This window comes from Pseudoalteromonas piscicida (assembly GCF_000238315.3).
Taxonomy (GTDB): domain Bacteria; phylum Pseudomonadota; class Gammaproteobacteria; order Enterobacterales; family Alteromonadaceae; genus Pseudoalteromonas; species Pseudoalteromonas piscicida.
This window is the reverse complement of sequence record NZ_CP011925.1, coordinates 807,398-865,068: the sequence shown is the minus strand read 5'-3', so window position 1 is coordinate 865,068 and position 57,671 is coordinate 807,398. Positions and strand designations below refer to the sequence as shown.

The 57,671-nt window shown below is 43.0% G+C and carries 51 protein-coding genes and 1 pseudogene (2 of these 52 running past the window's edge); 23 read left to right on the top strand and 29 right to left on the bottom strand.

Annotated features, from left to right (window positions below; genetic code table 11):
* The 9 genes from PPIS_RS23235 to PPIS_RS23195 all read right to left on the bottom strand — a co-directional run.
* Nucleotides 1–772: the 5' portion of a S8 family peptidase gene (locus tag PPIS_RS23235; RefSeq protein WP_010377798.1), read on the bottom strand. It extends 560 nt beyond the left edge of the window; only the first 772 of its 1,332 coding nucleotides appear in the window; the start codon lies at nucleotides 770–772; the stop codon falls past the left edge of the window.
* Nucleotides 773–911: 139 nt separating this feature from the next.
* Nucleotides 912–1,445 carry a phage tail protein gene (locus PPIS_RS23230; protein WP_010377797.1) on the bottom strand — a complete coding sequence of 178 codons (534 nt, stop codon included), beginning with the start codon at nucleotides 1,443–1,445 and terminating at the stop codon, nucleotides 912–914.
* 11 nt (nucleotides 1,446–1,456) lie between these two features.
* Nucleotides 1,457–1,981, bottom strand: coding sequence for a phage tail protein (locus PPIS_RS23225; RefSeq protein WP_010377794.1), 525 nt, complete (start codon nucleotides 1,979–1,981; stop codon nucleotides 1,457–1,459).
* A gap of 11 nt (nucleotides 1,982–1,992) precedes the next feature.
* Nucleotides 1,993–2,514 (bottom strand): phage tail protein, encoded by a 522-nt coding sequence (locus tag PPIS_RS23220; RefSeq protein WP_010377792.1) that lies wholly within the window; start codon nucleotides 2,512–2,514, stop codon nucleotides 1,993–1,995.
* A gap of 12 nt (nucleotides 2,515–2,526) precedes the next feature.
* A complete protein-coding gene (locus PPIS_RS23215; RefSeq protein WP_223192109.1) occupies nucleotides 2,527–2,820 on the bottom strand; it encodes a DUF6916 family protein in 294 nt (97 codons plus the stop codon).
* A gap of 119 nt (nucleotides 2,821–2,939) precedes the next feature.
* Nucleotides 2,940–3,449, bottom strand: coding sequence for a GNAT family N-acetyltransferase (locus PPIS_RS23210; protein WP_010377787.1), 510 nt, complete (start codon nucleotides 3,447–3,449; stop codon nucleotides 2,940–2,942).
* Nucleotides 3,450–3,467: 18 nt separating this feature from the next.
* Nucleotides 3,468–4,775, bottom strand: a complete 1,308-nt coding sequence (locus PPIS_RS23205; protein WP_010377785.1) for an SAM-dependent methyltransferase — start codon at nucleotides 4,773–4,775, stop codon at nucleotides 3,468–3,470.
* A gap of 59 nt (nucleotides 4,776–4,834) precedes the next feature.
* Complete coding sequence (locus tag PPIS_RS23200) at nucleotides 4,835–5,452, bottom strand: aspartyl/asparaginyl beta-hydroxylase domain-containing protein (RefSeq protein ID WP_010377783.1); 618 nt, start codon at nucleotides 5,450–5,452, stop codon at nucleotides 4,835–4,837.
* A gap of 97 nt (nucleotides 5,453–5,549) precedes the next feature.
* A complete protein-coding gene (locus tag PPIS_RS23195) occupies nucleotides 5,550–6,281 on the bottom strand; it encodes an NHL repeat-containing protein (RefSeq protein WP_010377781.1) in 732 nt (243 codons plus the stop codon).
* Nucleotides 6,282–6,537: 256 nt separating this feature from the next.
* Here PPIS_RS23195 and PPIS_RS23190 point away from each other — a divergent pair, with 256 nt between their 5' ends.
* Genes PPIS_RS23190 through PPIS_RS23170 form a run of 5 tightly spaced genes read left to right on the top strand, consistent with a single transcriptional unit; the run spans nucleotide 6,538 to nucleotide 13,401 of the window.
* Nucleotides 6,538–10,137: a TOMM system kinase/cyclase fusion protein gene (locus PPIS_RS23190; protein ID WP_010377780.1), complete on the top strand. Its 3,600-nt coding sequence runs from the start codon at nucleotides 6,538–6,540 to the stop codon at nucleotides 10,135–10,137.
* Between the two features lie 3 nt (nucleotides 10,138–10,140).
* Nucleotides 10,141–10,479, top strand: a complete 339-nt coding sequence (locus PPIS_RS23185) for a hypothetical protein (RefSeq protein WP_010377778.1) — start codon at nucleotides 10,141–10,143, stop codon at nucleotides 10,477–10,479.
* A gap of 10 nt (nucleotides 10,480–10,489) precedes the next feature.
* Nucleotides 10,490–11,818, top strand: coding sequence for a hypothetical protein (locus PPIS_RS23180; RefSeq protein ID WP_010377777.1), 1,329 nt, complete (start codon nucleotides 10,490–10,492; stop codon nucleotides 11,816–11,818).
* Between the two features lies 1 nt (nucleotide 11,819).
* Nucleotides 11,820–12,392, top strand: coding sequence for a hypothetical protein (locus tag PPIS_RS23175; RefSeq protein ID WP_010377775.1), 573 nt, complete (start codon nucleotides 11,820–11,822; stop codon nucleotides 12,390–12,392).
* Nucleotides 12,393–12,396: 4 nt separating this feature from the next.
* Nucleotides 12,397–13,401 carry a hypothetical protein gene (locus PPIS_RS23170; RefSeq protein ID WP_010377773.1) on the top strand — a complete coding sequence of 335 codons (1,005 nt, stop codon included), beginning with the start codon at nucleotides 12,397–12,399 and terminating at the stop codon, nucleotides 13,399–13,401.
* 33 nt (nucleotides 13,402–13,434) lie between these two features.
* Here the strand turns inward: PPIS_RS23170 and PPIS_RS23165 are convergent, their stop codons facing one another.
* The gene (locus tag PPIS_RS23165) at nucleotides 13,435–15,615 is read right to left on the bottom strand and encodes an OsmC domain/YcaO domain-containing protein (protein ID WP_010377770.1); all 2,181 of its coding nucleotides are present in this window, start codon (nucleotides 15,613–15,615) and stop codon (nucleotides 13,435–13,437) included.
* A 263-nt stretch (nucleotides 15,616–15,878) separates the two neighbouring features.
* Here PPIS_RS23165 and PPIS_RS23160 point away from each other — a divergent pair, with 263 nt between their 5' ends.
* A complete protein-coding gene (locus PPIS_RS23160) occupies nucleotides 15,879–16,781 on the top strand; it encodes a phytanoyl-CoA dioxygenase family protein (RefSeq protein WP_010377769.1) in 903 nt (300 codons plus the stop codon).
* Between the two features lie 81 nt (nucleotides 16,782–16,862).
* Here the strand turns inward: PPIS_RS23160 and PPIS_RS23155 are convergent, their stop codons facing one another.
* The 8 genes from PPIS_RS23155 to PPIS_RS23120 form a co-directional block, all read right to left on the bottom strand.
* Nucleotides 16,863–17,471 carry a GNAT family N-acetyltransferase gene (locus PPIS_RS23155; protein WP_010377767.1) on the bottom strand — a complete coding sequence of 203 codons (609 nt, stop codon included), beginning with the start codon at nucleotides 17,469–17,471 and terminating at the stop codon, nucleotides 16,863–16,865.
* 128 nt (nucleotides 17,472–17,599) lie between these two features.
* Nucleotides 17,600–18,193 (bottom strand): sulfotransferase family 2 domain-containing protein, encoded by a 594-nt coding sequence (locus PPIS_RS23150; RefSeq protein ID WP_081629142.1) that lies wholly within the window; start codon nucleotides 18,191–18,193, stop codon nucleotides 17,600–17,602.
* Between the two features lie 70 nt (nucleotides 18,194–18,263).
* Nucleotides 18,264–18,926 carry a hypothetical protein gene (locus PPIS_RS23145; RefSeq protein WP_010377762.1) on the bottom strand — a complete coding sequence of 221 codons (663 nt, stop codon included), beginning with the start codon at nucleotides 18,924–18,926 and terminating at the stop codon, nucleotides 18,264–18,266.
* A gap of 198 nt (nucleotides 18,927–19,124) precedes the next feature.
* Complete coding sequence (locus tag PPIS_RS23140) at nucleotides 19,125–22,238, bottom strand: efflux RND transporter permease subunit (RefSeq protein WP_010377759.1); 3,114 nt, start codon at nucleotides 22,236–22,238, stop codon at nucleotides 19,125–19,127.
* A gap of 12 nt (nucleotides 22,239–22,250) precedes the next feature.
* The gene (locus tag PPIS_RS23135; RefSeq protein ID WP_010377757.1) at nucleotides 22,251–23,978 is read right to left on the bottom strand and encodes an efflux RND transporter periplasmic adaptor subunit; all 1,728 of its coding nucleotides are present in this window, start codon (nucleotides 23,976–23,978) and stop codon (nucleotides 22,251–22,253) included.
* Nucleotides 23,971–25,293 (bottom strand): TolC family protein, encoded by a 1,323-nt coding sequence (locus tag PPIS_RS23130; protein ID WP_010377756.1) that lies wholly within the window; start codon nucleotides 25,291–25,293, stop codon nucleotides 23,971–23,973. The genes PPIS_RS23135 and PPIS_RS23130 overlap by 8 nt, the downstream gene beginning before the upstream one ends.
* Nucleotides 25,293–25,766, bottom strand: coding sequence for a DUF411 domain-containing protein (locus tag PPIS_RS23125; RefSeq protein ID WP_010377754.1), 474 nt, complete (start codon nucleotides 25,764–25,766; stop codon nucleotides 25,293–25,295). The genes PPIS_RS23130 and PPIS_RS23125 overlap by 1 nt, the downstream gene beginning before the upstream one ends.
* Before the next feature lie 124 nt (nucleotides 25,767–25,890).
* Nucleotides 25,891–26,274 (bottom strand): hypothetical protein, encoded by a 384-nt coding sequence (locus tag PPIS_RS23120; protein ID WP_248694133.1) that lies wholly within the window; start codon nucleotides 26,272–26,274, stop codon nucleotides 25,891–25,893.
* Between the two features lie 152 nt (nucleotides 26,275–26,426).
* Here PPIS_RS23120 and PPIS_RS23115 point away from each other — a divergent pair, with 152 nt between their 5' ends.
* The gene (locus PPIS_RS23115) at nucleotides 26,427–27,035 is read left to right on the top strand and encodes a hypothetical protein (protein WP_010377750.1); all 609 of its coding nucleotides are present in this window, start codon (nucleotides 26,427–26,429) and stop codon (nucleotides 27,033–27,035) included.
* Between the two features lie 33 nt (nucleotides 27,036–27,068).
* Here the strand turns inward: PPIS_RS23115 and PPIS_RS23110 are convergent, their stop codons facing one another.
* Nucleotides 27,069–27,986: a LysR family transcriptional regulator gene (locus PPIS_RS23110; protein ID WP_010377748.1), complete on the bottom strand. Its 918-nt coding sequence runs from the start codon at nucleotides 27,984–27,986 to the stop codon at nucleotides 27,069–27,071.
* Between the two features lie 116 nt (nucleotides 27,987–28,102).
* On the opposite strand from PPIS_RS23110, the gene PPIS_RS23105 reads away from it, so the two are divergent.
* Nucleotides 28,103–28,732, top strand: a complete 630-nt coding sequence (locus tag PPIS_RS23105) for a LysE family translocator (protein WP_010377746.1) — start codon at nucleotides 28,103–28,105, stop codon at nucleotides 28,730–28,732.
* Nucleotides 28,733–28,800: 68 nt separating this feature from the next.
* Here PPIS_RS23105 and PPIS_RS23100 read toward each other — a convergent pair whose 3' ends face one another.
* On the bottom strand, nucleotides 28,801–29,835 hold the full coding sequence (locus PPIS_RS23100) for an MBL fold metallo-hydrolase (protein ID WP_010377744.1): 1,035 nt from the start codon (nucleotides 29,833–29,835) through the stop codon (nucleotides 28,801–28,803).
* A gap of 197 nt (nucleotides 29,836–30,032) precedes the next feature.
* Between PPIS_RS23100 and PPIS_RS23095 the strand changes: the two genes are divergently transcribed.
* On the top strand, nucleotides 30,033–30,644 hold the full coding sequence (locus PPIS_RS23095) for a TetR/AcrR family transcriptional regulator (RefSeq protein WP_010377743.1): 612 nt from the start codon (nucleotides 30,033–30,035) through the stop codon (nucleotides 30,642–30,644).
* A 120-nt stretch (nucleotides 30,645–30,764) separates the two neighbouring features.
* Nucleotides 30,765–31,475: a DUF4336 domain-containing protein gene (locus PPIS_RS23090; protein WP_010377741.1), complete on the top strand. Its 711-nt coding sequence runs from the start codon at nucleotides 30,765–30,767 to the stop codon at nucleotides 31,473–31,475.
* Between the two features lie 73 nt (nucleotides 31,476–31,548).
* Here PPIS_RS23090 and PPIS_RS23085 read toward each other — a convergent pair whose 3' ends face one another.
* Nucleotides 31,549–33,105, bottom strand: coding sequence for an AbgT family transporter (locus PPIS_RS23085; protein WP_010377739.1), 1,557 nt, complete (start codon nucleotides 33,103–33,105; stop codon nucleotides 31,549–31,551).
* A 186-nt stretch (nucleotides 33,106–33,291) separates the two neighbouring features.
* Between PPIS_RS23085 and PPIS_RS23080 the strand changes: the two genes are divergently transcribed.
* Together PPIS_RS23080 and PPIS_RS23075 are read left to right on the top strand one after the other, a co-directional pair.
* Nucleotides 33,292–34,155, top strand: coding sequence for an HDOD domain-containing protein (locus tag PPIS_RS23080; RefSeq protein WP_010377738.1), 864 nt, complete (start codon nucleotides 33,292–33,294; stop codon nucleotides 34,153–34,155).
* Nucleotides 34,156–34,271: 116 nt separating this feature from the next.
* Nucleotides 34,272–35,504, top strand: coding sequence for an NRAMP family divalent metal transporter (locus PPIS_RS23075; RefSeq protein ID WP_010377736.1), 1,233 nt, complete (start codon nucleotides 34,272–34,274; stop codon nucleotides 35,502–35,504).
* A 334-nt stretch (nucleotides 35,505–35,838) separates the two neighbouring features.
* On the opposite strand, the gene PPIS_RS23070 is transcribed toward PPIS_RS23075, so the two are convergent.
* The 6 genes from PPIS_RS23070 to fadI all read right to left on the bottom strand — a co-directional run bounded on the left by PPIS_RS23070 (nucleotide 35,839) and on the right by fadI (nucleotide 43,026).
* Complete coding sequence (locus PPIS_RS23070; RefSeq protein WP_010377735.1) at nucleotides 35,839–36,114, bottom strand: YfcL family protein; 276 nt, start codon at nucleotides 36,112–36,114, stop codon at nucleotides 35,839–35,841.
* Nucleotides 36,115–36,127: 13 nt separating this feature from the next.
* Nucleotides 36,128–37,249, bottom strand: a complete 1,122-nt coding sequence (locus PPIS_RS23065) for an ATP-NAD kinase family protein (protein WP_010377733.1) — start codon at nucleotides 37,247–37,249, stop codon at nucleotides 36,128–36,130.
* Nucleotides 37,239–37,805: an elongation factor P hydroxylase gene (locus PPIS_RS23060; protein WP_010377731.1), complete on the bottom strand. Its 567-nt coding sequence runs from the start codon at nucleotides 37,803–37,805 to the stop codon at nucleotides 37,239–37,241. The genes PPIS_RS23065 and PPIS_RS23060 overlap by 11 nt, the downstream gene beginning before the upstream one ends.
* 76 nt (nucleotides 37,806–37,881) lie before the next feature.
* The gene (locus PPIS_RS23055) at nucleotides 37,882–39,414 is read right to left on the bottom strand and encodes a sensor domain-containing diguanylate cyclase (protein WP_010377729.1); all 1,533 of its coding nucleotides are present in this window, start codon (nucleotides 39,412–39,414) and stop codon (nucleotides 37,882–37,884) included.
* A 199-nt stretch (nucleotides 39,415–39,613) separates the two neighbouring features.
* Nucleotides 39,614–41,716: a fatty acid oxidation complex subunit alpha FadJ gene (fadJ, locus tag PPIS_RS23050; RefSeq protein WP_010377726.1), complete on the bottom strand. Its 2,103-nt coding sequence runs from the start codon at nucleotides 41,714–41,716 to the stop codon at nucleotides 39,614–39,616.
* Entirely contained in the window at nucleotides 41,716–43,026 is a 1,311-nt protein-coding gene (gene fadI, locus PPIS_RS23045; protein ID WP_010377724.1) for an acetyl-CoA C-acyltransferase FadI, read from the bottom strand. Before fadI ends, fadJ begins: the two co-directional genes overlap by 1 nt.
* Nucleotides 43,027–43,294: 268 nt before the next feature.
* Here fadI and PPIS_RS23040 point away from each other — a divergent pair, with 268 nt between their 5' ends.
* The 7 genes and pseudogenes from PPIS_RS23040 to PPIS_RS23015 all read left to right on the top strand — a co-directional run bounded on the left by PPIS_RS23040 (nucleotide 43,295) and on the right by PPIS_RS23015 (nucleotide 50,255).
* Nucleotides 43,295–44,251: an AAA family ATPase gene (locus tag PPIS_RS23040; RefSeq protein WP_010377722.1), complete on the top strand. Its 957-nt coding sequence runs from the start codon at nucleotides 43,295–43,297 to the stop codon at nucleotides 44,249–44,251.
* A gap of 4 nt (nucleotides 44,252–44,255) precedes the next feature.
* Nucleotides 44,256–45,210: pseudogene (locus PPIS_RS23035) on the top strand (DUF58 domain-containing protein).
* The gene (locus tag PPIS_RS23030) at nucleotides 45,211–45,642 is read left to right on the top strand and encodes a DUF4381 domain-containing protein (RefSeq protein WP_010377718.1); all 432 of its coding nucleotides are present in this window, start codon (nucleotides 45,211–45,213) and stop codon (nucleotides 45,640–45,642) included.
* Nucleotides 45,635–46,618 carry a vWA domain-containing protein gene (locus PPIS_RS23025; RefSeq protein WP_010377716.1) on the top strand — a complete coding sequence of 328 codons (984 nt, stop codon included), beginning with the start codon at nucleotides 45,635–45,637 and terminating at the stop codon, nucleotides 46,616–46,618. The genes PPIS_RS23030 and PPIS_RS23025 overlap by 8 nt, the downstream gene beginning before the upstream one ends.
* Before the next feature lie 4 nt (nucleotides 46,619–46,622).
* Nucleotides 46,623–48,356 carry a VWA domain-containing protein gene (locus PPIS_RS23020; protein ID WP_249031262.1) on the top strand — a complete coding sequence of 578 codons (1,734 nt, stop codon included), beginning with the start codon at nucleotides 46,623–46,625 and terminating at the stop codon, nucleotides 48,354–48,356.
* A gap of 46 nt (nucleotides 48,357–48,402) precedes the next feature.
* Entirely contained in the window at nucleotides 48,403–48,630 is a 228-nt protein-coding gene (locus tag PPIS_RS25545) for a hypothetical protein (protein ID WP_249031261.1), read from the top strand.
* Nucleotides 48,624–50,255 carry a BatD family protein gene (locus PPIS_RS23015; protein WP_010377715.1) on the top strand — a complete coding sequence of 544 codons (1,632 nt, stop codon included), beginning with the start codon at nucleotides 48,624–48,626 and terminating at the stop codon, nucleotides 50,253–50,255. Before PPIS_RS25545 ends, PPIS_RS23015 begins: the two co-directional genes overlap by 7 nt.
* Nucleotides 50,256–50,449: 194 nt before the next feature.
* Here PPIS_RS23015 and PPIS_RS23010 read toward each other — a convergent pair whose 3' ends face one another.
* Nucleotides 50,450–51,796, bottom strand: coding sequence for an IS1182 family transposase (locus tag PPIS_RS23010; protein WP_096040876.1), 1,347 nt, complete (start codon nucleotides 51,794–51,796; stop codon nucleotides 50,450–50,452).
* A gap of 233 nt (nucleotides 51,797–52,029) precedes the next feature.
* On the opposite strand from PPIS_RS23010, the gene PPIS_RS23005 reads away from it, so the two are divergent.
* The 3 genes from PPIS_RS23005 to PPIS_RS22995 all read left to right on the top strand — a co-directional run bounded on the left by PPIS_RS23005 (nucleotide 52,030) and on the right by PPIS_RS22995 (nucleotide 54,257).
* Nucleotides 52,030–52,545 (top strand): sigma-70 family RNA polymerase sigma factor, encoded by a 516-nt coding sequence (locus tag PPIS_RS23005; RefSeq protein WP_010379261.1) that lies wholly within the window; start codon nucleotides 52,030–52,032, stop codon nucleotides 52,543–52,545.
* Complete coding sequence (locus tag PPIS_RS23000; RefSeq protein WP_010379259.1) at nucleotides 52,545–53,264, top strand: DUF3379 family protein; 720 nt, start codon at nucleotides 52,545–52,547, stop codon at nucleotides 53,262–53,264. The genes PPIS_RS23005 and PPIS_RS23000 overlap by 1 nt, the downstream gene beginning before the upstream one ends.
* A gap of 144 nt (nucleotides 53,265–53,408) precedes the next feature.
* On the top strand, nucleotides 53,409–54,257 hold the full coding sequence (locus PPIS_RS22995) for a Tim44 domain-containing protein (protein ID WP_010379257.1): 849 nt from the start codon (nucleotides 53,409–53,411) through the stop codon (nucleotides 54,255–54,257).
* Between the two features lie 35 nt (nucleotides 54,258–54,292).
* Here PPIS_RS22995 and PPIS_RS22990 read toward each other — a convergent pair whose 3' ends face one another.
* Entirely contained in the window at nucleotides 54,293–55,087 is a 795-nt protein-coding gene (locus tag PPIS_RS22990; protein WP_019647616.1) for a kinase, read from the bottom strand.
* A gap of 205 nt (nucleotides 55,088–55,292) precedes the next feature.
* Between PPIS_RS22990 and PPIS_RS22985 the strand changes: the two genes are divergently transcribed.
* A protein-coding gene (locus PPIS_RS22985) for a TonB-dependent receptor (RefSeq protein ID WP_010379253.1) crosses the window boundary here: on the top strand, nucleotides 55,293–57,671 show its 5' portion. The gene runs 3 nt beyond the window's last position; only the first 2,379 of its 2,382 coding nucleotides appear in the window; its start codon is at nucleotides 55,293–55,295; the stop codon falls past the right edge of the window.

Sequence of the window (57,671 nt, the reverse complement as noted above, 5' to 3'; positions counted from 1 at the left end):
CAGCTGGCAAAGCGTCATTTGCTCTGGCAAAGATCACTCCGACTACCTTAGTACCATGTTTATCAAAGCGGCTTTGCGGCTGTACGTCCTTGACTCTTCTTTCAATATCGTAGGTGAGTAATACCTTAGTTTTACTTAAGGCCTCATGTTTTAAATCAAAGCCATCATCGATAACAACGATTTTTACTCCCTCGCCTTGAGTCGATTGTTGTAGTTGTTTTTGCCATTTCTCTAACTGAAATAAACGAAAAGGTAAGCTTTTCATAAAACCTGATTGCGACAAGGTTTTTGTTAACCATTGCGCAGCGTTATTGTTTTCAACTTCGAGCTTACTTTTTATTTGTAAAATATCTGGCTGGGCATATATTACCCCCTTCAAACCACTGGCAATTGCTAGTGCACCAGTCAAGCGCTTTGCGGACGCGTCTTTTAGCGATACCACCATAAACTCGTGCTCTGCAAAGGGCCCAAAGATGGCTAGCTGACCCACCTCTATTTTTTGCTTTAAGGCGTTTGCAGCGTCACCGCCCATCCCAGCCTGTATTTTTATGATTATTCTGTTACTCAGCTCCACCAAGTGTTCTGAGTTAGCAAACTTATACACACTCTTAGGTTCAGCGTTGCTCTGTTCAAGCTTTATCTTGTTGCCAAAATTAACAAACTCAATTCCCTGTGCATTCGTCGTACCAATAGATAAAACAACAAATATAAAGCACAGCACCAGCTTTAATCTTGTTAGATAAAAAAGCTGACATACCTCTTTTTTACACATTGGTTACCATTCTTACAAACACCACAGTAAGTTACTAATTTAAAGCCGATAATAACACTCAATTACCGCCGTAAAATATAAGTATTAGTAAGGACCAGCACCAAGCCAATCTCTTACCAATACTTTGCGCTTTAATAAGCTAGTTCCTTGGTGGAAATGTACCATCTAGTGCCAATGCAAACTGAATCGCCAAAAATGGTTGGCGGTTTTCATGCCCAGCATTTGCCATACCATTAGTACCAAGCGCAGCATAATCCATCGCTATCTGCTCTTCCACATCAGGTTGGTTATCATAAGCAGTAAAGCCTGTAGACTGAGCGAGTAGATTCCCCTGCCCCGTATCAACCGTTCCGGCTAATGAAGTCGTACCATAAAAAGTATGGGTATGAGCAGGTAAGTTCGACTCATATAGCATAACTTCATTGTTGCCTTGCTTTTCGGTTAAATAATTTGGTGTCAGGCCAGGGCCTACCCCCGTCCCCATCGGAACTCTACATTGTAAATTTGGCACCCCCATGGTGGTGCGACAATCACCACCAAAGTTACAGCCTATTACCGCAAAAAGTGCTGAATTTTGCGATATAGGTAGTAGTTGTCCTTCACAACTGGTCCACCACTCTGGTGTAAAATTGCAAACAAACATTCGAACTTCACCTAAAAAACAATCAGCCATTATTCTTCTCCTTAATTTCTAGGTGGATACATGCCATTTAGGCATATGATAAAATTAACCCCAAGGCTAGGCATTTTGTTTTCATGATGAAAATCGCTTCCCGCAGAGGCAATGATGCCGTCATACATAGCTGAAGGACCACCACCATGCTGGGCCGTTGCTGGTTCACAGTACATATCAGCTTTACCCAACACTTGCCCACCAGGGCTTGTACCCGTCGCGGTGTTGTTACTTACCTGAAAATTATGGCTATGCGATGGTATTTGACTGATATCTAAGGTGACCGTTTCTACCCCTTTCATTGTTCCTATTTGTGTTGGCGTTAATCCAGGACCACTGCCGAACCCCATAGGTAATCGACCTCGCATATCAGGAAACCCAAAACTACTTCTTCCATCACCACCATAAGTATTCCCAAGCAAAGAGAATAACGCTTCATTCCCTGTAATTGCAGTGATCTGCCCGTAGCAAAACGCCCATTTAAATGGCGAGTAATTGCCGGCAAACATCGTTATCTGTCCAATAAACCCTTCCATTTACGACCTCCTTAGTTTCGGCTCGGATAAATGCCAGTGAGTGCAATGGCAAAGTTAAGGGATAAGCTAGGCTGCATATTATTGTGGCTCTGACCGCCACCAATGCTTGATACCGTGGAGTCTGAGGTATTTACCAAACTTGTGGCTGCGGCATATATAGGCTCTTCCGTCTCCGTCGCCATTTGGTTTGGTCCCGGAAGGTTAGCAAGCGTAAAGTTAGCCGTTTTCGTACTTGCTTGCATGATGTGGGTGTGCGCGATATTTGCTAAGGTTAACGTTACGTTTTCAGCGCCACCAGCATTGCCTCTATCGTAACTAGCGTTTCCTAAGTTACCAAGCCCCACCGGCACTCTGCCACGAAAGTCTGGCAGACCAAAGGTTGTTCTACCATCACCACCATACGCGGTGCCGGTGAGAGAATATAGCGCTGGATTTTGGCTAATTTGAATTAGCTGACCGTTACATAAAGACCAATTTTTAGGTGCCCAATTGTAGCCATAGAGGGTAACCTGTCCAATATAGGGTTCTGACATTATTAAACTCCTTTATGCTTCTTTTTTTATACTGATAATTATTTGATACTTGTCTTTTTCGTATGCAGATAAAAACAGTGGCATTTCACCCAACTTTTGATGCTTTAATGTATACGTATCATCAGTAAGCGGAAAATTTGATTTGGCGGTTAACGTTACAGAAAATCCTTCAAATTCATTACTGTTTAGCTTGCACTCATCAATAGCATCAACTTGCAACTCGTTTAGCTTATGCTTGCCATCGGCCGTAAAAACTTCAACATCCTGACCAATTAAGTCTTCAAATAAACTACTAGTTAGTTTCACAACACTTGCTCCTTTGCTCATTAAGTTAGACTCGCTCTTGTTAACTAAAAAACAGTTATTAATACCAATGATCAAGCGAGGCGCTTTATTACCTTTCGTTTATTACCCCTCTTTTTAAATTAACCTAAAACTATATTCCTCAACGCTGGCGGATACCAAATTAGTAACTCATAAGGAGCCTTAATTGATTCAATTTTAAAGCCTAGCTTCTGATATAAACGCTTTGCATTATAATTATCTTGCAATACCGACAAAGTCATCGGCACGCCAGATTGAGCAGCAGCTTGCTGGAAAGATTGAACAACTGCTGCACCGAGCCCTAATCCACGAGCTTGAGGTATTAAAGCAATTTCTATTAATCTCACTTCATTATTACCAAAGTCAATTGTCGCCTTGCCTATTCGCTCATGGTGTTTTTCAATAATGAAATACATAGCGTTTGGAAATTGATCTCCATAGCCATTACTTTGCGCTTTAAACTGCATTTCAATAATTGACTCTATAAAATCCTTATCTCCATCAATCAACTGCAAATCTTGCCGAGTGCTATGGTGTAAGCTTTCCAGAAAGCCTTTATCTTCTGGTTTTGACGGTCTAACATATAAACCATCTGGAGGCGTAAACTTCATCACTCTTACCTTTATATTTTAACTATAAAAACCAACTACTTTTCGATTAATAGCACCAACTAATTTATCATCAAGTCGATTACCAATTTTATCAAGCAGCCAAAACTCAAATTCCTCAAACAACCTAAACCGATACAAGGCTTCTAAAACCAATTCTAAACTTAACTCAAGTTCACCCCATATTTGTGTATCCAAAGACCACTCACATTCATGGTTGTTAATATCAAGCTTATTTACTTTATTTAATTGGCATTTAACGAAGATACGTTTAATTTGGAAAATTCCAGACTCACCCACCTCATGATAAGCGGGAAGATTTGGTAAACTTTCATCAGGGAAGCTAAAGATGAACTCAGGTATTGGATCGTTAATATACTCAAAAGTAATCCGATCACCGGCCCTTAGATTTTTATCTTGGTACTTAATTGGTAAATTCAAGCTGCATTGGTTTTCGGTGAGTCTATGCTCCCTATAGACTTTGATTTCCGTTTTCAATTCCAGTGTATGATAAACTTTCCCGCAATCCGGTACCTCAAACGAACCAGATAAAACACCTAGGTTATTCTCATTGAGTGCGCTTGCTGTGTTTTTATCGAGACGGAAAAACGAACCAAGCTCAGCTGGGTTGACTCTTTGCTCACTTTTCGTCAGAGAACTTGGATTGCATAGCCAAGCAGTAAGCTCAATTTCTTGAGGTATGAGCTCTCCATCTGACTTTAAAAACTGTTGAAGGTGGCTAAAAATCCATACTTGAGGCTCTCTGCGTAATAAGGTATTCATGGTCTCGGAAATGATGAGATCAAACTCTATTGGTTCTTCAGGTAGCCAAGTTGTTGCATCTGCGTGCACTATACGTTTCACCATATGAGCGATATCAAGTTTAGTTACCAGCTCATGTATTGCTTGCGTATTTTCTGGATGAATATCTAAAAGTGTTACTGAGACTGGACTCGTTTTGTGGAGCGCGAGAAAAGGTAATAGTAATACACCATATGGCCCGGTCCCTGCGTAGAGGATATTTATATTATCTTGCTGATTGATTTTGTCTCGTATCGCGCTCGCAACGCCCTGCATAAATATCTGACTACGTAGCGTTTCTAGTAAACATTTAGCTGCCTGAACAGGTGAAATCGCGACCCCTTTGTCAGTGTTTATATCAGACCAATCATTCATATCGAAGTCAGTGGATACGCCTGTTAGTTCAGCTAGAGCCTCAGACATAGATAATGCGTGAGGTCTATTTAGCCCAGCATCAATATCATTTAGGAGCAAAGCTTGAGAGTGCTCTAGCAATTTTTTTACTTGGTACACGCTGCCAGACGTCATTACAGATCCTTCAACCTATTATTTTTAAATCGCTTGCTAACGAAACACACTGCATTTTTTTAGCTTGTATACTCTTCACAAGGAACGCCCATTGACCCTGACTGGCAATCTAATAACCAATCATTTACTTTGCAATCAATAACGATATTGACTCTATCAAGGTTTCCTCGGTTAGCGACACTGTGTATTTTGTCCGCATTTATGTACCACACCTCTCCTTCTTTCATTGGTACTTGCATACCATCAACGACAAACTCAAGAGCAGTGTCGATGACCAAAGGTATATGAAGTCTTGCTTCACCATTTTCGATACAAAGGCCGCCATCTCTGTGAGGTTTTATAAAAGCACCTGCTTTCAATCGCATGATTCTTACAGAGAGAACTTCACAGGGGAAATTATCAACGAATGATTTAAGTAGCGGCTTTTCTTCTAATATAGGTAAGTTTTGCCAGTGAGTGCCTGACTCAATCGCAAAGTTTTGTAAGATCGGGTGAGCAGATAAATGCTCTGACAAACAACGCAACGCAACTACGTCCCACCCGCCGTCGTAATTTGCTTTATTTACATGGTCAGTCCAGGCCAGCTCATTCAGCGTCCCAAGCTCGTCGAGTACTTGTTGATGTTCAAGAAAAATTGGAAGCTTAAAATAAGCTAACCGTTCCTTACTATATGGCATAACCATCCTTAAGTTCACAGATAACTAACCTAACGTAACTCAAGCTCCAAACTGCTTAAGTGGCAAAAAGTAAAATCCGATCAAGCCCTTTGTCAGCTTAGTCCACCTCGATAAAATTGCGAATATTTTGATCTAATTTCCATTGACGATCTGAAAACTTCCCACCATTGATAATAATCTGATTAGCGCCATCGATACTTGTAACTGTGCGTTTTTGCTTTTGACTCAATGTATAGTTTTTTAAAAATACTCCATTGCTTTCAAAAACTTTGATACTAGAACTGCCAGAATTCAAAACAAATAACTGATTAGACTTACCAATGGTGATGCTCTTTGGACCATTAAGTTGATAGTCTTGCTCAATTCCGAACTCACCAAAAGTGCCCACTATTTCACCGCTAAAGTCGGCTAACACTATGTGGTGCTTTCCAGGTTGCAGTAAATAAAGCTGTTGTTGTGTCGGATCTACAGCAAAATCTTTAAGATCGCTAATGTATTTAGGTAAAGGCAATTCATTGGAAGCAGGGTTACCCTGGGTATCAAAAACCCTGATCACTCTCTCATGTTCGAAGTAAACGTAGAGAGAATCTCCGTAACGCCTAATTATATTGGCTCTTTTTTTAAAAGAAACTCGTTCCCCTGAAGGGCTTAGAACACCCCTGATAGGTACTTGAATACCGAGTTCATTCAATAGATTTTCAGGAAGCCTTTCCGTTGTATCTTTTGATACTCCAGAAGCAGTGAAGCTTTGTCTAGCAAAGCTAACAGGAGGTAAGACTGATGCAACCGTGAGTGCTGCACCAGCAAACATAAACGTTCGGCGTTTCATTCATTTTTCCTTTTTATTCTTATAACTAAAGTATGCCAACTTTTTCGAATAGAAGGAATTACACTCCATTACAAGCAATACTCCAAAAAACTCACCCAAATAAAAATAGAATACTTTCAAACACTTACAAAACTCCACAGTCAACCCAGACTGTTAATTATCCAATTTTAAAAAACAATTAAAATTCTCATGCTAGACAAGTATTTACATTCCAATTACCCTATACCATTAACAAAAAATAAGAATTAGTAATCATATGTCTCTGACGCAGTTTTCGGATAGCCATATTGTCGATGTTTTCCAGTCTGACAAATACCAACTACTTGAAAAAATTGGAGAAGGTGGATTCGGTAAAGTTTTTAAGGCGCGCCAAATAAACACAGGGCAAATCGTTGCACTAAAATTTCTGGCGTTAGAACCACAACTAGAAGCGACGAAAAAACATAGATATGCCGAGCGTTTCAATCGCGAAACCTTACTTTGTAGTCAATTAAATCACCCAAATATCGTACGATTATTAGATAAAGGACAATTAAATGAAAATTTAATGTTCGGGGTATTCGAGTATGTGGAAGGGCAAACACTACGGGACTATCTAAGTCAAAATGGTGCAATTGATTCAGTGTATGCAACTGACATCATGTTGCAAGTGTTAGACGCGCTCATTCACGCTCATCAACAAGGCATTATCCACAGAGACATAAAGCCAACCAATATTATGCTTAGCCAGTCTGGTGCAAAGACTTATGCCAAAATACTTGATTTTGGTATCGGTACACTGGCACAAGAAAGCCGTCAGCATGACTTTGAAACGATCACACTTACGCAAGAGACATTGGGCACGCCTTCTTACAGCGCACCAGAGCAATTACGTGGTGAGCCAGCCTCAGCTAAATCTGATCTGTATGTCTGGGGTTTGGTATTTTTAGAATGTTTAACCGGCGTGCCTGCGGTAACTGGCACAAGTGTCGCCTCGATTTATCACAAACAATTAAGCGATGTACATATTCCCATTCCAAGCGCCCTACTTGGCCACCCTCTTGCGGGACTGCTTAGGCGTGTACTCAATAAAAGTGCGTTGGAACGTGTGATCACTGCAACCGAGGCATTCTCTGAACTTGCTCGGATGAACGTATCGAACCTTGTTGGTGTGCTAAATGATGTTAAAGCCCAGCATGGTTACGACGAAACCACAGTAATGATCCGTGATGACGATCCTAATCATCGCGCCATTCAAGAATATACGGCGCTTACTGAGCGCAAGCAGCTCACTGTTCTTGCGGTAAGATTAAGTGTCAAAGCACTCGACAATCAAGATAAAGACTTCGATGTCATAGACACGGTTTATAAATCTCAACGCAATCACTTTATTGATATCGCGACTCGTTACGGCGCTTATCACGTGGGTAACCTCGCCGATACCAGCTTGTTTTATTTTGGCTACCCAGTTAGTAGCGATAACGATGCGCGATTGTCTGCCCGTACCGCACTTGAAATGATAAGCGAACTTGGCAAACGTAACGCACTAATGCAAGAAGCCCATAGAGTCGCCCTTAATGCTCACATTGGTATTCATACCGGTGTATTTATTACCTACGCCAATGCCGTACCTGAAGGTCATCACGCAAATATTGCAGCAGCACTCTCCCGTGAAGCCGGCGAGCGCCAAGTCTTATGTAGTGCAGAGTCACGCTCACTCCTTGATGCTTTTTCAGAATTCAATCTGTACGGTCAAGTTCAAATAGGCCCGTTATTTGAACTAACGCCGGTTTATAACTTGCAAGGAGAACGTCGCATCGAAGCATTTGGCTTTATGCGTGGTACAAAGAACCATCATGAACTTGTTGGTCGTCACCTTGAGCTTGAACAGACACTTTCACTCATTAATAACGAAGTCGAAGGTGCAAGCCGCATCGCGCACATTCATGGTGAAGCTGGCATAGGTAAATCTCGGCTGCTGCAAGAAATTCGTGCTAATGCACCGCAATATCAGCATTTAGTCGCCCAGTGTTTACCAGAGCATCAAAATAATGCTTTGTATCCAATTTTAACGTTGGTCAAATACCTCTTTAACACCGATCAGCTTGACGCTCATTCAGCCAATACCGTTTTTAGTTATGTATTATCGAATAAGGACGGTGAACTCGATTTAGCGCAGGCTATCCCTGTGTTGCTAGTTTGGCTCAATATCTCCCTTGATGATGAAATTACGCCTTCTACACTTTCTCCCGATGAGCAGAAGCAAGTGTTGTTTAAAGGACTTTGCGCATTGTTACTGTCAAATCGTCACGGGCTCAGTAAGTTTAAACTCTACATTATTGAAGACATTCACTGGGCAGATAGCACCACCTTAGAGTTTTTACATCACTTTGTCGGTGCGCTCGCTTCAGGTGATGTTTTACTCAGTACTTCAAGACAAGCGGTGCCAACTCAGTTAAAAGACCTCACCCTAGTGGATGTTTGTCTGAAAAAACTAACCGAGAAGGCCACCGAAGATTTTATCATTAACCTGTTTGATGGCCGCCGAGTGTCAGAGCGGGTTCTCAAGTTGCTTACCAGTCGCACCGACGGTATTCCGCTATTTATTGAAGAACTTGTCAACATGCTTAAGCAAAAGGCATTGGTTGGAGATAAAGGTGGAGAGATTGACTTTCTCGCACCAGACACACTTGACCAAGTACCTACGAGTTTAAGAGAGTCATTACAACAAAAACTAGATAGTCTTAGTCACGCCAAAGAAACAGCGCAACTAGCAGCCACAATTGGCCGAGAGTTTGAATATGATTTACTGGTTGCGACATCTTCTTTAAGCGAGAACCAGATCCAAAACGACTTAAATGAACTGATAGCAAACGACCTTATTGTGCAGCAACGTCGTGTTGATAACGATAGCTATATCTTTAAGCATGCGCTGGTGAGGGATGCGGCTTATGAAAGTGTTAATCAAACCAGTATACGTTTGTTACATTCAGTGGTTGCTCAAACACTAGACTCATTCAAAAGTGAAGATTACACACTAAGAGCAACTCATCACGAAAAAGCGCTTGAATACACTGACGCAACATTGCTTTGGAAACAAGCTGCAGAAAAAAGTACACAGTTAGCAGATATAAATTCTGCAATACAACATTATACCTGCGCACTTAATACACTCACGCAATGTACAGGCAGTTACGAAAACAAGCTCACAGAAATTCTAATAAGAAATGCGCTAGCACTACACTTGGCTACCACATTGGGATATGCAAACAGCAGTATCACACCACATATCGACCGTTCCCGAGCACTGTGTAGCGAGCTCAACAACCCCCCAGAGCTGTATTCAGCTTTTTGGAGTATTGCATTAATTCAAGTCGTTAAAGCCGAGCATATCGAAGGATTGAACACGATACAGCAACTACTTGAAATGGCTAAGCAGCAAAATTCTGCAGCATTGGAAATAGCAGCTCTTCATTTAAAAGGCGGGATCGAATGGGCTAAAGGGGATCTGCTATTGGCTGACAAGACCTTTACTCAGGCATTGGCACTTTATAACTATGATGAGCACCACGAATACTTCAAAAGCTACCCATTTCCATTTGACTGTGCAATATCCTCACTGCCAATTCATGCCGGAGTTTCTTGGCTCATGGGTGATTACGAACGTTCTGACCAACAGCGAATTAAAGCTGATAGACTGACCGAATTAGATGATATTCCCGCATATCAAGTTCACGTTTACGCCCGTCATGCCTACATTGGAGTAATATCCAGAAGACTCGATCTGGCCGAGTATTACGCTGAAAAGGTCCTTTCACTTTCTGAGAAGCATGGATTCGCGCTTTGGTTATCCATTGGTAACATAATAAAAGGCTGACTGATGTGCCTTGATCACAATGTATCTGAAGGTCTTCCCCTCGTTCGCTCTGGTTTAGATGCTTACCTGTTAACGGACTCTATTGGTCATGTTGCTTGGCTACGAACAATGTATGGTGAATGCTTACTGCTTGCAGAAGATACTCAAGAGGCTTCAGAACAGTTAAATATTGCTATCAATATTGCAAATGAAAAACTTGATACGTTTTACTTACCAGAAGCTTATCGACTTAAAAGTATGCTGTGTACTACAGAGTCCGCTCGTAAAGAACAATTAAAAAGTGCTAAAGAAGTCGCTGAATTGCAAGGGGCACTTGGATATATCAATAAGTATTTAAAATAGGAAATTAAGAATGATAACTAGAACATGCTTACTGGTAGCATTGGGCTGTTCAGGGGTTGCAAGTGCATCAACAACTTTGCTTCCTGCAGACGTTTCATGTGATTTGAGCACGAACAATGCGATTGCCAATTTTACGCTTACACCTGAACATTTATACGAATACTCATGGCAAACTTTTATTGCGATTAACCAACAAAAACAATTCGGCAAGCTTTCATTACCTGCTTGGGCTGACTGGATTAATACCGCAACACTTGCTGAAGTCAACTACACAAATGGCTATTTAAAGGAGTTCAACACGCCCGTTTCTGTTGAAGGCAAAGATACTCGAAAAAATATTACCACAGTAGATAGCTGGCAATGTGACTCTGGTTGTTTAGACTTAGATATGTCGTTAAAGCTAGATGGCGACGAAATCAAAATGCTGGGCCTGAGAGATAAAAATAACAACCCTGTATTTTTTGAAAAGCGGGTAAATGATAAATGGATGGAAGCACTATGGGATACCAAAGAAAACCTGAACGAAATTGATAACAATCCAGCTCTCAAAGACCTTGCGGGTTTCGCATTTAGGTGGGGCAGTTGTGGGCAAGGTAACACATCCGCTAAACAGCCTCAGATTGCATTAAAACTGGGTTGGCGCATACTCACAAGCAAAGATGATAAACTGAGATACATCACCATGGAAAACATTAAGTTACATGGTTTTGCAGTAAAACAAACTCTCGGTCTTATTGCCATGCATATCGGGGTTGGTACCAGTTCAAACCTATTGGTAGGTGATAAACCGACTTGGACTTGGTTGACATTTGAGCAGGTTGATACGCTTGAAAGTGAAACCCCAAACACGATTCAATATAGTTTCATTGCTCAGGACGAATATAGCTGTTCCAATATATATACAGCCAATAGACCGACACCTCTTGTTCGAGATGAACCAATTCCCACTCTAGCTGCAACATATAATGATCAGTATCGCTCTAAACTAAAAAAACAAAACTCTGTATTACAACATTACCAGCTGATTGGCTCACAATATCCACATATTGATAACGCGGGGTCATACCAGCGCTTTGACAAAAATGTTAGAAGTGTGGTTTTTGAGCCTTTTCTAGCTCAGGTTAATAGCAAATGTGAAATTCCCAAATCACAGTGGACCGTCTCTGAAAGTATCAGAAATAAAGGGTCTGATTGCGCGAGCTGCCATAACAACCTAAATTATTATTACAATGAAAATAAAATAAAATGGACAGAAAGATTCAAAGATTTCACTTTAATAAACAGTGGAATACCTGGTATACCAATGAAAGAAATAACATTAAACCCTAAGGAAAAGTAAAATGGCTAACAATGCATTCATAGACTATCTAAACAGATTAAATATTGATTTAGACTTCAGATTAAATAGTCAGGACAACCCAATAAAATCATTGAATGGTTATGTAGACAACAAAGATATCACCGAAGAATGCTTAACTATTGGTGGTAATAGTAAACTTTGCAAACAACCTGAAGAAAATCAACTTATCAAAAGCAACTTTTCTGCTGCACTAAACAACGAAGATTTTATCAGTGACTACCTTTCTCACTTCGAGGGTGAGAAAACAAGCAGTAAAGCTTCTATTACCGAAGGAGTTGAAGTCGTAGCGTTACTTAATTTCTTACGTTCGATAGCATATGAAGAAACGTCTCACAGTGAATTTATTCAATCTCCAAGTGACTATATATCAAACTTCAGCGTAGAGTATAACAACACTAAAGCAGAGCTTTCTGCAGACGTTAAAGATGAACTACTTTCGTTGGTCTCTCAGTTTGGAGATATAAAAGGTAATGAGGAGAAATTTGTACGTGAATTATTCTCTCTTAAAATTATCTCGCAAAATTTAGCTGATAACGCGAATATTATTTGGTAATACGGTGAATACTATACTTAACAGAGTGTTAGATGAATCTCTCCACGAATTGTTAGGTAAAAAAACAACTGAAGGCTTGCAAGAAATTGCAAGCCTTTTTCCTCAGCTGTTTTCATCCTACTATTTAGAAATAAGAGATCTAGCTACCCATGAATTTAGTCGATTGGATTTACTCTGCGCTATCGATCACCAATCCCCTAAAAAACGTACAAACTTTATCGATAATCGTTGGCTTCCTTTAATAGAAAATTTACGAAGCACCTACGCTAAATTGAAATCCCTTGACGCATTTACTCCGTTTTTATGGCTTGAATTTGATAATATTCTGGTAAACAAACCAGAAACCGTCGCAGCTCCCGGTATGCATTACTGTCTAGAATCTGGCTATCCGGAACAACTTGCAGAGAAAAATGCACAGCTTAGCCACTATAAACCATATGTTTTTTCTATGGGTCTGTGCCAACAATATCACTCAAAAGCGAGTTTAACGCTATCTAGACTATTCAAACACTTACCGCTTTCGGGTCATATCGTACATATCTCATTTATGCAGCAACGTAAGCCCGCCACAACAAAGCTATATATTTCTATGCATCAGGATGAGGTTATAAAATACTTGGAAAAAGTGCATTTTCCCGGGGATGTAAAGGAAGTCGAGAAGATGCTACTGTTTTGGCGTGATATAAATGATAGCCCCTACTTATTTTTTGACTTAGCTATTGGAGACACACTGTTTGACCATTTCGCATTGGTCAGCTCCCCCGTATATTTTGATGAGCTCAACAACAAGTTTTCATTCCTAGAGAATAAGGCCGAATTATCGAATAAACTATGTAAGAAGCTGGCTTCATCGGGACTAATTACTCAACAGAAGTCGTCACTGATACAACAATGGTCATCGTCAAAATTTGAATTAGCTTGGACTTGGGTAGATTTTAAGCTGGTTAAAGAACTGAATAGAGCTGTTTACTCAAAAGCTTACTTAGGCCTGCAATCATGTGTAAATTAGAGCGCGCTTTGCGCCCTAATTTACAACATTCCATTATAAAGCGAATTTCCCTCTTGCTGCATGAAGCTTCTTATAGCTTTCAATAAGACGCAGGTGCTTATCTAAACCTTCCAACTTCATGTTAGTGGGCGTTAAACCATAGAATTTCACATCACCATTAATTGAGCCAATAACCGCATCCATCACGTCTTTAGAGAACATGCGGGTGAAGTTGTGGATGTAATCTTCTATTTCTAGCTCGTCATCCAATGCAATTTCAAGTGTGGCATGCATTGCTTGGTAGAATAAGCCACGCTCAACCGTGTTGTCATTAAACTGCAAGAAGGTTTCAACTAGTTCAATGGCCGTTTCGATATCGCCAAGCGCTAGATAGATTAAAATCTTAAGCTCAAGAATTGTAAGCTGACCCCACACCGTATTTTCGTCAAACTCAACACCAATTAGGGTGATAATATCGATATAGTTATCAAGCTGGCTGTCTTCTAAGCGCTCAACCAAGTTAGCTAATGCTTCGTCATCTAGAGAATGGATGTTGAGAATATCTTCGCGGTATTGCAACGCTTTATTGGTGTTGTCCCAAATCAGATCTTCAGCAGGATAAACTTCAGAAAAACCTGGTACCAAAATACGACAAGCGATCCCTAAGTCTGTAAATTCCGCAATATAGGCTTCTTTACCTAACCCTTCCAAAATGCCAAATAACTTATCGCACTCTTCTTCATTAGTGCCTGTAAAATCCCACTCAACAAAATCGTAGTCATGCTTCGCACTAAAGAAGCGCCATGAGATCACACCCGTTGAATCTATAAAGTGTTCAACAAAGTTCTCTGGCTCAGATACCGCCATGCTGTTAAACGTAGGTTTTGGTACATCGTTTAAGCCTTCAAAACTGCGCCCTTGTAACAGCTCAGTTAAACTGCGCTCAAGTGCCACTTCGAAGCTTGGATGCGCCCCAAAAGAAGCAAACACACCGCCTGTTTTTGGATTCATCAGGGTCACGCACATTACTGGGAATTGACCGCCAAGAGATGCATCTTTCACCACCACTGGGAAACCCTGCTCTTCAAGCCCTTTGATCCCTTCAACAATACCTGGGTATTTAGCAAGTACAGACTCTGGCACGTCAGGGAGCACGATTTCTTGTTCGATGATTTGCTTTTTCACCGCGCGTTCAAAGATCTCAGATAAACACTGCACCTTCGCTTCAAACAGGTTATTACCGGCACTCATACCGTTACTTAGGAATAAATTTTCTATTAGATTTGACGGAAAATACACGGTTTCACCATCTGAATGGCGAGTGTACGGAATAGAACAAATACCGCGCGCTACATTACCTGAATTTGTGTCGATTAGGTGCGAACCGCGTAGTTCACCTTCTGGATCATAAATTTCACGAGTGTAGTCGTCTAAAATCTCAGTAGGAAGCGCATCATCAGCTTCAGGCTTAAACCACTTTTCGTTCGGGTAGTGAACAAATTCAGCATTTGCGATTTCTTCACCAAAGAATTGATCATTATAAAAGAAGTTACAGTTTAAACGCTCAATAAACTCACCGAGTGCCGAGCAAAGCGCGCTTTCTTTGGTTGCCCCTTTACCATTGGTGAAACACATTGGTGAAGCAGCATCACGAATATGCAAAGACCAGACGTGTGGCACGATATTACGCCATGATGCAACCTCAATCTTCATGCCTAAATCCGATAGGATCTTGGTCATATTTGCAATCGTCTGTTCCAGCGGAAGATCTTTACCTAGGATAAAAGTGCTGTCGCTTTCGCTGGTATCAACCATCAGCATAGCCTGAGAATCATCTTCAAGGCTTTCAACCGCTTCCACTTGGAATTCAGGTCCCGTTTGGATCACCTTTTTAACGGTACAGCGGTCTATTGAGCGCAGGATACCTTGGCGGTCTTTTTCAGAAATGCTTTCTGGAAGCTCCACCTGAATTTTAAAAATTTGGTTATAACGGTTTTCAGGATCAACGATGTTGTTTTGCGCCACACGAATTCCGTCCGTTGGAATGTCACGCGCATTACAATATACCTTCACAAAGTAAGCTGCACAAAGCGCTGAAGAAGCTAAAAAGTAGTCAAATGGACTTGGTGCTGAGCCATCGCCTTTATAGCGAATTGGCTGATCTGCAATGACAGAAAAGTCGTCAAATTTGGCATCAATTCTGAGATTGTCGAGGTAATTTACTTTGATTTCCATTGGAAGGTTCCAGTGTGTTGCAATCGAAAACGCTAATTGTACTTGAGGATGCAAAGCGGCGCCAATGGAAGTTTCTGTTTATTCAAGTTGAGTTAATATAAGCAAAATCCACAATGTAACCCTCTGTAATTGCTCAAACTGGTATTTTACGACACTATGGTCAGTGCTGTAGCTGAGACAGATTCTATTTGGCCGGTGAGTGAATATACTCGACAAACAATACTTAAGTCTGATAAGCAACAAAATAACTAGGAAGTACATGCATGACGATTGTGAGCAAAAGCAAACTCGATTCTTACAAAAACAAAGGCTTCGTGTTATTTGAACAAACTTTACCCGACACGCTGCTGGAAAAACTGAAGCGACTATCTAATGCGCTTGAGAGTAAAGCAAAACAAGCACAGCAAGACGGAAAAGTCGCGACTCAATACCATTTATCAAATGAATCAGGTGAGCCAAAACTCTTTCGTTATAATGATTTGCTTTTTGAAGCGCCCGAGTTAATTATCGAACTACTCGCAACACCAGCAATGTTAGCGATCAGTGAACACTTTTGTGGTGCAGGCTGTGTCCCATTGCAATGCGACCTAGTCTGCAAATATCCACATCCCCACCCTCACATAGCTTGGCATCAAGATGCTCCTCATTCTCGTCATTTTGCATATTTAAATGTCGGTATCTATCTTGATGATGCGGATATAGATGACGGGTGCTTACGCTATTTGCCAAATTCCCAACACCAAATTTTGGATATTTATTCTCTCTCGAGCAAATATGGCTGGAACATTCCTGGGGTTGTACAACAACCAGCTAAAGCCGGAGATATTTTAGTTCAAGACATGATGGTTTTACATGGCTCTGAGCCCAAACGCAGTGAAGGTCCGAGAAGGACAATATATGTAGAGCTTCGACCGCTTGCGGGTGTCAATGAGAATCAAAGTAGTGAATGGGCTGAGCTTAGAAAGCAATGGATGGCACACGTTATTCAGGCTGCAGACCCAGAAGACGTACCTGAGAAGTGGCTAGCTGTTTATGGTGAACCCAATTATGATTTAAATACGCTAGTAGAGCGTATCAAACAGAAACGAGAGGCCGTGATCCCAGCAGCTTGGGCACCGAAAATTGTTGAGCATCCAGACTACCCTACCCCCGCCGACCTACGTTAGTCTGCATGAAGTAATTGTCACCGCTTATCGATGACAATTACCTCTGACCATACGGTGTTTGAAATTTTCTCTCACTCCACCTTAGCTAAAATCAAAAACACGATTTACTTCAATGCCATAGCACACTTCTTCAAACCTAAATCGTTTCATTGTTATCCCTTGGGCTTGGTCGAGGTTTACCGCTCCATGCTTTTCGTAAAAGCGTCTCGCTTGTTTGTTCTGCTCATAAATCCAGGTATACGCGCTTTGGCAACCTTGCTCATAAAGCTTTAATAGACGCGCCTTCAACAGCGCTTGACCTAATCCACGGTTCTGATGGCTTGGCAAAATATAACCGCGATATAGTTCACCCGCATTTATTCTCGATACTTTTTGGCTAACCGGATTATACATTCGACGGTAATTACCCGCCGCACCGCAGCCTAGTATTTTCCTGCCATCAGTCACAAGCAAAGCCGTTTGGGTTGCAGAATTCTTAATGATATCAGACCAAATGGTTGCGAAAAATTCGACGGTTCCCCCTGCTAGCACTTGCTCTGGTAAAAAGCCACTGAAAGCCGCTTGCCAACTCACTTTGGTCACAAACGCCATTTCCTCTATATCTGCGGTACTGGCAGTCTTTATGGTGATTTTTTCTGGCAGGTTAAATACGTCAACAAATGCCTTTTTATCTAACTCAGTGATATCCATATAAACACTCAAAAGCTCTTTTAAGTAACAATTAACACATTATTGTTACAAGTTGTGATTTATACAAATATTTATTCCAACTTCCTTCTTGTTTTGATAGTTATCGTTTTTCACAAGGCTGACTACTATCAAAATTTATACCCAAATTGATAAATATCATCTAGGAAAAGCTCCTCGGCCAATTTTAACGCTAAATCTGAGTAGTAATCACGGTAGTGCCTACTTGATGCTTGATTATAATAAGGCAAATAATAATCTTTGCTCCCCAACTTCCTTAAAATTCGCTCACTGTCTTTTTGATAGTTTTCAAAGCGGCAAATTTCATTGACGAGTGAATTTCCCAAATGGTCGGATAACTGGGACCATTGACTCCATGCTATTCCGCCGTGCTGCTCTGCAACCATTTCTTGTACAAATAGTTCAAACCTCTCTTTCTCAGCAGAATGATGCTTCTCAGATACCGCTTCTGAGTGTAGACTTTTACCTTTCTCTAATAGTGAATACCAAGAAACGAGTCTTTCCCATGGGTTACGTACAAAAGCAAATTTAAACGTACTCTCAAACGCTTCCGGCAATGCCGCTCTAGCCTCTAGAAGCGATGCATGCTGGCTGCATATCATCCTTAGGTCTGGCGCCGTTTGCCTGAGGACACTACATAATGACGTACCGCCAGTGCGGCTAATGTGGCAGAACAAAAAATTGTACTTTTTAGAATAAAACATAAGCCTCAATCATTTCAGACTACAAAATGCATTTTCTTCACTTTGTTAAAGCCTCCTTGGTCAAGAATAACTACAAAGTCGAAATCAGGTCTCGCTGACTCACCTTACCAAGTTTAAGCTGTTCGTAAGAATGATAGATAGCCTTTTTGCTATCTTGCAGTCGCTGGGTAATGTCTTCACCTTCAAGTAACGCGGCTTGCGCAGCTTCTAGCCTATCTTGCGTATCGGTAATAATTGCGGTTAGTTTTGCTTTATCTGATCTAATTAGCGTACTGTCCTGCTCAACTTTTTGCTCAAGCATAGTTAACAACTCTGAACGCACTGAAACGGTTTTATACTCTTTAAAGTCTAATCCCAGATGATTAAATAACAGCGCTTGATTCATCTCTTCTGGTGCAATTTCTACTTCAATCGGCATCTCTACAATGTTCGTCATCATTTCACGATACATCTCGATGTTATATTCACGGCTGCCTATTTTGTGACTTGAACTCACCAAAGATTCATTGGCTAGCTTTTCAGCTTGCTCAAAATGCTTGGTAAGGTAAGTCGATTGGGTGTTGTTCGGCGCTTTTTCTTGTACAGCCTTTGCGGCTTCCATAAACGAAGGTGTTTCCGAGTTTTTTGCAGCCGAATTAGAAATATCTTGATCACTCACAACATTATTGTTCTTACGACTATAAAAATCATTCGAACTATACATTTGTGAATAGGGTGAATTTTGAATGTACATACTCGCTCCTTGGTGCATTGGCTATTCTAGTACAGCAATAAGTGCGCCAAGGGAGCGTTGTTAACCTGCTCTCGGATTAGTTAGGCTCCTAAGAATCTTTTAACCAATTTTTGGATGTAATCGGGTTCTACCAAACCAAAGTTTGCCGTTCAAGCGCTTAATATTACTGCGCTTGAGGCAAACTTTTTCCGCTATTGATTAATTAACCTTCTCACGCCAACGGATCATCAACATATATACTACGGGTAACACCACTAAGGTAAGTAATAGTGCGCTTGCCATGCCGCCCACCATAGGCGCGGCTATGCGGCTCATTACCTCAGAACCAGTGCCCGAACCATAAAGGATTGGCAATAACCCGATAATAATCGTTGCCACCGTCATCATGACTGGACGAATACGCTTGCCCGCGCCTTCTAAAATGGCATTGTTAATGGCCTCAACTGTCAATGCGTGCGGTTTATCTTTAAGCTCACTAATGGCTTGGTTGAGATACACGAGCATGATCACGCCTATTTCAACCGCAACACCTGCAAGCGCTATAAAACCAACGCCTACCGCGACCGAAAAGTTAAAACCCTCAAGATATAATAACCACAGTCCACCAATCATCGCCATAGGTAACGTCGCCATGATGATTGCCACTTCGCTAAAACTTCTAAAGTTCAAATAGAGTAAAACGATAATGATCCCAAGCGTGAGCGGCACCACATAAGTCAATTTAGCTTTAGCACGCTCCATATACTCGTATTGACCAGCCCAACTGATGGAATAACCAGCAGGTAACTCCAGCTGCTCACTCAGCACTTGTTTAGCTGCTGCCACATAGCTGCCAACATCAACACCGTCTAAATCGATAAACGTCCAACCATTAATGCGAGCGTTCTCGCTTTTAATGCCCGGTGGCCCGTTTTCAATATAGATAGTTGCCACATCACCTAGGGCAATATTTAATCCCTCGGCGGTGACTATAGGAAGCTTCCGCAGCGCTTCGGGAGAATCGCGTAAGTCTTGCGGGTAACGCAAGCTAACCGGATAGCGCTCTTGTCCTTCAATGGTTTGCGTGACATCCATTCCACCAATTGCAGTTGCGACCACTTGCTGTACATCAGCAATATTGAGCCCAAATCGCGCGGCTTTATCACGTTGAATATCGACCTTAATATAGCGCCCCCCAGCTACTCGCTCTGAATAGACCGACGCTGTACCCTCTACCTTGCTCAGAATACGTTCAAGATCTTGACCAATCTTTTGGATAGTATCTAAATCTGGACCTGCGACTTTAATCCCGACAGGCGTTTTAATCCCCGTCGCGAGCATATCAATACGCGTTTTGATGGGCATCACCCAAGCATTGGTTAGGCCCGGAAACTGCACTAGCTTATCGAGTTCTGCTTTGAGCTTTTCAGTGGTCATTCCCTCACGCCACTGATCTTTAGGTTTTAATTGAATAAAGGTCTCAATCATCGTCAACGGGGCAGGATCGGTTGCGGTTTCCGCGCGACCGATTTTACCAAAGACATTTTTTACCTCAGGCACCGTCGCTATCAACTTGTCGGTTTGCTGTAAGATTTCTCTGGCTTTACCAATCGAAATACTTGGATATGTAGTCGGCATATACATTAAATCCCCTTCATCCAAAGGCGGGATAAACTCGCTGCCGATTTTATCCATTGGATAAAAGCCAACGACAGTAATAGCTGCAGCGGCCAGTAACGTCAACTTGGGAAAGCGTAATACTTGCTTTAATAGCGGCGTATACGCGCCAACCAACAAACGATTAATTGGGTTTTTATGTTCGGGCACAACTTTACCGCGAATAAAGTATCCCATCAGCACAGGAATAAGCGTAATGGCAAGCCCCGCAGATGCGGCCATCGCATACGTTTTAGTGTATGCCAGAGGAGCAAACATACGCCCTTCTTGCGCCTCAAGAATAAACACAGGTAAGAAGCTTACGGTAATAATTAACAAACTAAAGAACAGCGCAGGGCCTACTTCAGAAGCCGACTTCGCGACGATTTCCCAGCGGTTTTCATCATTGAGTGGCGTTTTTTCCATGTGTTTGTGCATGTTTTCAATCATCACGATTGCACCGTCGGTCATCGCCCCGATAGCAATGGCTATACCACCAAGGGACATGATATTTGCGTTCACCCCTTGAAAATACATCACGATAAAAGCCACCAGAATGCCAAGTGGCAAAGTGATCACGGCAACCACGGAAGAGCGAATATGAAATAAGAACACCACACACACTAAGGCCACCACCACTAGCTCTTCAAGTAACTTAGACCAAAGATTATCAATGGCTTTGGTGATAAGCTCGGAGCGATCGTAAACCGTTACCACTTCCACGCCTTCCGGTAAGCCTTGTTGTAGCTCGGCCAGCTTTCGCTTCACCCCATCTATGGTTTTTTGCGCGTTTTCTCCAAAGCGCATGACCACAACGCCGCCCACAACTTCTCCTTCGCCGTTAAGCTCGGCAATGCCTCGCCGCATTTGCGGTCCAATATTGACAGACGCAACATCTGCTATCGTTAATGGCGTGCCTTTGACAGCTTGCCCAAGTGGTATGGCCTCAATATCTTTAACGCTTTGAATATATCCCGTACTTGTCACCATATATTCGGCTTCAGCCATCTCAATCACGGAAGCGCCCGATTCTTGGTTACCGCGTTGCAGCGCCTGCTGTACATGCGTAAGCGGAATACCGTAAGCGCGCAATTTGTTGGGATCAACCTGTACTTGATACTGTTTCACCATACCGCCAATCGGCGCGACTTCTGACACGCCAGCAACCGATTGCAACTCAAACTTTAAAAACCAATCTTGTAGGCTGCGTAGTTGGCTAATATCGTGTTTACCGGTTTTATCGACTAATGCATAAAGATACACCCAACCCACCCCGGTGGCATCAGGACCCAATTGCGGTTTTGCCGCATCAGGTAATTGTGGTGCGACTTGACTTAGATACTCGAGTACACGACTGCGCGCCCAGTAAAGATCCGTTTTATCGTCAAAAATAACGTACACATAGGAATCCCCAAAGAAGGAATAACCACGTACGGTTTTTGCGCCCGGCACAGAGAGCATTGCCGTGGTCAGCGGAAATGTCACCTGATCTTGCACCACTTGTGGTGCCTGTCCTGGATAAGGTGTTTTAACAATGACTTGTACATCAGACAAATCCGGAATAGCGTCGACAGGCGTGTTTTTAAGGGTAAATAGCCCAGCCCCCACTAGCATTAGTGTCAGCAGTACCACAAAAAAACGGTTGTATACTGACCAGCGAATTATTGCTTGGATCATTGTGAACGCTCCTTAGTGGCCTGAGTGCATATTCATCGACATCTCACCTGCAGGTTTGATATCAGTCACCACAAATTCGTCACCCACTTCAAAGGTGAAAGTCACCTTCATTCCTGTCATAAGCTGGCTTAAATCAATGTGCTCAGCTGCAACAAAGTCCATCGTTGTTGCGGGACGGTCCCATTTTTCAATGGCGTCGCGAGAAATATTAAGCACTCGGGTGTCAGGGGTGATGGTGTTTATCACACCGCCCACTGTTGCTGTAGGCAGTGTATTATCGGTCGTACTTCCTTCGGACATAATGTGAATGCCTGTCAGTAATACGCTGCCATCATCTTGTTTAGTGGCTTCAAAATGCAAAGTCTGTCCAGGGTTTAATTCGTCAACATCGACACTATCAGCCACTGAAAAATCCATCACCATTTCAGGCCATTCCCACTTGGGTACGGGTTGATGATCGATATTCACCACTCGACTTTGGTAGTTCACGCTTTGAATTTTTCCTTCAATCCAAACTGATTTAGCCTCAGCAACTGGCGCCATACGCATAAAGTCAGAAGTAATGCTCGATTGAGAATCAATCAGGAACTGGGCTGACGTAACAATCTTGTCTCCTTCGTTAAGACCATTGAGGATTTCAATATTTTCATCACCAATTTGACCCAGTTCAACGGCAACCGATTTAAAGCTACCGGGTGCGACTTCAACGACAACACGATTTTGTTTGGCAGTGCGGATCACAGCTTCACTCGGCACTTGCAATACATCGTCACGAGAATCGGCATGAATGTTCACTTGCGCAAACATATTCGGCTTTAACAGCGCATCACTGTTGTCAAACCTGAGCCTGACTCTAAGTGTCCGTGTTTTTTCATTGAGTGAGGGGTAGACGTAATCGACTTGCCCTCGCCACGTTCTGCCGGGTAAAAAGTCTAACCTCATGGAAACCGCTTGTCCCTGAGCGACCAACATAGCATCACGTTCAAATACGTCAGCTTCGACCCAAATTTCGTCAAGTTTGGCGATACTCATGAGCGTTGTGCCTGGTTTTACGTAAAACCCTTCTCGGATCTGGAGTCCATCCAACACCCCAGATTGACGCGCATAAAAGGTAATGCTTTGATGCACTTCAGCCGTTTTTTTAAGCGTATTGATAAAGTCATCACTCAGGTGCAATGCTTTGAGCCTTTCGTGCGCTGCGTTTATCAGCGCCTGATTATTCCGCTTTCTAGCGATAAGGTATTCTTCTTGCGCATTGACCAATTGCGGCGAGTATAAGGTGTACAGAGGCTCACCTTGCTTCACCGGATCTCCTGCTGCTTTCACGTAGAGCTTTTCAACCCAGCCCTCAACTCGAGGATGAATGTGAACTAAGCTATCTTCGTTGTACTGAACATAGCCAACCGTGCGGATTTGGTGAGACATCGCTTGACGCATGGCCACCGAAGTACGAACGCCCAAGTTGTTTTCAACGTGAGGCGCTATCTCCACAACCCCCTCACCAAATTTTGCATTCGCAGACTCTTCTTCGTACACAGGTACGAGATCCATTCCCATCGGAGACTTACCTGACTTATCACGACGATAGTTCGGATCCATAGGTGCGACCCAATAAAGTGGCGCTTTCTCAACGTTTTTCGGCACCGCAGACTCGTTACTTGAAGAGAGATTTATCCCAACTAGCACGCCTGCCGTTAATGTCGTGACGGCAACCAGCGTCATTTTTAAGTTGTTATTCATGGCTTGCATCCTCTTCAATTTGAGCCAAATAGTAGTTACTGCGTACCACCGCTTTTAACAATGCAATATCAATGGAAAGTGCTGATAACTGCGCATTCAGTTTCGCGATACGCGCCCTCACTACCTCGGAAAAGTCGCCATCATCGTTGGTATAAGCAGTCAATGCAGCTTCGGCTTGTTCAGCGCTTTGTGCCACAATTGATTTTGCGTATAGCGATTGCCTTTCTTGCAATCGTTGGATAGTTTGAATTTCTCCATTTAAGCTTGAAAACAGCTGCTTTAGCACCAGCAATCGGTCGGTTTTACTCGCCTCAACTTGTGCAGTTGCTGCCGCTTTTTGCTGGTCTTGTTTTCCATCTGTAAATAACGGAACGTCGAATGACACACCAACGCTAAAAAAGTCAGTGCGAGACATTTGATTTGGTGCATCATCTCGATATGCATAACTCGCATTGACGGAAAACTGTGGTTTATATGCCTGCTCAGCTAACTTTACCCCTTGATTAGCGCGGTATGTATCAACGTCGGCTGCAACAACCAACGGGTGATGAGTCAAATGTTTTACTACAGCTTGGCTATCAACTGGGCGTTGCTGCATTAACTTTGGCGCAATTGAGCGGATCAACGGCAGTTTCACTTCGTTTTGTGCAAGGACACTCAGCGCATTTGAATTAGTGAATGCATCATTTAAAAGCCATTGCGAAAGCTTTGCCTTAGCGGTGTTAAGCTGCTGATAAGCCGCAGAACGTTTGTCGTCTAACTGCATCACCTCAAGCTGAGCACGGATCACATCTTGCTGGCGTGTTGCACCAAGCGCATTGGAGTAGCTGGCATTGGCAATTTCGACCATTTGGTCAAACAGCACGCTATCACGCTCAATCAATTCTAAAGTTTTTTTGGCTTGTACAATATCAAGCCACACCTGAGAAACGTCGCGGCGCACTTGCGCTTTTCTATCCGCTTGTAAAATCGGTTGCTTTTTAGCGTCAAGTGCCAATTGCTGGCTCTTAATTTCTAGGCTATCTCCTCGCGGTAACATCTGCATCACGCCAACTTTAAGCTGAGTCATCCCTTCTTGGTTAAACTCCCAACTATCAACAGGCAGATTCATCATACCGATGGACACCTGAGGATCGGGATAGCTCAATGCTTCGCGGCTCATAGATTGCATCGCAGAACGCTTGTATTGGCTAGATTTAAGCCAAGGATCGTTACTGATGGCGGCATCTATCGCTTGCTCTAACGTTGCAATATTGGCCTGTGCTATCTGTGGCAGTATCAGTGTTGCGATAAACAGGGAAGCTTTAATTGTCATTAGAATTGCTCCTCATAGCTGTCGATTTCAGCAAAAATCTCATAGCTCCCATCTTTTTTAAGTAGCAATACTTGATAAGGCATAAAACGCTCGCCAACTTCCATACCAGGCGATCCAAGTGGCATCGCCGGCACACTCAAGCCGATATTTTGTGTGTCTTGAGTTAACGTTTCGTTTTGCAAAAACTGTTTAATAAACTTGGCAGGAACATGCCCTTCAAAAATAAAACCATTTTTAGAAACCCCGGAGTGACAAGATTGAAAATTTTGCTTAATACCAAGCTTACTCTTAAGTGAGCCAAGATAATTTAAATCGGTGGCTTTGTGCGCGATACCTTGCGCAGTTAAATGATTTAACCACAGCTCACAACAGCCGCAGGTTGGGGATTTAAAGACTTCCAATTCTATATTGGATTTACCGTATGCCGTGGCACTCATTAGCCATAGCATCATCACTAAATAAAACTTTTTCATGCTAACCTCGCATGCAATACCAATTACGTTAGTGCAACAGGTATCAATCAATTCGTTGAAAATTACGCCAAAAAAGACGATTAATCGTACAAAACTTTGAAATTAAGGCAGATCTGCCCTGAGGTTAGGCAAGTATTGGGGGTTTATAAAGAGAGCGAGGATAGTCGCTAAGCTGGCCACTTGTGAAACTTAATTTATCGTTTTTCAGTACAATAGGCGCTATCCACTCTCTTGGCGAAAACGCTGCAAGATTTGTGGAGCACATATGTGTGGGGCAAGTACAATCGCTGCATTGTGCTGCGTTTTGAGGGTCACAACAATCCATCTCAACCATCATTTCATGATGATGAGGCTCTGCCGATTGCACGTTACTTTGAAGCATTTGATGACTTGTTTCATGACTGGTAGCGCCATGCATTTCACATGCTGCCATAGAGGCAGCCGCGTTTTGACCACTTAGTGTAGCCACCACGAACATTGTGATAAGTAAACGTAAGAATACTTGCAAGGCACTTTTCCAAATCAAATAAGCGAAGTAATAATAAAAATCTAACCAAAGAAATGCAAGTAAATAGACCAACCTCGTTATTATTTTCTTTCATCATTGATATACTAGAACCCAATTCTAAAAAATTATTCCGACTCAAGGATATGAACGTTATGAAATTTGCTTCAGTAGCTACTATTTTGGCGTTAGTTGTTTCAAGCAACGTCAGTGCCACAGACTATGGAGACTTTGGTGTCTCAATATATGGTGGCAAAACTTACAGCAGTGATATCAAAACTTCGCGCCATCAAAAGTATGAATTAGAAGACGATTCGCACTTTGGATTAAGTATCGATAAATATGTACCTGAAGGCCGTTATGGCTTCTACTACGGAAAAACTGAGACCCAACTTACCGCTTATCCGCTAAATAAAGTGGAAATGGAGTATCTATTATTTCAAAGTGCGGTGGTACGCCCTCTCACAGACAACTTAGATGTTTATCTAGGCTTACAGCTTGGTGCGACCTTTGTTGACCCTAATTTTATCGACTCAGATACTTTCTTTGCATCAGGGTTATACACGGGTTTTGAATATAACCTTGGCGCAGGTTTTCATCTTGGTGCTGAAGCACGATGGATTGCAACTATCCTCAACAACAACTCTAAAGTCACTTGCGATGTCGACCCAGAAACCCAAAATACCTGTAGCTGGCACTTCGACAATGAGGTAATGAGTCAATATCAAGCGAGCGCAACATTAAGTTATCGCTTTTCACTGTAATTATTCCGAGCGGGTTTTAATATACAGTAAAACTCAACAACCCCTGGTAAGTCGCTGTACAATAAAGTCAGCAAAAATACTCACTTTTGCAGGAATATGGCGAGTTGCTGGGTATAGCATCCACAGCTCGCCTGAATAGTGAGTCTCAAATTGCCATTCAGGTAATACCTGTATCAAGTCTCCTGACGCTAACGCATCTTTAGATACAAACATAGGTAAGCTTGTGATCCCAAACCCTTGCAGCGCAGCATCTAACCTCACTCGAGTATGATTTGCTTTATAGCGCCCGCTAACTGGGGTTGTGAGTTTTTGTGTGCCTTTTCTGAATCGCCACTTAGCATCAGCATCCGTTTCCCCCAAGGCAATACAGCTGTGTTGTACTAGTTCTTTAGGGTGAGTAGGAATTGAGTGGGTCGCAAGATATTTTGGTGATGCCGCCACTATATGTTCTATCGTCATTACGCTTCTACCGATTAAGCCTTGTGGAGGTTCGTTGGTAATTTTAAATAGAATGTCTATTTCATCACGGATCAAATCCAACGCGTTGTCATCTAGCACCAAATGAACGTCAATATTTGGAAATTTGCCTAGAAACGCCATCACATTTGGGTGAATTAGTGAATGTGCGACCGCTTTTGGCGCTGCGATTTTTACTGTTCCTTGTGCCGTTTGATGATAGCTTTCACAAAGCGAGATGACGTCTTTGGCGGCTTGTTCCAACTGAGTACAGCGCTCATATACAGCCCTTCCTGTTTCGCTCAATCTTAAGCTGCGTGTGGTACGTTGAAGTAAACACACCCCCAATTGCTGTTCAAGTAGTTTTATGGCACGACTCACTGATGACGGCGAGACACCTAATTGCCGAGCGCTTTTGGAGAAGCTTCCAGTATTCACTACCGAAACAAAAATCGACATTTCTTGCAGTAGTTCAATATGTTTACTGGTCGTCATAACCCTCCCATTTGTGCGCGATACGCAAAAGTTATTTCTATTCTTAGATTATTATCTTCCTAGGAGAATGAAAATACAATGTTCTCAATTGTTCAATATTATATTGGGAGCTTATTATGGTGCAGTATTGGCCAGAGTTTTTGTCATTAGCCATCATTCATTTTGTTGCAGTGATCTTGCCGGGCCCCGACTTTGTTATTACAGTCAGACAGAGCTTAAAATACGGCAGACTACATGGCACAATGACAGCCTTGGGAATTGGCGCTGGGCTTAGTGTTCATATCTTATATACCTTACTTGGTGTCGGCGCACTGATGCAGGCCTCACCTTGGGTTTTACAAGTAGCTAAATTAATCGGCGCTGCGTACCTTATCTACATTGCTATTCAACTGCTCAAAAGTGCGGGAACAATTCAACTGGATGCAGAAAATGCCCAGGCTGATGTAAGCTCACAGTCGCTCAAAAAAGCCTTTAGTCTTGGTTTTTTAACTAATGCAACCAACCCAAAAGCAACCCTGTTTTTCTTAGCCGTAGTAACCAATGTCGTCAGCCAAGGAACTCCGTTGCATATTCAACTTTTTTACGGCACTTGGATGTGCAGTGTTAACGCTTTATGGTTTATCTGTGTCAGCTTAGTATTCTCAGCCCCATCTTCCCGAGCTTGGTTCTTGAACAAGATGAACTTGGTTGAAAAAGCACTTGCTGTTTTGCTTATGGCCTTCTCATTAAGGCTGTTAATTGCTTAACACATGTAAGCCAAATAAGGGTTTCCGCATCATGCGTTAACCCTCATTCAATCACTAAGCTATGGATATTAGGGCATCAACGCTTCCCACCAGCTGCTACTTGATAGCGTTTCTGATAGCGTCAAAACTTCACCTACAACAGGTGTTACCAGTGCCACTTGATTTTGCTCTGCCGCGACTTTCACTCTTGCGAGCGGATCAAACCAAGAGTGAAAAGCCAAGTCAAAAGTACCATTATGAATGGGGATCATATGCGTTCCTCGCAGATCTATATGAGCTTGTACGCTTTGCTCTGGCGTCATGTGAATATCAGACCAATCTTTATCATAGGCGCCAGTTTCTATTAACGTTAGATCAAACGGACCAAGCCGTTCACCTATTTCCTTAAATCCAGCAAAATAACCTGAGTCTCCACTAAAAAAGATATTTTTGTCTGCTGTGCGAATAGCCCACGCTCCCCAAAGGGTTTTATTTGCATCTCCAAGTCCACGTCCAGAAAAATGCTGAGTAGGTGTAAAGGTGAGTGTTAACTCAGCGGTTTCTTCAAACTGCCACCAGTCAAACTGCTTTATTTTCTCGGCGGGAACTCCCCACTTTTGCAAATCACCTTCTACGCCCAAAGGTACATAAAATGCCCCCACTCTGTCTGCTAATCGCTTTACGCTTTCCTTGTCTAGGTGGTCGTAATGGTTATGTGAAATCAACACCTTATCAATTTGAGGCAATGATTCAATAGTAATAGGTGGTTGATGAAAACGCTTTGGACCAATAAATGAAAATGGTGATGCTCGTTCAGCAAAAACGGGGTCAATCAGAAGATATTGCCCTTGCGCTTTAATAAGTACTGATGAATGACCCAGTTTGATAACGTGAGTTTGCGTATCAGAAAGTGCCTTTAAATTCGCCTCGGTGAGCACTTTTACTGGCATATCAACCTTCGGCACCGCATTGACTTTTTGCTCGGTAAAAAAGCGCCAGAAAATTTCCAGCGTCTTACCTAGGCTCGTTTTATTCGTTTCATGAATATTATGAAATTTACCATCACCATATTGAGTTGATGAATACCCACTTTGATTTACCGCAGCATTTAAATTAGAAGCCATAACTCCTCCTACTCCTATCAGCAAGACCACAATCAAGCCAAACCATGTTCGCTTTTTCATATAACCACCAAAAGTAAACTACACAGTGTAGTTTACACATCAAGAATAGAAAGTAAACTAAGCAGTGTAATTTATTTTAGTTTTGCTAAAATGCGGAGTATCCATTTGTTGATATTCCCTTGCCTGTAATAGATAAAATGAAACAATCAGAAAGAAAGCGACTGCAAATTCTAGAGGCTGCCCAACAGTTATTTGCTCAACACGGTGCTCAAAATACCAGTATGGATCTCATCGCAAAGCACGCTGAAGTGTCTAAACGAACGATCTATAATCACTTCGAGACTAAAGAGCTGCTACTGTATAACGTACTTGAACACATGATGCTTCAGGTTGACCAAGGTGATATTTATCAATATCGACCCGATGTCTCGATTGCAAAACAACTTCAAGAAATCGCTTTACGAGAAGTCAATCTGCTCACTTCTGAATCATTTATCAAAGTGGCTCGCGTGGCATTTATCGAGTTGTTGCAAGACTCTACATTGGCTGCGCATTTCAATAACAGTAAAGTAGGTTGTATGCGTTATTTAGAAACGTTTTTAGCCGATGCTGTCGCTAACAATGCACTGTATATCGAACATCAGGCATTCGCAGCACAACAGTTCTTATATCAACTCAAGTCTTTTATCTTTTACCCACGGCTTTATGGATTTGATCTCACAAATACGGAGGAAACGGACTTTATTGTAGAGCAAAGCGTTGCGCTTTTTATGGCGAGATATGGGACTGAACAACGCGCCCAAGATTAATGATAAGGTATGCTAATACAAGGATTTAAATAAATTTCATACCAACTTGCATAAGGCTATATTTTAAACAAAAAAATTCCCTGATATAGTCATTCACGCTAACAAGAGTAAGGAAATCAGATGAGCGAATTAATTGCAATTGGTAAAAACATTTGGATCCATAACGGCCCAGCTGTCCCATTCTTTGGCATGCCATACACTACCCGAAGCACCATAGTAAAGCTTTCCTCTGGCGCATTATGGGTGCACTCTCCAGGAAAATTAACCGATGAACTACTCAGTGAATTGACTCAACTTGGGCAAGTCAACTATCTAATTTCTCCAAATAAACTTCATCACCTATTTATGGGAGATTGGCAGGAAAAGTTCCCACATGCGATTATGTTTGCTTCTCCAGGTGTCGACAAAAAACGGCCAGATCTTACTTTTCACCGCCAACTGGGCGACATGGCAGAACCCGAGTGGCAAGGAGATATTGAGCAACTCATTTTTAAAGGCAGCGCGGTGATGGAAGAAGTCGTATTCTTCCACAAAGAGAGCAGTACATTAATTTTGACAGATCTTATCGAGAACTTTCACCCTAACCACTTCTCCGGTTTTAAAAAAGTATTAGCGAAAATCACTGGGATTATTAGCCCTAACGGTAAAACGCCCATAGACTGGCGAACTTCGTTTGTGTTTGGGAAGCAGCAGGCCCGAGCCTGTTTTTCAAAGATGGCTGCTTGGCAACCTCAATATATCGTTATTGCCCATGGTGAATGCATTGAAACAGGCGCTGGAGCATTTTTAAACCGCTCATTTTCTTGGCTGGGTATCAATAAAGCCGCGTAAGGCGCTGTACAAAATAATAGAATATAAAAAGCGCTGTCATTTCAAACAGCGCTTTTTTTTACTAAACCTCAAATTACATACCAGCTGGATATGCATAACTTGCTTGTAGACCTAGTGGAATACCAAGCATCCAGTAGATCAATAAGAAGATGCTCCAACCAATCAAAAAGGCAATTGAGTAAGGCAACATCATCGCTATCAATGTACCTATTCCTGTCGACTTAACGTATTTCTGGCAATAAACCACAACCAGCGGGAAGTAAGGCATAAGCGGAGTGATTATATTTGAGCCAGAATCACCAACACGATAAGCCGCTTGTGTTAAATCAGGTGAAATGCCCAATTGCATTAACATCGGAACAAAAATCGGCCCCAGCAATGCCCACTTCGCAGAGCTTGACCCTACAAATAAGTTTACAAATGCGGTCAAGAAGATAATACCAACTACAGTAACATAGCTTGGCAGCGCCAATGCTTTTAATACTTGAGCCCCTTCAATGGCAAGCAGTGCACCCAAATTTGAATGGCTGAAGGCACTGATGAAAAGTGCACAGAAAAACGCCATAACAATGTAGTAAGACATGCTATTCATGGCTTTAGTCATGGCATCAATCATGTCCTTTGAGGTTTTAAACGTACCGACAACGAAACCGTATACCGCACCAGGGATCCAAAACAGCAGGAAGATAAGTGGTACAATTGATTGCATTAACGGCGCACTAAAATCAGTTAAAGCGCCCGACGGGCTGCGTAGTGCTGAATCTTCACCGCTTGATGCATAAACCAATAATGCAATACCTGCTAACATCACAATAGACGCCACCACAAAGCCCTTTTTTTCTTTGCTTGTGATCTCATCAAACGAAGGCAAGCTCTCTGTATCGCCGTCAATTTCTGTCGCTTTTAGCCTTGGCTCTATGATTTTATCAGTGATATACCAACCTAATAAAATAATGAATAAGCTCGATGCTGAGGTGAAAAACCAGTTGTTTAGTGGGTTAATCGCGATTTCTGGATCGATGATCTGCGCTGCACTTTGGGTAAAGCTTTGTAGCAACGGATCGATACCTGAAGGAATAAAGTTCGCGCTAAATCCGCCGCTTACGCCAGCAAATGCCGCAGCAATACCCGCAAGAGGATGTCTTCCCATCGCATAGAAAATAACACCGGCAAGCGGAATAACTAACACGTATCCAGCATCTGTCGCCGTGTGGCTTACAATTGCGATAAGAATAATAGAAGGAGTTAGTAGTGCTTGAGGCGTGCGTTTAAGCATGATTTTAAGGCCAGTATTAATATAGCCAGAATGTTCGGCAACACCCACACCTAGCATAGCAACTAGCACCACGCCTAATGGTGCAAATCCCGTGAAGGTTTTTACCATCGTTGCCATAAATCCGGCAAGCGCATTTGGGTCTAATAAATTGTGAACGACAATCGCCTGATTGGTTCTTGGATCAATAGCGCTAAATTCTACGCCTGAAAATAACCAAGATAGTAGCCAAATCAGCAACATTGCTGATAAGAAAATGATTGCAGGATCAGGAAGTTTATTCCCCACCCGCTCTATCCCGTTTAAAAAACGGGTGATCGCAGAGTTTTGCGAGTTCGCTTGTTGTGTTTCGTGCATACCATTGCCCTAAGAAAAAAATTGCTTAACCATAACTTAATATTTACATGTTAAGCAAGAAAACGTGCCTATTGACGAGACACTTTGCCGAATTAGTAGTCGACTTGGTATTTTTTTGTCTCAAGTCAGTGTTCAATAAAGAATTTACGCTATGCTTTTTATATGTCTGAAATTAAGGATTTTTAGATGATAGATCTAGACGACAAAGTGTTAGCTGACGTCAAACATGGTTTTAATTTACCACCGAAGCCCGCGCTGATAAGCGAGTTGCAAGCAGCACTTGCTGCACCGGATCCAGACCTGAACGACATCGCTTCTATCATCGCTCATGATGTCAGCACCTCAGCCGCGGTGCTAAAAATCATCAATTCCCCACTGTACGGTTTGGCAAGAACGGTAACTGATGTAAAACAGGCTGTCGTCTTTCTAGGTCTAGACTCTATTAGTAAGCTTGTGACCGGCTTTTTGCTCAAACAAACCTTTGGCCAACGTAAATGTTGTATCAGTTTGGAGCGGTTTTGGGATAACGCTTCAGACATCGCAGATAGCATTATGGTGATTGGTAATAAACTTAAATCGCGTGTTCCTATCGAAAACTTGCACTTACTAGGCTTATTTCATGACGCAGGGATTGCCGCTATGGCGGTAAATTACCCCGATTATATGGAAACGCTCATTGCCGCTAACAAAGATTATGACAAGCTGTTAATCGAGCACGAAGAAGAAAAGTACGAGACCAATCATGCTATTATCGGCTACTTCCTCGCAGCTTCCTGGAATTTGCCACAAAGTATTTGTCAGATGATTTTATGCCATCATGACCCTGAGTTTTTGGGAAACTGTAAAGACGACGAGCAGAAATTAGCTTTCGCTGCTCTAAAAATGGCTGAAAATTTTGTACATATCAATAAACGTTTTGTTGCCGCGCCTGATTGGCACTTAATGAAAGCAGATGTATTGAAGGTTTTAAATTTAGATGAAGATGATTACCAAGACATCAAAGAAGACCTAGATGAATACTTTTTAGAGCAAGATGGAGTAAGCGACTAGTTACCTCACACTCAACACCATCTTTGAAATGCGACTCAACGACAGTATTGCGGCAATTCTTAAAACTTCGTAGACTGGCAGCAAAATTAAAATAACAATGACTTAAGGAATTTACATTGCCAGCGCTGCTATCTCTTAAAGGCAAGTTTGCCATCTTTGGGCCTGGAATATTAATGGCAACTGCTGCTATCGGTGGTTCACATCTCGTTTCGTCAACTCAGGCTGGGGCACTATTTGGTGGTCAATTGATCTGGCTAATTGTTGCCGTTAATTTGCTCAAATATCCCTTTTTCAAATATGCAGTAGAGTACACAAGTCACTCTAAGCACACTGTCGTCGAAGGCTATCATGCACATTACCGCTTCGGATTTAAGGTTTTTGTGCTACTCAATATTTTCGCAGCCATTGTAAATACCGCGGGTGTGCTATTACTTACAGCAAGTCTCTTGAGCTACTCGCTGCCATTTCCAATAAATATTGAATTGTTAAGCTTTATACTTTTGGCTAGCTGCTTGGCAATCTTATTGGTTGGGCATTACAAAATACTCGATGTGACTAGCAAATGGGTAATGATAATTTTGACCATTTCCACGGTTATGGCACTTGCTATTGCAGTTAATAATGGACCGGCCCATCCAGCCCCCATTGATCCGGTTTCCCCCTACGACATCGCACTACTGGGGTTTTTAGTTGCTTTAATGGGTTGGATGCCTGCACCAATCGAGATTTCTGCCATTAATTCCTCTTGGCTAAAAACGAAGATGGCTAAACAACCGCTAACAAGTAGCCAGATCCTACTGGATTTCAAGGTGGGATATTTTGTTACGCTGGGTCTTGCGGTCGTTTTTTGTTTGCTCGGTATGCTCATGCAATATGGTCAAGATAAGCCTGTTGAACTCGCAGGTGTTGCGTTCTCACAGCAGCTCATTGATATGTATGCCAATACGATTGGCGAATGGGCCAGATGGCTAATTGCAGGCGTCGCATTTTTATGTATGTTTGGAACAACGATCACGGTGTTAGACGGCTACTCCCGAGTGCTTAGTGAATCGCTTCAGCTGTTACGCCCTAACACAACGAAAAAGAGTTACACGCTCATTCTATTGCTACAAGCAGCGCTTGGTATGGCCGTAGTGCTGTTTTTTAAAGCCGACTTAAAGAGCATGCTGATGTTTGCCATGAGCTCAGCGTTTGTCACTACTCCCATCTTTGCTTGGATGAATTTAGGATTAGTGAAAGGTGAGATCTATCGCCGTCAACCCATGTACACCAAGATTTTAACGGGACTGGGGCTGGTTTATTTAGTGGGCTTTGCACTGTTATTCATCTATTGGCGATTTTTGATGTAAGGCCAAAAGAGGCTGAGTAGCAGATGCAAATTAGACTTCTAGGGCCTGTTTATCTTTCAAGTTTGTTTTTGCAGCAGTTTGATTGGTATTTATACAAGGCAGAGCCTGCGTAGCATAGTTATTCTATGTGAGTCAGGCGATAACACAGTAGAAATGCTAATCAAGCGCTGCCCTTTGGGTTCACCTGAGTGCGCTTTGTTCATTGTTGCTCAACTTTTGCCTAGATTACTAGGCGGCAAGTCGAGCGTCGCTACCAAAACACACTAAGGAGAACAAAAATCAAACAGCAAAGGTCAACAGGCCCTAGCATCTGCTACACTCGAGCGAGGTGCATTTATTTTAGATTTTGCACCTGCTCCCAAATAGAAACTACGTGCGCTTTATCATCGTCATTTAGCTCTCCATTTCGGTATGCTTTTACCAAGCTGCTCTCAACTTTGGCATTTAACTCATCAATCGAAAGATCTGCTTCCTCTACTTGCGCATAGCCTACCGCTAAGTCAAAGTGACCGCGTAAATAGCCGCCAGCAAATAGTTCATCATCGCTCGCTCTATCAACAAGCTCATCAAAAAACTGCTGCGCTTTCTCTACATATTCTACTAAAGACATATTTATTCCTAAATTATTCTTGATGGCCTATGGCGTACATCACATGGTCATTGAATCCAGTGATCACTTTAATAAATCCAGCTAAGGACTCGTCAAGTTGTTCGTCACCGGTATCAGCAATTAAAGGACGACCATTTAAGGCCTTTAATTTCGATTTTGTGGCGATAAGGATAATATTATCTTTACCGATTTTTTTGATGAGGTTAGGGCTTAGCTGCTGATTACCGCGGCCAAAAATGTGTCCTTGCCCACCAATTAATGTGATCACTAGCTTTGTTTTGTCATCAGCAAGCGACAACAATTGCTGCGCGGTTTGATCTTGCGCGATCAGCGCTTGGTCCCTTACCACATCAACACCAAGAAGTGTATTATCAAGTCCCATCTCTTCCATCACTGCTGCAACGGTCGAACCAGATCCCATAATGTAGGTTTCGTCTTCTTCCATTTCGGCAACCACATAGGCGGCGATATCTGCCAACACCAGCTCATCGCTTTCTTTGCCACCATTTTTCACCGCTTGCACATATCTCAGCTCGGTCGGCACTTGCATTTCACCAAATCGCTTAGCGCGTACAGTCCCTTCACGAAATGCAGCTTCATCAATGTCCATCACATCGGCTTCGCCAATAGAGACGAGCTCTCCGGTAACCAAAAGTTCAACGACTCTACCTGCTGCTTTTGGCGTTATCGCGTATACGCCGCTATGAATTTTGCACCCAGCAGGGATCCCAAGTACAGGACATGAATCACCCACCGCGTGGCAAATGTTACGGGCAGTGCCATCGCCACCAGCAAACAAAATCAAATCGACACCGAGCTGTTGCATCATTTGCGCTGCGGTCTCGGTATCTTCAGGACGAGTTACCGTGCTTTGAGTTTGATAAATCACTTGGGTGTTAAAACCTAGCTCTTTTGCCGTACGCTCCCCCATCTCACCGTTAACGGTAAATATTGCGATGTTTTGTTGATGTGGAAGCAGTTGCGTTAAAGCCGTTTTTGCTCGCTGATTAGCGCGAGGCTCTGCACCTAACGCCAATGCTTGTTGAGCTGTTTCTGCACCATCGCTACCTTTTAGTGCAACGCTCCCACCAAGCCCAGCTAAAGGATTGATGATAAGTCCAAGCTTAAATTGCATCGTCAAACTCCATGCTTAGCTCTGTCGGGATATCCCAGTTAAATTGCTGCTGGCGTAACGGCCAAGGTGTATTATAAAAATTGCTTAATGCGTTGAGTAGTTGAGTCGTTCTGGTATTAAATCCACTTTCTAATAAAGCTAGCACTTGCTGATGCACTCGTTGTTGAAAGCTGAAACGGCAAGTTTGTTCACCATTGAGGTTATCAACGGAAACATTAAATGAAAAACCAGCCGCGACACTTAACACCCACTCAATCGCTTGTGGTTTCACTTCCACTTTTTCAAATTCGAGCTGCTGCGCCTTATCTCGTCCATCGGGACAATACCAGTAGCCGTAATCTTCGAGTTGCCGACGTGCTTCACCCGCAACGAGCCAATGTGCAACTTCATGCAAAGCACTGGCATAAAAGCCATGAGCAAAAATAATGCGGTGATGAGGGTATGATTCATTTGCAGGTAGATAGATAGGCTCATCGTCGCCCACTACCAGCTCCGTGTTAAGCGTGTGCAGGAATAACCCATTAAAAACAGCAATGAGGTCTTCTATTTTATGCATCAACATCCGCCACAAGTCTAAACTGGGCGCAAATTGTAAGGTTTTTAACGGCCAAAGTAAAAGATCTCGTTTTAGACTACGCCTTTTTGTCAAGAGAACTGCGTGGCGCGATATAAAGCGAAGCACGATCTCGACCTGACTTTTTCGACTCATAGAGGGCTAAATCAGCTTCTTCAAAACATCGTTTGTGATTAAAGCTTTCACCAATAAGCTCATACCCCGCGACGCCAATGCTAAATGTCAGTCCAAAGCTGGTGAAACGAGTAAATTCATGCACCAGCCGTTGTGCAAAATTAAGCGCGGCATCCGGTCTAGTCTCGGGGCAGATAATTACAAATTCATCACCGCCCCATCGTCCAATATGGTCGCTTGGTCGTGCCTGCTCTCTTAAGAATTGCCCAACTTCTTTCAATGCATTATCACCATCTTGATGTCCTGCAGTGTCATTTAATTGTTTAAAATGATCAACATCGATTACCAGTAGCGAAAGCGCTCGATGATAGCGTATGGCCCGCTGTACTTCTTCTTTCAACAGCGCTTCAATCTTTCTGCGATTCATAACCTGGGTTAAGAAATCCAGTTCAGCCCGGTTCTTCAATTCTTGTTCTTGACGTAAATCTCGGATCACCGCAATAAAAACATCATTTTTAGAGACGGACACCGTAGATAACGCGATATCCACTGGGATCTCCACACCTGATTGGTGCCTCCCTACAATTTTTAGACCATCATGCGTCACCCTACGCATGGTAGACGTGCCTTGGAACTTCTCTCTGTCCACAACATGTTTACTTATATACCGCTCTGGAATGAGGTCTTCAACTTGCATACCTAATAGCTCTTGAGGCTGATACCCAAATAAATCTGTACAGGCCTTATTGACCTCTGTAAGCCTACCGTCTTTATCACAATATAAAATGGCATCAGGAGTAGAGTTGAATAGCTTTCGCTTTTCGTTGATAAGTTTAACCACAAAAATGAGCGTAAAGATGTTTAAGCAAGCAAACAACAAGACTATTGGTAGCAGCAACAATATACCGGTGTTACTCAACTCTTGGGTTTGAGCAAGCTTTACCGATTGGTTTTGCTTTGCAAGCTCAAACTTCTCACCAATCGACTTACGCAAATAATTAAATGCAGCTTCTGCGTCCGTGTCATCTACTTTCACTAAGCGATCCACAACCTCAGAACTCAATCTTCTCGATGTGAATTTTGATTTAGCAAGCGCAAGCATTTGTGTATATTCATCAAAGGTGTGTTGAATAGCGGCTAATGCCTTTGTCTCTTGGCTGCTAAGCGCCGTACTTTGCAATTTTAGGATTGTCGCTTTGGTCGCTTCAACATCAGCTAAAGCCTGTTCGTAATAAATCTCGTCTTGGCGTAGTACATAATTTTTGAAGTGATGAATAAAGCCGTTATAACCAAAGCTACGCTCCAGTTCAGCTAGCAGTTCAGCACGTTTAATTGCAACTTCAGTTTCTGATTGCCATGACTGATGAAATGAAGAAATGGAGTGGTTTAACAAGGTGGACCAATAAAATAGGCCACCACTCACCAAAATAGTAAAAATAACTAAGCCACTGATCTGCAAAAAAATACGTTTATTCATATACTCTGCTGTCTAAATTCAGCAAATCCTAGTGTGCAGTAAAAAGAAGAAATTAGAGGCCGTCTAGGTGCTGTAGAATCCATGTCGATGATACAAAAGTTACATACCATTACAGCTATTAAGTCTAGACCAGAGAAAGAAAAAAGCCGCATTACAGCGGCTTACAGATAGGATATTTTTAAGCGAGTATTAAGCATCGTTACTCGTAATAAGCTTTGCCTTCTTCGGCCATTGCAAGTAGCGGCTCCGCAGGTGTAAATACAGGGTTGTCAGCAGCGTATGTTGATAGCTCTGAACACACCTTATTGGCGCCTTTTTTGTCCATATAGCTAAATGGACCGCCCAAGAATGGAGGGAAACCAATGCCAAAAATAGCACCAATATCACCATCTCTTGCATTACGAATAATACCTTCGTCAAGACAGCGCGCAGCCTCATTGAGCATCTGTGCAACGCAGCGGTTCGCAATTTCTTGTTTATTCAACTTAGGAGAAGGCGTGACACCGAGTAACTCATAAACTGACTCGTCCACTTGCTTGCCTTTTTTACCTTCATAGGCATAGAAACCACGACCAGATTTACGACCTAGGCGTTTGCTATCTATCATACGTGCAAAAGCATCCGGCGCCTTAAAGCGAGTACCTAATTCTTTTTCTAGAATTGGCGCAATCTTAGAGCCAATGTCTACACCGACTTCATCAAGAAGCGCAAGAGGACCAACAGGGAAACCAAACTCAACCAAAGCTTGATCGATTTTCTCTATCGGCTCACCAGCAAGCAAAAGATTTACCGCTTCGTTAACATAAGGTGCCAGAATACGGTTTACGTAAAAACCAGCTTTGTCTTTTACGACGATTGGTGTTTTCCCTTGCTTACGAGCAAAAGCCACAGTGCGCGCAATAACCTCATCACTGGTGGTCTCGTGCGGAATGATCTCCACCAGCGGCATTTTTTCTACAGGTGAGAAATAATGCAAACCAATTACGTTTTCAGGACGCGTCGCTTTTGCCGCGATTTGGCCGATTGGTAATGATGACGTATTACTTGCAAATATCGTACTCTCACTACATTCGCGTTCAATATCCGCCACCATCGACTGTTTAAGGTCTAAGTCTTCAAATACGGCTTCAATCACCATGTCTGTGTGTTTAAAACCAGAGTAATCTGTTGTCCCCGTGATCATATTCAAAGTTGACTGCATCTCTGCCTTTGAAATAATACGACGCTTTTGGCGTTGAGTTAGGATCTTATAGCTGTAATTTAATGCGTTGCTAATGCCCTGATGCGCAACATCTTTAATACGTACCGGAGTGCCTGCTTTAACCGCACTAACATGGGTAATACCTGCGCCCATTAAGCCACCACCTAGCACTGCAACACGCTTCACAGGAGCAAGATCTTCACCTTGGAAATCCTTTTTCATTTCCGTTGTCGCAAAGAAAATCCCACGTAGCGAGCGCGATACTTCAGACATCACTAAATCAGCAAAACCCTCGGCTTCGGTTTTATAACCTTTAAGCTTGTCTAGCTCTACAGATGCACGTACCGCTTTGATGATAGCGAGCGGCGCGGGATAGTGACCACCTGTTTTCTTCTCAACATTTTCTTGCGCTTTTTTGAAAATGATATTGCGTCCGAACGGGTTAGACTCTAGCAATTGGCTAATTTTGTCTAAATTCGGTTTGCGAGGCTTAGGCTTACCTTTTCTAGCAAGCTTCACCGCTACGTCGAGTAAAATACTGTGCGGTACGGAATCGTCAACTAGGCCCGCTTTTTTCGCTTGCTTAGGTCGAACTTGTTTACCAGTTAGCATCCATTCAAGTGCTTTTTGAATACCAACTAATTTCGGTAGACGCTGTGTACCGCCACCACCTGGCAATAGACCAAGCTGTACTTCTGGAAGACCCAGTTTCGTCTTGCTGTCTTCAGTACACACACGGTAATCACAAGCCAGCGCAAACTCCAAGCCGCCACCCAGCGCTACACCGTGGATCGCGGCAACGGTCGGGAATGGTAAATCAGCCAATTTAAAGAAGGTTTTATGACACATTTCCGAAATCGCTAACGCATCTTCGCGGGTTTTAGCGCTATCCAGCATTTTAATGTCTGCACCAGCGATAAAGTTATCGTCTTTACCACTGATAAAAACCATACCTGTTACGTCGTCTTGCTTACTCTTTGCGATGATCTCTAATAATTCATCAGCAAATGTATCACGTAGGGTGTTCATCTTTTCGCCCGGTACGTCGATGGTGACGATGGCGACTTTATGGTCGTTTAATTCATAAGAAAATACTGACATTATGCGCTCTCCAATACGAATGCTGCTCCAAGACCACCTGCAGCGCAGGCAGTTGTCAATGCAAGACCACCGCCGCGGCGCTTAAGCTCATGTAGGCTTTGCGTGATCAAGCGTGCGCCGGTTGCTGCGAATGGGTGACCATATGCAAGTGAGCCACCAAGCACGTTAAACTTATCCATGTCGATTTCGCCAATTGCTTTACTGCGACCAAGTTTTTCTTGCGCGAATTTGTCTGAGCCAAACATTTTCATATTGGACAGCGCTTGCGCTGCGAAAGCTTCATGCATTTCTATCAGGTCAAGATCAGCAAGTGTAATACCCGCTCGGTCAAGTGCTATAGGTGTTGAATGTGCAGGACCCATCAACATATCTTCGTGTACGCCGATTGCAGAGAAGGCAAAACTACGCACATAACCTAAGATATCGTAGCCAAGCGCTTTGGCTTTGCTTTCGCTCATCATTAATACTGCCGCTGCACCATCGGTCAGTGGCGTTGCATTTGCTGCTGTTACTGAGCCGTGCTGTCTGTCAAATACAGGCTTTAACTTGGCGTAGCTTTCCAATGAGGAGTTTTCACGGATGTTATTATCTTTATCAATAAAGCTTTTGTATGGCTCAACATGGGCAGCCATCACTTCATTGTTTAATAAGCCTTCCGACCATGCTTTTGCAGCTAAGGTATGTGAGCGGTGCGCCATCGCATCTTGATCTGCACGGCTGATCCCGTGAGTCTTAGCCATTTGCTCAGCGGTTTGCCCCATTGATAAGCCAGTCGAATATTCCGCAACTGCAGGTGGCACTGGCAGTAAGTCTTTGAGTCTTAGCTTTGAGAAAATCTGTAAACGCTGCTTAAGCGTACGTGCTTTGTTCAAGTCAACAAGGCTACCTGCAAGCTTTTTGCTCACGCCAATCGGTAACACTGATGAAGAATCCGCACCACCAGCAACACCGACACTCACTTGGCCTGAAATAATACTCTCTGCAACGTTAGCAATCGCTTGGAAACTGGTTGCGCATGCACGTGATACAGAGTAAGCGTCAACCGAAACTGGCATGCCAGTGCCAAGCACGATTTCACGCGCAATGTTTGGTGCTTCCGGCATTTGTACAACTTGGCCGAATACCAGTTGGTCGATTTCTTTACGATCGAAGTTCAAACGCTCAAGCATTTCGTTGACGACGATTTTGCCTAAATCTAGGGCTGGAACGTGGTGAAAAGCGGTAGCTTGCTTTGCGAATGGCGTACGCAGGCCGCTCACGATAGCGATTCGGTCGCCTTTTGATGTTTTTAGTATGTTTTGTTCAGACATGAATTTTACTCTCCCGCTGACAGGTCTGACCTGTTAATTTCCTCCGATTCTAAACAACCAAATCGAAGTTGCCAATAGCAAAGCACGAAATGGCTGCTTTTTAAACCGTGAAAACCAACTTTAGATGCTTTTTCAAGCAATCTCAAAGTATTTGAAATTGTTATTTAAAATTTATGAACTTTTCTAAAATTATGAGTCTAATCAACTTGATTATTCATTCAGCGTCCATATAACTATTTTTATTTTTGTCGGCTTAAAAGGCAGTCTCATGGCAGTAAACGAGTTTTCTCAACTAAAAGAATATTTAGATACCCAAATTTTAGGACAAAGTGCACTGACCGAATCCTTGCTTATCGCACTTTTAGCAGATGGACACTTATTGGTTGAAGGCCCTCCAGGTCTTGCTAAGACCCGTGCGGTAAATGCACTAGCTAAAGGTATTGAAGGCAGTTTCCAACGCGTCCAGTTTACCCCTGACTTATTACCTTCTGATGTGACTGGAACAGATATCTATCGCCAACAAACCAACGAATTTGTGTTTGAGAAAGGGCCGCTTTTTCATCATTTGATTTTGGCCGACGAAATCAACCGAGCGCCAGCCAAAGTGCAATCAGCGCTACTAGAAGCAATGGCTGAGCGCCAAATAACCGTTGGCAAAACAACGTATCCATTGCCTGAGCTATTTATGGTAATGGCGACACAAAACCCGCTTGAGCAAGAAGGTACATATCCGTTACCTGAAGCGCAACTCGACCGCTTTTTACTCCATCTGAATATCGATTATCCGGATGCAGAAACCGAGGTTGATATTTTGCGCCTCACTCGTGGCGAGGCGTTAGAGGAGTACCAAGCAACCTTCACACCGATTAGTCAAGCAACCCTATTTGAGGCCCGTAAAACCGTACTAAGCATGCATCTTGCTGAGCCACTAGAGCAATATCTTGTGCAATTGATTATTGCGACCAGACAGCCACAACGCTTTGATGCAACGCTTGCAAGCTGGATTGATTATGGCGCGAGTCCTCGAGCTACAATTGCGCTTGATAAATGTTCTCGTGCTCATGCGTGGCTACAAGGCAGAGACTTTGTCACACCAGAAGATATTCAAGCTGTGGTGCATAACGTGCTACGCCACCGTATCGTGCTGAGTTATGAAGCACAGGCGGATGGGATCACCAAAGATCAGGTGATCAGTAAGATTTTAGAATTGGTTGCTGTTCCATAATACTATGAACGACATCAAGCAGTTTAATTCAGCCAGCTGGTTTAATGAAAGCCACAGTAATGGTGTCGAACTCGGCCTGAAAGAGCTACTTTTTTTATAAGTCCAAAGCGCATTTACTTTCGCTCAAACCGAGAGGAAAAGTGAAAAGTGCTCAATCAGGACAATACCTTGCACCGCATAAAGGTCGGGGTATGGAGTTCGCTGAAGTCAGACAATACCAATATGGTGATGATATTCGTGCGATTGACTGGCGCGTTACCGCGCGTACCGGTGAAGCACACACGAAACTCTTTCAAGAAGAGAAAGAACGTCCCGTTTTTGTATTTTGTGACTTTTCCTCAAGCATGCTATTTGGTTCAAAGCTGTTACTCAAGTCGGTGCTTGCGGCGCACTTAGGCATTTTGGTGTCTTGGGCTGCATGCCAACGCGGCGACCGTGTTGGTGGTGTGGTATTTAATGACAGCAATCACCACGAGCTAAAACCGATTGCTCGCGACCGTGGAGTGCTTGCGCTAGCTCATCAGTTTTGTGCCCTACACGAACAAGCATTAATTCAAAAAGAGACCCAACCCTCGGGGGATCGTTTCAATGAGAATTTAAAACGACTTGTGCATCTAGCCAAACCCGGCAGCCTGATTTATCTCCTTTCTGACTTTACGGAGTTGAATGATGAAAGCTTTAAATTGCTAGAGCGTGCCACTCGCCATAACGAAGTAATTGGTTGTATGATAAGCGATCCTTTTGAGCATTATCTGCCTGAATACAGTCAAGCGATTGAGGTCTCAGCGGGTGAGCAAAACTGGACATTGCCCTTGATGGACCAGCAATTTAGAGACAAATTCTCGCAAAATGCGTCTGACTTTTTCAATCGAAGATTAGCGCTACTTAAGCGCTCTGGTATGTCGTTACAAAAGTACGATGCGTCATTACCAATCGAATTACAAATCATGAGGGGTTAAATGCAAGTCAATCCACTCGACCAGCTTAATGACGTGGTCATCCCTCAAAGCGTAAGCTGGTGGCCACTTTCTTATCCAATGTGGGGAGCCATTTGTGTTCTACTCACAATATTTGGGGTTATGTGTTGGCTATTGTATCGTCGCCAGCAATTTTTAAAGGCAAAAAAGGAAGCCGTAAAACTGAGTCATTTGCAGGATAATGCCCAAGCATTACACATCATACTCAAACGTTTAGTAAAACATTATTATGGTGATACCGCTGCGAGTAGATCGGGCCAAGAATGGTTAACGCTGCAAGCAAGACTCACACGCGTTGAACTCACTCAGCAAGAGCTCGACTCGTTATATGCGCCGACTCAAGACCCCGCACTCAGCGATAAACTATGTCGTGCGATTAATACCTTCAAAGTGAAGGAGCGTCTCGATGTTTGAGTTTAGTTGGCCCCTTGCTTTTCTATTGTTACCTCTGCCTTGGCTAATTGCGAAGTTTAAACCGAGTATCGCGCAGACCAACATCAATATTCGTATGCCAAGTGCCGCAAAGTTACAACTCGCGAGCACAACTCAACTCAATAAGCGCGCAAAAGTAAGCCTAGTGGAAACACTCATCTGGCTGTTACTGGTAACAGCAGCGGCGAACCCAACTTGGCTTGACGACCCAATCGTTGTGCCAAATGAGGGACGCGATATTATGCTTGCTGTTGACTTGTCGGCTTCAATGACAGAGCAAGATATGGAATACCAAGGTCGCTTAGTGGACAGATTGTCTGTCGTCAAAGCCGTTGTTAGCGACTTTATCGAAGCGCGCCAAGGAGATCGTCTGGGACTTATTCTTTTTGGTGACACCGCGTTTTTGCAAACGCCACTCACCCGAGATTTAGCGACGGTTAGCCAAATGCTTAGTGAGGCACAAATTGGTTTAGTTGGACGCGCCACAGCGATTGGCGATGCTATTGGTTTGTCGGTAAAGCGTTTTGGTGAACGTGAACAAAGTAACAAAATCTTGATTTTGCTGACCGATGGTCAAAACACCGCGGGCAACCTTCAACCTGAAGAAGCACTGATCTTAGCCCGAGAAGAGGGCATAAAGATTTATACTGTTGGTGTTGGCTCTGATGGTAGACGCGGTTTTGGTTTATTTGGTTTTAATTCTATGGCTGGTAGTAGTATCGACGAGAAAACGTTGCAACATATCGCCAAAGAAACTGGTGGGCAATATTTTCGCGCAAAAGATGTGGAAGGCCTACAACAGATCTACGCTATGCTCGATGAGCTAGAGCCGATAAGTGATGAAACACAGACTTTCCGTCCTAAGATTTCACTGTTTTATATTCCTCTCCTCGCGATACTCGGCTTGCTTTTTGTGGCTCAGCTCAGTGTTGTACTAAGAACAAAATTAAGAGGGTAAATATATGATGGAATTTGAATTTATTCGCCCATATCTGCTTTGGTTGCTTATTCCTTGGGTGATATACAGTGCATTGCAATGGTCTAAAAAGTTCAATCAAAAATCAGCGCAACTTATCGCACCGCACCTGATGAAGGTGGTGATGGGAGCCGATGGTCAAAAACACCAAAAACAAAGTAACTCTTGGCTTGGTATTGTGTTCTTTTTGTTGGCCATTATTGCGGTTGCAGGGCCAAGTATCGAAAAACAAGAAGTACCGGTTTTTAAAACTCAGGCACCTAGAGTGTTAGTGCTGGATATGTCTTATTCTATGTACTCAACCGATCTCGCGCCAAACCGTTTAACACAAGCGAGATTTAAGACTTTAGACATGCTCAAGCTCTTTAAAGAAGGCGAAACGGGTTTAGTTGCCTATGCAGGCGATGCTTTTACCGTGTCACCACTCACAACGGATGTCACCACTCTTGAGAATTTGATCCCGAGCCTTCGTCCAGAGATCATGCCCTCAAAAGGCTCTAACGTATATGCAGGCATCGAAGAAGCCGTTAGCTTGTTAACAGGTGCAAGTGCAACCTATGGTGACATTATTTTGGTAACCGATGGACTTGAACAAGAAGACGCAGAAGATGTACAAAAGCTTCTTTCTGACAGCCCATTTAAGCTGAGTATCTATGCCTTAGGTACGGCGCAAGGCGCACCAATCAAATTACCTGAAGGCGGCTTTTTAAAAGACCAATATGGTCAGATAGTCGTGCCAAAGTTATTCCCGACTCGACTTGAAAAACTGGCTAGAGTAAAAGGTGGAAAATTTGCCAGCTATACTGCTGACAGCAGTGACATAGAGACATTTAAACCTAATTTGGGTGCAAATACATCGGTGCTTAAACGCGACCAAGAAAGTGCTAAGTGGCGAGTAGATGCGGGAATGTATCTGCTGATTGTACTTATCCCACTTGCACTGCTATTGGTTCGAAATCACGCAGTTATGCTCAGTGCTTTGGTTGTTTTTGCGATGTTGCCGCAGCAAAAAGCACTGGCGAATGAATGGACACAGTGGTTTAAAAATAGCGACCAAAACGCGCTGCAGGCCTACCAAAATGAAGCGTTCGATGAAGCAGCGCTTGCCGATAATCCGGTACTAAGAGGTGCAGCCCTTTATAAAGCCGGAGATTACGAAGGAGCGGTAAAAACACTCGAACAAACAAGCTCAGCAGAAGGCCAATACAATTTAGGCAATGCGCTAGCACTGCTTGGTAAGTTAGACGACGCAATTTCTGCCTACGAAAAAGCCTTGTCCTTAGATCCTGAGTTTACGCAAGCGAAGGATAATAAAGCGTTAGTCGAAGCGTTAAAGGATCAGCAAGAGCAGCAAGACCAACAAGGTCAGCAAGACCAACAAGGTCAGCAAGACCAACAAGGTCAGCAAGACCAACAAGGTCAGCAAGACCAACAAGGTCAGCAAGACCACAAGGTCAGCACAGCAGGACCAACAAGGTCAGCAAGACCAACAAGGTCAGCAGGACCAACAAGGTCAGCAGGACCAACAAGGTCAGCAAGACCAACAAGGTCAGCAAGACCAACAAGGTCAGCAGGACCAGCAAGGTCAGCAGGACCAACAAGGTCAGCAAGACCAACAAGGTCAGCAAGACCAACAGAATCCACAAGCAGGAAGTGGGTCAAAACAAAACAACAACGAGCCAGAGCTAGATGCTGCCCGCCAAGACCAGCAAGCAGCTGACGAACAAACTCAAGAGCAAAAACAACAGCAAGCACAAGCCGCACCTATGCCCGATCCCGAGCAATCACCGCAGGATGAAGAAAAGGCACAGGCAGCAATGATGCAAGATAGTCGGCCACTTACCCCCGAAGAAATTGAGAAAGCGCAACAGCTTAATCAACTGCTTAGAAAAGTGCCTGATGATCCGGCCATATTATTGAGAAATAAAATGCAACTAGAAGCACAACAACGCAAACAAAGACGTCTACCAAGAGGAGCTGAAAAATCATGGTAAAACGCATTCTATTTTTTCTGTCTTTGTTGATATTAAGCCAAACATCGTTGGCTTTGGATAATCTCACAGCCAGCGTAGACAAAAACCCGGTGCTCGCAGGTGAATATTTCACGTTGTCGATTATCGCTGAGGGCAAAGTCAAAGGCACCATTCCTGATGTTTCTGTGCTTAGTAACGACTTTATCACCAGCCCGGTGAATACCAGCTCAAGAACCAGTATCATTAATGGTAGCGTTTCAAGCTCCACTACCTGGCAAATGCAGCTCGTTGCTCGCACGCCGGGTACTTACACCATTCCTGCGTTAGAAGTAGATGGTGAAACGACCCAGCCGATTGCAATCAAAGTTGTCGCTCGTGATGATGAGCAGCAAAGTGAAGATATATTCGTAAAAACCGAACTCAAGACAAAAAATCTCTATGTTCAACAGGCTGCACTTTATACCGTTAAGCTCTATGTAGGAAAAGAACTACTAGATGGCCAACTAAGTGCCCCAATCTCAGATGGTGCTAATTTCACACAATTGGGCAAAGCCAATGAAGAATACGAAGTTATTGACGGTCGACGCTACATGGTGCTCACTCGCGAATATATGATCCAACCACAAAAAAGTGGTGACTTCAGCATAGAGCCGCCGATCTTCAACGGCCAGATCAGAGATGGCTATCGTAGAATGGCGACTTCTGCGGTTGGCAATACCATTGACTTTTCAGTATCTCCAATCCCAGCTAACGCTGCTGATAACTGGCTACCCAGTGAATATTTGAATTTTTCTGAAGAATGGCAGCCCAAAGATACCGAGTTTATGGTTGGGACGCCCATCACGCGAACACTAACACTCACTGCAGTTGGTGTTACTAAAGAGCAGCTTCCTGACATTCAGCTTGAAGACGTTAATGGCTTTAGAATCTATCCAGACGCATCAGAGCGTAAGCAAATTACCCGAGATGGTAAAGTCATCTCACAGTTAACCATTTCATTTGCTTACCTACCGCAACTTGCCGGAGATTTTACTCTGCCCGAAGTAAAACTACCTTGGTTTAACACCATCACTAAACGTGAAGAGTTTGCGACATTACCAAGTAAGTCTGTCGGCGTGATTCATGACCCAAATCAGCCAGCCTTACCACAGACCGCTCCAATCCCGCAGCCGCTTTCAAGTCCAAGCGTAAATCCATCAACGGCTACGCAAACCAACGTGATCACAGAGCAAGTTATCCCGCAATGGATGTGGGGACTCGCCGCTTTTGGATACGCATTATGGTTAATAACATTACTAATATGGCGTCTAAGAGCAAAACCGGCCACAAACTCAGTAGTAAATACGGTCACTAATGAAAATCCAGCTCCTTTTATTTCGTTTGCAGAAGCGGTTAAGCAAGATAACCCAGCGGGCTTTTATCAAGCGCTACTGCGCTACACCAAACAACAAAATATCACCATGACACAATGGCTCGCACTTCAACCCAGCTCATTGCGAGCACAAGTACAAACACTGCAAAGCTCGTTGTATGGGGGCAATAGTGCAAAAGTAGACTTGTCTCAACTATATGGTGAAATTAAAACCAGTGTAAAAAGCACAGTTCACGCAAATAAAAGCCAAAATTTAGGCAATCTATATCAATAAGCGCCTCAGGGCGCTTCAGATTGATGATAAACCCCGCTTTTTTAAGCGGGGTTTATTTTTCCCAGTTGTTGGAGCAGTTTTCTCTGCCGTAAGTTTCAGCGTTGGTTTTTTGTGTTGGCTAGGCTAATTATTGTGATTTGGTGTGTCCAAGATCGTTTTGAGGGCTTTTAGGGGGGAGTTTTCGAGGTTTTTTGCTAGTGTGCAGCCATGAGCGCCATTTTCTTCATATTTTGACATGCCGCTGCTAACAAGCACTGCGCGGTCACTTTTGACAGACCTCTATATCTGCAGTAGCGATGTCCATGATGTTGTTTCGCATCAGCGAAGCTTCTTTCCACCGTTTCGGCTCGTCGTCGATAGAGCTTTTTACCCCAGTCGCTCAGCCTAATCGCATTGGCGTTTTCTACGCTCGATTGCCAAACATGCCGCGTTATAACTTTGGTTTGATTTTTACTGGCTGTACATTGATTTCTGACTGGACAGCGTCCACATTTGCTCGGGTCGGAATGATAGTGACGATAGCCTGTTCGGCTTGTTGTTTTGTAGATTAGAGTTTCACCTTGCGGGCACAGGTAAGTATCTGTATCGGCTTGATATTGATACTCACGTTTGGCGAAGTAGCCTTTCTTTTTATTTGGTCTTCGATACCCCAGCACGCCAACTAATTGCCTTTCTTCCAGATTGTGGCATACCGCGGCGGTAAAATAGCCTGCATCTAGCCCAACCGCGATAGGGTTGAGTGCAAAGGTATCGAGCGCTCTGTCGAGTCGACTGATAATAGGTTGTGAGTCATGGACATTGCCTGCGGTGGCGTGTGTATCAACAATAATGCCGTGTTTACCATCCACAATTCGATGGTCTAGATAGAAGAACCCTTTTGGCTTTTCATCCCGTACCATAAACCCGCTATCTGGGTCGGTGCGGCTGACTTTGGTTGGTTTTGTGCAAGTTGTTTCTTCCTTACACTTCAGGGGCTTTTTTCCTTCATCCTCCCGGTCTTGCAGTACTGCTTCGTTCAATTGCTCTACATACACTGAAGGACTGACTTTTAAGTCTTCTATGTCATAGCGCTTTTTATTGGCATTGGCTTTGAGGTGTGTACTGTCAGCAAATAAGCTATAGCCACCTATGAGTTTTTGTTTCATCGCTTGGCGGACAATGTTATCGAAGATGGATTGATAAATATTGCTGTCTTTAAAGCGCTTTATGCGGTTTTGGCTTAGCGTCGAGTGGTGGATGACATCTTCAGTTAGTCCCATACCTAAAAACCAACGATATGCGACATTGACTTGGATTTCCTTAATCAAGCGACGCTCGCTTTGAATGCCAAACAGGTATCCAAGAAATAAAATCTTGAACATTCGCACTGGGTCAACCGCTGGGCGACCATTGTTTTTACAGTAGAGATGGGCGACTTCATCGCGGATGAATTCGAAATCAATCGCAAGGTCAATCAGGCGAACTAAATGGTCTTTTGGAACCAATTGGTCGATAGCGACCATTTCTAGTTCATATTGCTGAGGGGTTTTGTCTTTAAGCATGGTGAACTCCCTAAACTCACTACGCTTATTAGATCAAAGGGCTAGATCTGTGTCCAGCCCTTTTTCAACAGTCTGAAGCGCCTCAGGGCGCTTTTTTATTGCAAGACGAACTTGATTTGTTAGTAAATAATTAACAGATCAATTATGCTTGGTGTCAGATACACTCCCAAAATCAACTAAAATAAAATGAGTTTTTGTTGAAATAAACCAGCAAAAAGATAGGTCTCATAGATATGGCCAGTAAACAACATCACTACGAGTCACTGGTTCGGATGTACCATAAAGAGCTATATAAGTTCGCTTATTGGTTGTCTGGCGATCCGACAATAGCAGAAGACTTAGTACAAGAAACTTTTTTGCGGGCTTGGCGCGCACTCGATTCATTGCAAGATGAAAATGCAGCAAAGCCTTGGTTATTAACTATTTTAAGACGAGAGAATGCACGTCGTTTTGAGCGCAAGCAATTTGACTATGCGGAGGTTGAACAAGATACGCTGGTCGACGATACCAGTTCGGCTTTGGACGATACAATGGAGCAAACCGTTGTGCAACGACAAATAGCCAACTTAGCACCAGAATATCGTGAACCACTGCTACTGCAAGTGGTGATGGGATGCTCTGGGGATGAAATCGCCGATATACTTGAGCTGAATAAAAACACGGTGATGACAAGGTTATACCGTGCTCGCAACCAGCTAAAAGACGCTTTAACGACTGAATATAAACCAATAAAGGGGGCATCAAACTGATGGATGAACTCGAATTTCGACGCCGCCTAGTTGCTGATCCTCATGATGAAGAGGTCAAGAAACAGGCCGAACAGCAACCGGAGTTGCAAGCACTGGTCGAAGAAATGCAAGCTTTCGACGATTTCTTGGGAAAATCACTCGATATTGATGTGCCTGAGGGGTTGGCTGATAAGATAATTGCAAAGCAAAAGGAGCTTGAAACGGAAGAACACAAAGTAGTGAAAATGTCTTGGTTTAGACGCGCTACTGCACCATTTGCGATTGCCGCCAGTGTATTTTTTGCCGCCGTGGTCTTTTACTTTGGTGGTTTTGGACACCCTGTCGATACCGGTGAACATGCGCTTGCTCATGTGTATTACGAAGAAAATGCACTGCAAAAGCAAGAAACAGTGTCACTGCAAACCGTGAACGAGAAGCTCGCGATGTTTGGGGGTAAGTTCGACAACTTACCGGGTAAAGTGGTTTACGCGACATTTTGTAATTTTAAAGGCCAAAAAAGCCTTCACCTGGTTATGCAATCCGAGTTTGGTCCACTCACGGTTTTTGTCGTGCCAGCTGGTCAACAAAGTACGATTGACGGCAAAGATAGTTTTGGTGATAGCCGCTTTGAAGGCTTGATTGCTCATGATGGTAAAGCCAACACCATACTGGTGGCAAACCGAGGTACGCCGATTGAAACCTTCCAATCAGAAGTGACAAGCTCACTACGCTGGTTATAACGCCACCGCCCCACTCTTTGGGGCGGTGTCTCAATATCCTTACTAAACCTCTCAAAATACAAATTTAATTGAGGTACATACCTATTTAAATAGCCATGTTAGTTCTTTACAATGGCGGCAGTTATTTTGGTATATAGGAACTTTATGAAACATTTCATTGTGTTACTTTCCCTTGTTTCTTTTTTATTTACAGCCAGTTTTAATGCTGAAGCAAGAAAGAAGTTTGGTAGTAAGAGCTCAGGAAAAACCCAGCAAACACAAACAACCCAACAAAAGCAGCAAACTGATACACAAGCATTAAATGCAAAATCGACTACGACACCTAAGTCGAGTAAAAAAGGCATTATGGCCGGTGTACTTGGCGGATTACTAGCCGGTGGTCTAATTGCCGCAATGCTTGGCGATGATTTTGAAGGATTTCAATTCCTTGAAATGATTTTGCTTGCCGCTGCTGCCTTTTTAATCTTCAAATTGGTTAAAGGCATGCTTGCAAAAAAACAGCAGCCAAGTTATGCCGGTGCGCCGCACATGGGTGGCTACAACAATACGCCACCACCACAACAATTTCAAAACCAAGGACCAATTGGCGGTGGTTTTGGCACAAGTAGCGTGCCTATGAATCTGCCTAGAGATTTTGATATCAACGGCTTTTTACAAGGCGCAAGGCAGCATTATCAAACCATTCAAACCGCTTGGAATAACAACGACTTTTCGACGGTTTCTGAATACTTGAGTCCAGAGTTGGTTGAAGAGTTCAAACGTGAGCGAGAGCAGCAAGGCGACGTTAACACTGAAGTGATGTTTGTTGATGCTGAGTTAGTCCGTGCAGATACACGCCCTGACGTTTGGGAAGTTAGCATTAAGTTTAGTGGCAAATATCGTGACCTCGGCGACATGCAAGAAGAACCTATCCACGAAATATGGCACTTAGAGCGTAAAACGACGGGGGATGCACCCTGGTTAATCGTTGGTGTTGAAGAGCTAGCGGCCTAATTCATCAACTTTAGTAAAAATTACACTCAACTTGTTTATTCACCAAGTTGAGTGTTTATTTGCAGCACAGCTCTATCCTCACCCAAACACACTTCAATATCTGCGATGTTTGGTAAGCTTTGCATCCCCCATACCGAAAGGCGTTGAAATGGCTGAATGAATTGTCTAACTTGCTCATCACTCATTCCCTTTCCAGTCGATGCTTTGAGCATATGCTCTTGTTGCAGGCGCCACTGATATACTCTGTCGAAGCTCATTCCATTTAAATAAATGAGACTATCTAATTGTGAAAAAATAGCTTGATACTCTTCACATAAAATGTGGTTCACTTGTAAGCGAAACGAACCGTCTTTATCAAACTCTTGCTCAAATTGATTAACGGGAGATGCTAACTCATCGCTAGGCTGCGGCTCCACTCCCATACACCACCCCTCGATAATAAGTACCTGTAAACCCGCCTCAACTTCTCGCCATTTTGATTTTGGCAACTTCCTATCAATTGATTTATCAAATACAGGTAAAGTTAATGCTTCGCCGCGTTTAAACCTGTCTATAACACCTTGTAATAGTTGCAGATCATGAGTACCAGGCAAGCCTCTTTGTTGAAACAGCGGATGAAACTTTGAAGCAAGCACTGCCCGCTCTTCTGGGTCTAAATAAAAATCATCAAGCGACACACACTTACAGGCAATGCCAACTTCCCTAAGCCGTTTACAAAGAGAATAGCTTAACGTTGATTTACCAGAGCCCTGAACGCCAGAAACCCCGATAACGAGTGTTTTCTTAGAATTAAATATTCCAAACCTTATTAGACTTTTGGCTAATTCCATATTTCTATGCATTATTTTTCAGATTAGTAACCTTATGATTAGTATAGACTTAAGTAAAACAAAAACACCACAACAAAAATAAAGTTACATTAAACTTGAATAATTTACATTAATAAATTATTTTTACCCTTCATTGATACATAAGCAATAGTACCGATATGGGTACTATTGCATTTTTCACACAAAAACAATAAAGGAAATCACAATGAAACCACTGGGGAAGATACCATTTGCTAAGAGTACTCTCTGCCTTAGCATGCTGGCTGCATCAGCAAGCTTTTACGCAACCGCGGAAGAGCAACCAGAAGACGGTGCTAAAGAACAAATTGAAAAAATTACCGTTACCTCTCGTCGTAAAGAAGAAACCATCATAGAAATCCCAATGCAGGTTTCTACTATCTCAGCTATGGACATCGCTGATCGTAACTTAGTATCAGCAGAAGACTTTTATAGAACACTTGCAGGGGCTGCTTCTCCCAGAGGTCAACTTATTTTGCGTGGGCTGAGTGGAGGTAACACAGCATTTCCAGATACAACCAGTGTTTTTGTCGATGATGTTCCTTTCACTTTTGAAAACTTAAATGACGTAGAGCGAGTTGAGGTTTTACGAGGACCACAAGGTACACTTTATGGCTCCAATGCTATCGGTGGGACGGTGAGGATCATCACTAAAAAACCTGTACTTGATGAGTTTGAATTTTTCGCATCTACACAGATTGGAAGTGAAAAAGATGTAGATGGTCTACATCGTAATATTTCAATGGGTGTTAACATTCCACTTGTTGATGATACATTAGCACTACGTGTAAGTGGTAATACAGAACATGAACGTTACCAAATGGTTAACATGAACACAGGTGTTCAGGGTAACGCAGATCGAGGCTTTATCCGCAGCCAACTATTATGGCAAGTGGACCCAGAAACTTCAGTTACTCTCGGCTACGCACATACGACATTCAGCGACACGGGTACAACAACAGGTGACCGTTCTACACCAGGTTATTATTGGGACTACAGCTTAACTGCCAATGAGGAAGCGGCTTACGGGTATGATGTCGACTTCTTTAAAGTTTCTTGCCCTGAAACTGCAGAGCGACCTCAATGTAACGCGGGTAACGCGCCAATCGCTAACAAGGGCGTACCACAAAAATACCAAGTGTGGGACTTAATGGACCCATGGTCTGATGCCACTAATGACCTTTTCACTTTAAATATTCAGGATGATAACTTCCTAGATATTGCGTCTTTAACTTACGCAGGCTCTCACCGTACTTATGAAGAAGACAGCATTCAAACTGCATGGAGTCGCTTAGATGCTTCAGATATGTTCCGTACTTGGATCATTGACCATCGTAAATATGAGCGCGTGACTCACCAACTGCGTTTCCAAAATATTGATGTAAACTCGCCTCTATCTTGGACTATCGGCGCTTACTATGACGAAGTTGAGTACGGCTACGATCCAGACTACCAAAACCAATATCATGAAAAAGGTGACAAAGTATCTGCGTTAGCACTTAATTGGTGGGGTGCGGATGCGACACAAATTGGTAAAGATACATTTGGCAACCCGCAAAACAACTGGAACCTTACCAACATTCGTGATTACTCAGAAGAACTCGCTTTCTTCGCGGATGTTGCATACGAATTTGATTTAGGTGATTCCGGTAGCCTTGAAGTGAATGGTGGTGTACGCCGCTTTGAACTTAAAGATGGTTCTCACTACACGCAAGAAGGTATTTGGGCAACCTCTGAAGATAATCTAAGTGGTGAAGAATCAGGTAACCGCTATAAGTTCAGTGTTTCTTACCGTCCAAGTGAAGAAATGTCTGTATATGGTTTATATTCAGAAGGATATCGACCAGGTGGTAACAATGGTCCATTAGCAGCTTCATGTGAGGCCGATCCACTTGCTAAAAACCGTAAAGACCGTTACACGTCTGATGCTATCGAAAACTACGAGTTAGGCTTGAAAGCAAGCGTACTTGACAGAAAGGTTGATTTCTCAGCCGCTATCTATCGCATCGATTGGACTGATATTAAAACTTCAGTATACATGGACACGTGTGGTTTCTCATATACAGCTAACGGCGGTGAAGCTAAGTCTGAAGGTTTTGAGTTTGAGTCAACGGCTCGTTTAACTGACGACTTAACGATGTCATTCAACACGTCGTATACAAGCTCAGAGATCACAGAAGACAATGATTCTATCTCCGCAAGTGCTGGTGATAAGATGACTATGGTACCAGAATGGAATGCATACCTAGCGCTTGATCAAAATATTCAATTGTTCGGTAAAGATGCTTACATCCGAGGCGAATACTCTTTCTATGATGAATATAAAACACACTTTAATGTTCGTGATGAAGACAAAACACCAGCATATAGTGTCTTTAATTTATCAGGACGTATTCAGCTAAGTGATAGTCTAAAACTAAGTGTATTCGTTAATAACCTATTTGATAAAGAAACTGCTACCTATATGCGTGCTCGCTCTAGAAACGCCAATAATTCAGCAGCTCAAGAGTATATTAACTACCTAAATGGCCGCACAATCAGCCTACGTGTTGATTATACGTTCTTT

Coding starts and splice junctions, on each gene's coding strand:
- PPIS_RS23230 (WP_010377797.1), bottom strand. CDS start 1,445: ATGGCTGATTGTTTTTTAGGTGAAGTTCGAATGTTTGTTTGCAATTTT.
- PPIS_RS23225 (WP_010377794.1), bottom strand. CDS start 1,981: ATGGAAGGGTTTATTGGACAGATAACGATGTTTGCCGGCAATTACTCG.
- PPIS_RS23220 (WP_010377792.1), bottom strand. CDS start 2,514: ATGTCAGAACCCTATATTGGACAGGTTACCCTCTATGGCTACAATTGG.
- PPIS_RS23210 (WP_010377787.1), bottom strand. CDS start 3,449: ATGAAGTTTACGCCTCCAGATGGTTTATATGTTAGACCGTCAAAACCA.
- PPIS_RS23205 (WP_010377785.1), bottom strand. CDS start 4,775: ATGACGTCTGGCAGCGTGTACCAAGTAAAAAAATTGCTAGAGCACTCT.
- PPIS_RS23200 (WP_010377783.1), bottom strand. CDS start 5,452: ATGCCATATAGTAAGGAACGGTTAGCTTATTTTAAGCTTCCAATTTTT.
- PPIS_RS23195 (WP_010377781.1), bottom strand. CDS start 6,281: ATGAAACGCCGAACGTTTATGTTTGCTGGTGCAGCACTCACGGTTGCA.
- PPIS_RS23190 (WP_010377780.1), top strand. CDS start 6,538: ATGTCTCTGACGCAGTTTTCGGATAGCCATATTGTCGATGTTTTCCAG.
- PPIS_RS23185 (WP_010377778.1), top strand. CDS start 10,141: ATGTGCCTTGATCACAATGTATCTGAAGGTCTTCCCCTCGTTCGCTCT.
- PPIS_RS23180 (WP_010377777.1), top strand. CDS start 10,490: ATGATAACTAGAACATGCTTACTGGTAGCATTGGGCTGTTCAGGGGTT.
- PPIS_RS23175 (WP_010377775.1), top strand. CDS start 11,820: ATGGCTAACAATGCATTCATAGACTATCTAAACAGATTAAATATTGAT.
- PPIS_RS23165 (WP_010377770.1), bottom strand. CDS start 15,615: ATGGAAATCAAAGTAAATTACCTCGACAATCTCAGAATTGATGCCAAA.
- PPIS_RS23160 (WP_010377769.1), top strand. CDS start 15,879: ATGACGATTGTGAGCAAAAGCAAACTCGATTCTTACAAAAACAAAGGC.
- PPIS_RS23155 (WP_010377767.1), bottom strand. CDS start 17,471: ATGGATATCACTGAGTTAGATAAAAAGGCATTTGTTGACGTATTTAAC.
- PPIS_RS23150 (WP_081629142.1), bottom strand. CDS start 18,193: ATGTTTTATTCTAAAAAGTACAATTTTTTGTTCTGCCACATTAGCCGC.
- PPIS_RS23145 (WP_010377762.1), bottom strand. CDS start 18,926: ATGTACATTCAAAATTCACCCTATTCACAAATGTATAGTTCGAATGAT.
- PPIS_RS23140 (WP_010377759.1), bottom strand. CDS start 22,238: ATGATCCAAGCAATAATTCGCTGGTCAGTATACAACCGTTTTTTTGTG.
- PPIS_RS23135 (WP_010377757.1), bottom strand. CDS start 23,978: ATGAATAACAACTTAAAAATGACGCTGGTTGCCGTCACGACATTAACG.
- PPIS_RS23130 (WP_010377756.1), bottom strand. CDS start 25,293: ATGACAATTAAAGCTTCCCTGTTTATCGCAACACTGATACTGCCACAG.
- PPIS_RS23125 (WP_010377754.1), bottom strand. CDS start 25,766: ATGAAAAAGTTTTATTTAGTGATGATGCTATGGCTAATGAGTGCCACG.
- PPIS_RS23115 (WP_010377750.1), top strand. CDS start 26,427: ATGAAATTTGCTTCAGTAGCTACTATTTTGGCGTTAGTTGTTTCAAGC.
- PPIS_RS23110 (WP_010377748.1), bottom strand. CDS start 27,986: ATGACGACCAGTAAACATATTGAACTACTGCAAGAAATGTCGATTTTT.
- PPIS_RS23105 (WP_010377746.1), top strand. CDS start 28,103: ATGGTGCAGTATTGGCCAGAGTTTTTGTCATTAGCCATCATTCATTTT.
- PPIS_RS23100 (WP_010377744.1), bottom strand. CDS start 29,835: ATGGCTTCTAATTTAAATGCTGCGGTAAATCAAAGTGGGTATTCATCA.
- PPIS_RS23095 (WP_010377743.1), top strand. CDS start 30,033: ATGAAACAATCAGAAAGAAAGCGACTGCAAATTCTAGAGGCTGCCCAA.
- PPIS_RS23090 (WP_010377741.1), top strand. CDS start 30,765: ATGAGCGAATTAATTGCAATTGGTAAAAACATTTGGATCCATAACGGC.
- PPIS_RS23085 (WP_010377739.1), bottom strand. CDS start 33,105: ATGCACGAAACACAACAAGCGAACTCGCAAAACTCTGCGATCACCCGT.
- PPIS_RS23080 (WP_010377738.1), top strand. CDS start 33,292: ATGATAGATCTAGACGACAAAGTGTTAGCTGACGTCAAACATGGTTTT.
- PPIS_RS23070 (WP_010377735.1), bottom strand. CDS start 36,114: ATGTCTTTAGTAGAATATGTAGAGAAAGCGCAGCAGTTTTTTGATGAG.
- PPIS_RS23065 (WP_010377733.1), bottom strand. CDS start 37,249: ATGCAATTTAAGCTTGGACTTATCATCAATCCTTTAGCTGGGCTTGGT.
- PPIS_RS23060 (WP_010377731.1), bottom strand. CDS start 37,805: ATGCATAAAATAGAAGACCTCATTGCTGTTTTTAATGGGTTATTCCTG.
- PPIS_RS23055 (WP_010377729.1), bottom strand. CDS start 39,414: ATGAATAAACGTATTTTTTTGCAGATCAGTGGCTTAGTTATTTTTACT.
- fadJ (WP_010377726.1), bottom strand. CDS start 41,716: ATGTCAGTATTTTCTTATGAATTAAACGACCATAAAGTCGCCATCGTC.
- fadI (WP_010377724.1), bottom strand. CDS start 43,026: ATGTCTGAACAAAACATACTAAAAACATCAAAAGGCGACCGAATCGCT.
- PPIS_RS23040 (WP_010377722.1), top strand. CDS start 43,295: ATGGCAGTAAACGAGTTTTCTCAACTAAAAGAATATTTAGATACCCAA.
- PPIS_RS23030 (WP_010377718.1), top strand. CDS start 45,211: ATGCAAGTCAATCCACTCGACCAGCTTAATGACGTGGTCATCCCTCAA.
- PPIS_RS23025 (WP_010377716.1), top strand. CDS start 45,635: ATGTTTGAGTTTAGTTGGCCCCTTGCTTTTCTATTGTTACCTCTGCCT.
- PPIS_RS23020 (WP_249031262.1), top strand. CDS start 46,623: ATGATGGAATTTGAATTTATTCGCCCATATCTGCTTTGGTTGCTTATT.
- PPIS_RS25545 (WP_249031261.1), top strand. CDS start 48,403: ATGCCCGATCCCGAGCAATCACCGCAGGATGAAGAAAAGGCACAGGCA.
- PPIS_RS23015 (WP_010377715.1), top strand. CDS start 48,624: ATGGTAAAACGCATTCTATTTTTTCTGTCTTTGTTGATATTAAGCCAA.
- PPIS_RS23010 (WP_096040876.1), bottom strand. CDS start 51,796: ATGCTTAAAGACAAAACCCCTCAGCAATATGAACTAGAAATGGTCGCT.
- PPIS_RS23005 (WP_010379261.1), top strand. CDS start 52,030: ATGGCCAGTAAACAACATCACTACGAGTCACTGGTTCGGATGTACCAT.
- PPIS_RS23000 (WP_010379259.1), top strand. CDS start 52,545: ATGGATGAACTCGAATTTCGACGCCGCCTAGTTGCTGATCCTCATGAT.
- PPIS_RS22995 (WP_010379257.1), top strand. CDS start 53,409: ATGAAACATTTCATTGTGTTACTTTCCCTTGTTTCTTTTTTATTTACA.
- PPIS_RS22990 (WP_019647616.1), bottom strand. CDS start 55,087: ATGGAATTAGCCAAAAGTCTAATAAGGTTTGGAATATTTAATTCTAAG.